The sequence below is a fragment of the Nonomuraea sp. NPDC049649 genome, assembly GCF_040675175.1.
Classification (GTDB): Bacteria; Actinomycetota; Actinomycetes; order Streptosporangiales; family Streptosporangiaceae; genus Nonomuraea.
On sequence record NZ_JBFAOH010000001.1, the window covers coordinates 55,999 to 112,279 of the forward strand.

Below are 56,281 nucleotides of genomic sequence, written 5' to 3' on the forward strand. Positions count from 1 at the left end.
GTCGAGCAGGATGAGCCCGTGCAGCTGGCTCTCGCCCTTGTCCAGCGCGCTGGCCCGGGCGAACCGGTGACGCCACTGGATCTGCAGCCAGTCGAGCAGCGGCGCGGCGCCTTCGAGCCCCCACACGCAGGCGTGGGTGCGGGCGGTGGTGGGCCGCCGCACGCCGGTCGGCGACAGCTCCAGCCCCGAGACGGCGTTGAACAGCGACGACTTGCCGCTGCCCGTGCCGCCCGCGAGGGCGACCACGGTGTGCTCCGACGACAGCTTGAGCCGGTCGCCGGCGCGCAGCAGCAGCGACTCGGCGTCCGACATCAGCTTCGGGTCGAGCCGGCCGGGGCCGAGCTCCACGACCTTGGACAGCGCGGACAGCCGCGCCCCGAGCCCGGACCTGGGAGGGGTCATGGTGGTCATCGGGCCACCTCCAGGTTGTAGGTGGCCTGGTAGAGCCGTGTCGCGGCGGACTCGTCGGGGACTCCGGCCGAGTCGAGCGCTTGCACGTAACGCATGGACTCCTCGTCGAACAGCAGGCTGATCCTCGCCCTCAGGTCGCTCAGCGCCTTGGCGCCGATCGCGCGCAGGGACTCCGCGCCCAGCAGCGCCTTGACCAGCCGGGCCGGCACCCCCTCCACCTGGCCGCCGCTGAACATGGCGACCATGAAGATCAGCGAGAGCGCGTCGGCGTCGAACGACACCAGCCTCGACACCGTGCGCTTGGCGATGCCCTCGGTGCGGACCAGCTCGGTGACGTGTTCCTGCCAGGCGGCGACGGCGCGGCTCGCGTGCCGTACGAGGTCGTCGGAGGGCCGTTCCAGCCCCGCCGCGAGCGCCGCACCGGCCTCGGCGCGGTGCCGCCAGCGGGCGGTCACCTCCTCCGCGGCGCGGGTGGCGGCGGCGACGATCACCGACTCCAGGCCGCTGCGGAGCGCGGCCCGGAACGCGATGATCCGCTCCGTCGTCTGCCTGCTGTTCCTGGCGCGCTTGCGCAGCTGGATCGAGCGGAGCAGGTCGCCGGAGCCGGCGAAGTCCTGCCAGCGGGCGAGCACCTCGCCGTGGATCAGGGCGCCGCTCCGGAACGCCTTGTCGAGGTCGGTGAGCGCGCCCACGTAGGCGCCGTCCACGTCGGCGCGGAGCTCGCCGCGGAAGGCGACCTGCTTCTCCAGGTGCTTGGCCAGCGCCGGCACGCGGGTGCGGAAGCTGTCGAGCACGCCGTTCAGCGTCTCCCTGACGGCCTGGGCGCGGCGGGCCTCGTCGACGGACAGCTCGGCGAGCCACATCCGCAGCTCGGTCATCTCGCTGTCGGGCAGCCGCCCGTCGACCACCTTCGACTCACCGATGACGAACCGGTCGATCTCGCCCAGCCCGTACTCGGTGAGCATGCGGACGAAGTGCTTGAGCACCACGTCGCGCGCCTTGTCCTGGACCCGGGAGAGCACGATGGCCAGCCGGGCGCCGCGCTCCTTGGCCAGGCGGAGCAGGTTCCACGCCGGGGCGTCGGCGTAGCGGGCGGCGGTGGTGACGAAGATCCACAGGTCGGCGGCGTCGAGCATGCGGTGGGCGATCGCATGGTGCTCCTCGACGACCGAGTCGATGTCGGGGGTGTCGAGCAGCGCCACGCCCTGCGGCAGCTTCTCCGTCGCGTGGATCACGATGGCCCGCCGGTCGGGGTCGGCCCCCGCCTGGTCGATCCGGCGCAGCCCGCCCAGCAGCTCGCCCTCGGCGAACCACTCGCGGTCCTCGGGATGGCAGACCAGGACGGGCATGCCGGTGGTCGGCCGCCGCACCCCGGTGCGCGAGACGTTCTTCTCCGCCAGCGAGTTGACCAGCGTCGACTTGCCCGCGCCGGTCGAACCGGCGACCACGATCAGGGCGGGGGCGGTGCTCATCCGCACCCTGGGCAGCACGTAGTCCTCAAGCTGGGCGAGCAGTTCGGCGCTCGCCTTGCGCGCCTCGCCGGCGCCCGGCAGGTCGAGCCCGAACCGCAGCGACGCCACGCTCTCGCGCAGCGTCCCGAGCGCCGCCGCCACCGCCTCCGCGGTCTCGGGCGGCAGCGCCTCCACGCGCTCCCGCGGCTTCTCGTCCTCGTTTTCCTCTGGTACGTCGTCGGTATCGGTTTTCTCCGGTACGTCTCCCGCATCGGGCTTTTCCGATACGTCCTCCGCACCGGACTCTTCAGATACGGCGCCCGTACTGGATTCTTCCGATGCGTCCTCCGCGTCGGACGTTTCTGACACGTCCTCCGCGCGGGACGTGTCCGATACGATCTCTGTTTCGGACTTGTCCGGCACGGCCTCCGCAGGGGGCTCCTCCGGCGCGGCCTTCGCTTCGGGCTTCCCGGCTTCAGCAGGGGTTTCTTCCGGCTCGGGCTCCTGCGATGCGGCCTTCGCGGGGGTTTCCTCCGCTTCGGGCTTCTGCGGTACGGCGTCCGCGGGGGTCTTCTCCGGTACGGCTCCCGTATCGGGTTCGCCGGGCACGTCCGCTGGCTTCTTCGCGTCGGCCTCGGCGCCGGGGCCGGGCGTCGCGGGGCGTTCCTCGGTCTCGCGGGCAGGGGCGGGCGGACCCGCCACCACCTTGTCAGGCTTGGGCTCCTGCACGGGGGAGCCCGGGGGATCGTCGGTGATCGCGGGCATGCTCAGGGTCTGCTCCCCCGCCCACTCTCCGCGCCCGTCATCCATGGCGGTGTTCAAGGCAAGCGCTCCGCTCGAACCATCTCGACCTCCTGGCCGACCCTGACGACGTCGCCGACGACGACGATCGCCGGTGGCCGTATCCCAGCCGCGGACACGCGGTCGGCCACGGTGGAAAGCGAAGCGGTGACCGCCCGCTGGGTCGGAAGGGTACCGTCCTGCACCACCATTACGGGAGTCTCCGGCGGACGTCCGTATCGGATGAGGGCCTCCGCGACCGCGGTAAGCCGCTCGACGGCCATCATGAGCACCAGGGTGCCACGGGACCGCGCCATCGCGGGCCAGTCGACCGTGGACCGCGGATCACCGGGCGGAACATGCACGGAGATCACGTGGAACTCCTGGCTCACGCCACGGTGCGTGACCGGGACGTCCGCCGCGGCGGGCACCGAGACGGCGCTGGTGATGCCGGGCACGACCAGCACCGGGATGCCGGCCTGGGCGCAGGCGATCATCTCCTCGCCGCCGCGCCCGAACACGAACGGGTCGCCGCCCTTGAGCCGGACCACGAACTTGCCCTCCCGGGCCCGCTCCACGAGCAGTTCGTTGATCCTGTCCTGGGACAGGGACCGGCCGTAGGGCACCTTGGCCGCGTCGATCAGCTCGACGTCGGGGGCCAGCTCGTCGAGGAGCGCGCGCGGGGCCAGCCGGTCGGCGACGACGACGTCGGCCTGCGCGAGAAGCTGGCGGCCCCGTACGGTGATCAGGCCGGGATCGCCGGGCCCGCCGCCGACGAGCGCGACGCCCACCGGTTTGGTGCGGTTGCGGCGGGCGTCGACGGTGCCGTCGCGCAGCGCGTTCACCACGGCGTCGCGGATGCCGGCCGCCCGGCGCGGGTCGCCGCCGGCGGTGACGGCCACGCTGATCTCGGCGACCCGGCCGGAGGCCGGGGTCCAGGCGGCGGAGGCGTCCCGGTCGTCGGCGCGCACACACCAGATGCGCTTCGCCTCCGCCTCGGCCGCCACCGCGGCGTTGACCGTCCTGTCGTCGGTGCAGGCCTGGACGAGCCAGGCGCCGTCGCAGTCGCCCACCTCGTACGGGCGGGCGTGCCAGGTGACGCGACCGGCGGCGATGAGGTCGTCCAGAGCGGGAGTGACGGACGGCGAGACCACGCTCACCTCCGCTCCCGCCTCGATCAGCGCGGGCACCCGCCGCTGGGCGACCCGCCCGCCGCCCACGACGAGGACCCTGCGGCCGGAAAGCCGCAGGCCGAGGAGGTAGGGACCCATGGTGGGGGAATCTCCCGTTCGCGAACGTTGTGTGCTAGGTGGATAAACCTACCGGCTTCCACGCGTCATTTGAGGTGCGGGCGTCAACGTCCGTCAAGCAGCGGCTGGCGAGGGTCCCAGCGCGGCCCTCCGGCGTCGTCCGCACGCCGCCTGGCCAGCGCCGAAAGCGCCTCCAGGATAACCCTGTTGCCGAGGAGTGCCGTGATGTCGGCGTGATCGTACGGGGGCGCGACCTCGACGATCTCCAGCCCGGCGACGGGCAGCTCGTAGCAGATGCGCCGCACCGCGTCGAGCAGTTGCCGGGCGGAGAGGCCGCCGGGCTCGGGCGTGCCGGTGCCCGGGGCGTGGCCGGGGTCGCAGACGTCGATGTCGACCGACAGGAAGATCTGGTCGCACTCGTCCAGCGCGATCGTGAACGCCTCCGTCAGGCACTCGTCCAGGCCCCGGGCGACGATCTCGGTCATCTCGTACGAGCGCATGTTCTGCCGGGCCATCCACTCCAGCGTCTCCGGCTCCGGCCAGTAGCCGCGCAGCCCGATCTGCAGGAACCGGTCGCCGCGGATCGCACCGGACTCGATGAGGCGGCGCATCGGCTGGCCGTGGCCGTACAGGTGGCCGAAGCTGATGTTCCCGGTGTCGGCGTGCGCGTCGAAGTGGATCATCGAGGTGCGGCCGGGCGCTTGCGCGCGGGCGGTGCCGCGGGCGTCCGGCAGCGCGATCGTGTGGTCGCCGCCCAGGATCACCGGGATGGCGCCCGAGGAGGCGATCCGGTACACGGCCGACTCGATGGCCTCCAGGGAGCTCTCCACGTCGCCCGAGTAGCACTCGACGTCGCCGGCGTCGAGCACCCGCAGGTCCTTGAGGGCGTCCACGCGGAGCGCGAGGCTGGGCCGGGAGCCGTCGATCGGCAGGTAGCAGGCCTGGCGCAGGGCCATCGGGCCGAACCGGGCGCCGGGACGGTGCGAGGTCCCGCCGTCGAAGGGCGCGCCGATGATGACGACGTCCGCGCCCTCGTAGGTCGCGGGGTCGTTCACGTCGCAACGCTCGACGCCGAGGAATGTGATGTCCGGGCCGTACATCGGTCCGTATCTGGGCACTGGTCACCTCACGTGCTGGCTTCCTGTCCCGTTTATCATCACATGGGCTTTTCCGTCACCCCTGCCGAGTCGAACGTGGCCACTTCGTGCATCACCCGTACGGCGGCGCACACGATCGGGTGGGCCAGCAGCCCGCCGGTGCCCTCGCCGAGCCGCAGCTCCAGATCGACCAGTGGCCGGAGACCGAGATGCTCCAGCGCGGCGGCATGACCCGGCTCGGCGGAACGGTGACCCGCGACGCAGTGGTCCACGACGGCGGGCGCGAGAGCCGCGGCGGCCAGCGCGGCGGCCCCGGCGATCACCCCGTCCAGGATCACGGGCACCCGCGCCGCCGCCCCGCCCAGGATGAACCCGGCGATCGCGGCATGCTCGAACCCCCCGACCCCCGCCAGCACCCGCACGGCCTCCTCCCGGAACCCACCGTCCGGGCTCTCCCCGGACCCGCGGTGCGGAGCCGGTGCCTGGAGCCCGCTCTCCTCTCGAGGTTGCGCCGCGCCGTCAGCCGGGTGGATGTCGTTGATTCTCAGGGAGTCGCGGACGGTCTCGATCTTGAGGGCGTGGGTCTCCGGGGAGATGCCGGTGCCGAGGCCGGTGACCTCTGCCGGGTCGCGGCCGGTGAAGGCCGCGATGAGCGCCGCCGACGACGTGGTGTTGGCGATGCCCATGTCGCCGGTGATCAGGCAGCGGGCGCCGGACGCCACCAGGTCGCGGGCCACGCCGATGCCTGCCTCCAGCGCCTGCACGGCTTGGCTGGGGGTCATCGCGGGCCCACGTGAAAGGTCTGCTGTCCCGTACGCGATCTTGCGGTTGATCAGGCGGGGGTGGGCGGGAAGGTCGGCGGCGACGCCGACGTCCACGACCGTGACCGACACCCCGGCCTGGGCGGCGAAGGCGTTGGCCACCGCGCCGCCCGCCAGGAAGTTGCCCACCATCTGGACCGTGACCTCCTGCGGCCACGGGCTGACCCCGCGCGCGTGCACGCCGTGGTCGGCGGCGAAGATGGCCAGCGCGGCGGGGGCCGGCATGGGCGGCGGGCTGACCCCGGCCGCTCCGGCGAGCCGTACGGCCACCTCCTCCAGCGCGCCCAGCGAACCGCGCGGCTTGGTGAGCCGGTCCTGGTGGGCACGGGCGGCGGCGAGCGCGTCCGGGTCCGCCGGACGGAGCGCGGCCAGCGTCTCGGCCAGCAGTTCGCTCTCCGGAAGCGGGCTGTGTGAAGCCGTCTCGCCAGGCGTTCCAGCGGACGTTCCGGCGGGCCCTTCGGCGGGGGTTTCGCCAGACGTTCCAGCGGGGGTTGCGGGTGATGTTCCAGACGGTGTGTCGGGGGACAGGGGAACCTCCGGGGATCAGCGGACCAGGTGGAGCGCTTCCTCGTAGCGGTCGATGACCACATCGGCCAGCGTCTCACAGTCGCCGATCACCTCGGCGCAGCGGATGTCCAGCTCGGGGTGGCCCGCGCCGTACGCGAGCGCCTGCGCCCAGACGCGCTCCAGCGTGCCGCCCGCGAACAGCAGGTAGGGCACGACTATGACGCGCTTGGCGCCGAGGCGGCGGCAGCGTTCCAGCCCGCCGGGCACGCCGGGCGGGGTGAGGGAGACGAACGCGGTCTCCACGGTCATGAAGTCGTACGCGTGCGTCTCCCAGAACAGCCGGGACACGCGGTGCACGTCGGCGTTGGCGGCCGGGTCGGTGGAGCCCTCGCCGACCAGCACGACGGCGGTCTCGCCCGGCTCGACGTGCGGCGGGACGCCATCGGCGGCGCCGTCGACGGCACGCAGCCGGGGCCGGTCGCCGACCAGTTCGAGGGCGCGCGGCCTGGGCATCTCGGCGGCGGCGTCGGTGAGCCGCTCGGCCAGGAGCGCGAGGACGCGCGGGTCGGGGCCGACGGGACGGCCGTAGTCGTACTTGAGTGTGGGGTGTTTCTGCTGCGCCTGGGCCATGGCGGCGGGCAGTTCCTCGGAGACCCGGCTCAGGCTGAGCGGCAGCGCCACCACCCGGTGGTGGCCGCGGGCGACCAGGGAGGCGACGGACTCGCTCAGCAAGGGCGTGGCCCGCTCAAGGTAGCCACCCGAGACGTCGGCGGCGGTCTGGTCGAGCCGGCAGCGGAGCCGGTGGACGAACCTGCCGAACTCGGCGGAGTCGGCGTCGTCGTTCGAGCCCTGCCCGACAAGCAGGAGCGGCGGCTTCATGGGGAAGGTACTCCGGTGCGTAGAAGAGGACACGCGAGGATAACCGATCCGCGGCACTGAGCGACAGGTCAGGAGGTGTGAGCGGGCTTCACGGCCCACGTGAGGATAACCGGTCCGGGACGCTGAGCGACAGGTCAGGAGGTGTCGGCGGGGGTGGCGTGCACCACGAAGACCGGGTCGGCCGAGTTGAGGCTGTGCCCGCCGTCGGGTTCGATGACCAGCCCGGAGGCCAGGATCTGGGTGCCTTCGGCCCGGTAGCCGTGCTCCCGCAGCAGGTCGAGCACGGCGGTGACGTTCTCGACGGTCTTGAGCGCGCACACCAGCGACCGAGGCCGGCGGGCGGCGCAGGCGACGATCACGTCGGGGCCGCCGCCGCCCACGAAGACGGCGTCGGGGTCGGGCAGCGGTTCGAGCGAGGGCGGCGCGAGCCCCCGGGTGAGCGCCACCTTGACGCCGTGTCTCAGGACGTTGTCGCGCAGCCGGTCGCAGGCCTCGGGGTCGCGTTCCACGGCCATCACGGCGGCGCCGAACCTGGCGCACTCGACCGCGATCTCGCCGTCGCCCGCGCCCACGTCCCAGATCAGGTCGCCGAGCCGGGGGCCGAGCCTGGCGAGAACGAACGCGCGCACCTCGGGGGGCAGCCCGGACTCGGACGGCAGCGCCCAGCCGGCCGGTCCCGGCTGGGCCCCGGCCACCCAGGCGGGCTCCTTCGGGCGGTACAGCGGGTCGATGACGAGCACCACGTCGGGGTCCTTCCACGGGCGGGTGGTGGCTTCGCCCATGCGGCTGTGGGTGACACGCTCGTCGGGGCCGCCGACGTCCTCGCAGACGATCAGCGTGCGCGGGGTGGTGGGCGCGAGCTCCCTGGCGATCTCGGCGGGGCCGACGCCGGGGGCCACGACCACCGCCACCTTGGGGTGCGCGCGGCAGGCGTTGACGACGCGGGCGAGCTGGTGCCGGCCCGCCGGGGCGACGACGAGGGCGTCCTCCCAGTTGAGCGCGGCGCGGGCGAAGGCCCGGGTGACGATCGACGTGGCGGGCAGCACCTCCGGCTCCAGCCCGCGGCTGCGCAGCGTACGGACCACGCCGAAGAAGCCGGGATCCCCCTCGGCGACCACCACAGCAGGGCCCTCCCCCCGCTCAAGATGGTGATCAAGAGTCTCGACCAAGCCGTCGGGCGGAGCCGTGGTGACGGATGGAGCAAGCTGCCCGGTCAATTCGTCAGGGCCGATGATCAGTTTGGCATTCTTCAGCCGGTCGATCGCCTTGGCCGAGAGCTCGGATCCGTCCCACCCGACAACTGTGATCATTCGCCTCACCGTCCTCACACACCAGACTGACGGCTGACCCGCACTTTCACCAAAGATCGGACGGGATCAGGCTGAAGACGACAAGGTCCTCACCCCGCAGCGCGTTCCGTTCGACGCCTTCACGGACGAAACCCGCCTTCTCGGCGACCCGCAGGGAGGCGTGGTTGGAGACCGAGGCGCGGAGTTTGAGCCGTTCGAAGCGCTGCTCGCGCAGGAGCCAGCGGGCGATGGCCGCGACCGCCTCGGCGGTGTAGCCCTTGCCGCGCGCCCACGGGGCGGCCATGTAGCCGAGCTCGCACGTACGGTTCGCCCAGTCCACGTCCCGGATGTCGACGTTGGCCGCGAACCGGCCGCCGGTCAGCTCCACGGCGGCCCAGGCCATGCCGTCGCCGCGCAGCCGCATCCGCTCCGAGGCGGCGACGAACGCGCGGGCGTGCGCCTCGCTGTAGTCGCGCGGCACGCCGGTCATGGCCTGGGTGAGCGGGTCGGCGCCGGTCGCGGCCAGGTCGGGCACGTCCTGCTCGCTGAGCGGGCGGACGAGCAGGCGGGCGGTACGGAGCTGGGTCCGGGGCAGCATGTCGCCCGGGGCGCGGCTGTCACCCCGCAGCATGCCGAAGACCACCAGGTCGTGCGGCCCGTCGTCGTCGAGCACGGCGGCCCGCAGCACGCCTTCCCAGGTGAAGCCGGCTTTCCTGGCGACGCTGAGGGACGCCGGGTTGTCCAGGTTGGCCGTCAGGTCGATGCGGCGCAGCAGCGTCTCCGCGAAGACGTACGCGACCAGCCCGCGCAGCGCCTCGGTGGCGAAGCCGCGTCCCCGGTAGAGCGGGTGCACGCCGTAGCCGACCTCGGTCGTACCGGCGCCCCACGCGGTCTTGAACAGGCTGATCGCGCCGACGATCACGCCGTCGCCGTCCGCCATCGCCAGGTGGATGCCCTGGCCGGAGCGCTGCAGTTCGTGCACGCCGTTGGCGAGCCACTGCGAGACGGACGCCACGTGGCCGGGGGCGCCGGGCGGCAGGAACCGGGCGCCGGACCGCACGACTGACCTGATCCGTTCCGCGTCGTGAAGTCCGAAAGGGCGCAGCACGAGCCGTTCCGTGGTGATTTCCAGGCGCGGATCGAACACGTCCGCAGCGTACAAGATTCACCATGTTTGCCGACGAAAGCCGGGGTAGGAGGCCGCAACGGGGAGGAGTGACGATGAAAGAGCACAGCCGTCGCATGAAGGAACAGCGAAGGCATGGGCCGGAGGAAACGGACGTTCCCGACGGCGATCCGCGTGGCGTCGGCACCGTGCCTGCCCAGGAGTGGCGCGAGCCCGAGCCCGGCGAGCTGGAGCGGGTGCACCGCTACACGCCGAGCCGGGACTCCCGCGCCGGGGTGACCGCGTGGCTGACCGGCGCCGACTTTCCCGCGACCCCCTACGACCTCATGCGGCACGCCGAGAGGATGGGCGCCCCCGACGAGGTGATCACCGTCCTCCGCGCGCTGCCGGCCCGCCGCTACATGACCGTGCCCGAGGTCAGCCGCGCTGTGCGGCTCGGCTCCACGATCCGGAGGTGGTGACCGGTGCGACTCGACTTCATCCGGCCGCTGTACGAGCGTCCTGGACCGTACGCGTCGGTCTACCTGGGCGCGCTCACCGCGCGGGAGCGGGCCACCCTGTGGACGAGCCTCCGCGACGAGCTGGAGCGGGCCGGCGGCGCCGCCTTCGACGAGCTGGAGGAGGAGGTGCGGAGCCCGGGGCCGGGGCGGGCGGTGTTCGCCGCGGGCGGCGAGGTCGTGCTGTCGAAGGTGCTGCCCGGCGTGCCCAGGCCGCTGGTGGCGTTCACGCCGCTGCCGCACGTCACGCCCCTGCTGACGCAGCTGGGCGAGAGCGTGCCGCACCTGCGGGTGATCATCGACCACGCGGGCGCGGAGGTCGGCGTGTACGGGGACGGCTCGCCTCGTACGAGGACCGTCGAAGCCGAGGAATGGCCGCTGCAGAAGACGGCGCAGGGAGGGTTCTCACAGCGGCGCTACGAGAGGGCGGTCGAGGAGACCTGGGAGAAGAACGCGGTGGCCGTCGCCCAGGAGGTGGACGAGCAGGTGCGGCGCGTCGACGCCCAGCTCGTGCTGGTGGCGGGCGAGCCGCATTCGCGGGCGATGCTCTGCGACCACCTCGGCACCAAGTCCACCGACCGCGTCCAGATGGTGGAACGCGGGCACCGCAACGCCACCAGCGGGTTCGAGCAGGACGTGGAGGACGCGCTCGGCAGCTGGCTGGACGACCGCAGGGCCGAGCTGCTGGAACGCCTGGGCGAGCAGGGCGGGCCGACCGGGGTGGCGCGGGTCGCGCAGGCGCTGCGCGAGGGGCGGGTGCACGCGCTGCTGATGCCCGGCGAGCTGCCGCGGCCCGTCTGGATCGGTGAGGGCGCGACGCAGCTGTCGCCCGACGCCGGGGAGCTCCGCACGTGGGGGGTGGAGCAGCCGGTGCAGGAGAGGGCCGACTCGGCGCTCGCCAGGGCTGCGGCGATGACCGGCGCCGAGATGTGGTTCACCGACCAGGTCCAGGACGTGGCGGCGGTGCTCAGGTACTGACGATCACTTCGAGGGTCCGGGGGCCGTGCACGCCCTCGACCCGGTTCAGCTCGATGTCGCTGGTGGCGGAGGGGCCGCTGATCCAGGTGAGCGGGCGGGACGGGTCGAGCCGCGCCACGGCCTCGGGCACGCCCGCCACGATCTGGTCCTGCCGCACCACGCACAGGTGGTAGTCGGGGACGAGGGTCTGGGCGCGGGTGCCCTGGCCGGGGCCGGTGTCCAGGACGATGGTCCCCGTCTCGGCGATGGCGACGGCGCAACCGGTCACCACGCCGTCGGCTTCGTCCAGCTCGGCCAGTGACTTCCCGGCCGGTTCGGCGCCTCCCGACCATTCCGCGGGGAGGCCGTCGGGGATCACCATGCGGCGACCCCGTACCAGCTCCTCGATCACGGCGGGCACCTCGGCGGCGGGCAGCACGCGGACGACGGCGCGGTAGTCGCGCACCCGCTCGGCGAAGAGCCCGACCAGGTCGTCCACCTGCGGCGCGGTCCGGTAGGCGCGCGGGATCTCCACCTCGGGCGCGCCGCGCACGGCCTGCCGGATCCTGCCGAGAATCTCCTCACGCGCGCCCATCCCGCTCCTCACACTCATCGCTCTTCAGACCCACCGCGCTGGGTCCGTTCCCACCAGTCTTTGAAGGGTGGTTCCGGTCCCGCTCACGACACTCACCGCTCTTCGCCTTCGCCGCGTTGCGTGCGCTCCCACCAGTCTCTGAAGGGTTCTTCCGGGATGGCGGGCAGGTCGCGGGTGTCGGTCCAGGCCGACAGGGGGCCGGGCAGCCGCTTCGGGATCAGGTTGCGCAGGCGGGAGGCGAGCCGCTGGGCCGTGGCCAGGCGGGCCTGGTCGCCGAAGACCCAGCCCGCCGCCCGCATGCCGGCGCGCTCGGCGGCGCCGTGCGGCGCCTCGGCCCGCAGGTGGACCAGGACTTCGGGGATGTCGATCGCCACCGGGCAGGCCTCGAAGCACGCGCCGCACAGGCTGGAGGCGTACGGGAGCGAGGCGTCCAGGTCGGAGCCCATGCCGCGCAGCTGCGGGGTGAGGATGGCGCCGATCGGCCCGGGGTAGACCGAGCCGTACGCGTGGCCGCCCGCCCGCTCGTAGACCGGGCACACGTTGAGGCAGGCGGAGCAGCGGATGCAGCGCAGCGCCTGGCGGCCCACCTCGTCGGCGAGCACGTCGGTGCGGCCGTTGTCGAGCAGGACGAGGTGGAACTCCTGGCCCTCGGCCGAGCCCGTCCACGTGCTGGTGTACGGGTTCATCCGCTCGCCGGTGGAGTTGCGCGGCAGCAGTTGCAGGAAGACTTCCAGGTCGCGCCAGGTCGGCACCAGCTTCTCGATGCCGACCACGCTGATCAGCGTCTCGGGCAGGCTGAGGCACATCCGGCCGTTGCCCTCGGACTCCAGCACCACGAGCGTGCCGGTCTCGGCGACCATGAAGTTCGCGCCGGAGATCGCGACCTTGCTCCTGAGGAAGCGTTCGCGCAGGTGGAGCCGGGCGGCCTCGGCCAGTGCGGCGGGCTCGTCGGTGAGCCCTTCGGGGGCGTCGTCCATCCGGTCCAGGAAGATCTCACGGATCTCGGCCCGGTTGCGGTGGATCGCGGGCACCAGGATGTGGCTGGGGAAGTCGTCGCCGAGCTGGACGATCAGCTCGGCGAGGTCGGTCTCGTAGGCGGTGATGCCGTGCCCGGCCAGGGCCTCGTTCAGCCCGATCTCCTGGGTGGCCATCGACTTGACCTTGACGACCTCGGTCTCGCCGGTGGCCTTGACCAGGCCGGTGACGATGCGGTTGGCCTCGGCGGCGTCGCGGGCCCAGTGGACGTGGCCGCCCGCGTCCGTGACGGCCTCCTCCAGCTGGAGGAGGTAGCGGTCGAGGTGGCGCAGCGTCTCGTCCTTGATGGCCTTGCCGGCCGCGCGCAGTTCCGCCCAGTCGGGGAGCTCGGCGAGGACGCTCGCGCGCTTGTCGCGGATGGTGTGGGTGGCTTTGCGGAGGTTGTAGCGGAGATGCGAGTCTTGTACGGCTTTCTCAGCGTTTTTCGGGAAATTTCCGGGCATTCCGAGGAACGTGGCGCTCATCCGTCCGCCTCCGTACTGGCCAGGATCTCCGCGAGGTGCATCACCCGTACCCCCGTGTTCTGGCGGCGCAGCGTGCCGCCGATGTGCATGAGGCAGGAGTTGTCCGCCGCGCACAGCACCTCGGCGCCGGTGCCGAGCACGTTGCGCGCCTTGTCGGCGCCCATCGCGGCCGATACGGCCGCGTTCTTGACGGCGAACGTCCCGCCGAAGCCGCAGCACTCCTCCGCGGCCGGGAGCTGGACCAGCTCCAGCCCGCGCACCCGGCTCAGCAGCCGGACGGGCCGGTCGCCGAGGTGGAGCCCGCGGAGCGAGTGGCAGGTCGGGTGGTAGGTCACCCGGTGCGGGAAGTAGGCACCCACGTCCTCGACCTTGAGCACGTCCAGCAGGAACTCGGTCAGCTCGTGGACCCGCGGCACCACCCGGGAGACGGCCGCCGCGCCCCGGCTGCCGGGTTTGACCAGCTTCGGGTACTGCTCGCGGACCATCGCGGCGCAGGACCCGGAGGGCACCACCACCGCCTCGTACCCGGCGAAGACCTCGGTGAAGTGGCGCGCGAGCCGCACGCCGTCCTGCGGGTAGCCGGAGTTGACGTGCATCTGCCCGCAGCAGGTCTGCGCGGCCGGGAAGTCGACCTCGCACCCCAGCCGGCGCAGCAGCGACACGACGGCCTTGCCGGTGCCGGGGAAGAGCGTGTCGTTCACGCAGGTGAGGAAGAGGGCGACGCGCACGCTTCTCCTTCCGGGGTATGGTCGGACCACACAGTATGGTCAGACCATACAGGACCGCAATCCCCTCGACGGAGGACTCGTTGCCTGATACCCGCCCGAAGCGGACTCGCACGTTCGAGGACGTGCTCGCCCAGCTGGAGCGCCGGATCGCGGAGGACGGACTGACCGCGGGCGACCGGCTGCCCGCCGAGCGGCAGCTCGCCGAGGAGCTCGGGGTGAGCCGGTCGTCGGTGCGCGAGGCGATGCGGGTGCTGGAGACACTCGGTGTGGTGACGTCCCAGGTGGGGCGGGGGCCGGACGCGGGCGCGGTGCTGGTCTCCCGGCCCGACCACGCGCTGACCGGCCTGCTCAGGCTGCACCTCGGGCTGACCGGGCTGGAGCCGCGCGAGGTGATCGACACCCGGCTGATGATCGAGCGCTGGGCCGCCACCCACGCCGCCGCCACGGGGGCCGGGACGTCCGCGCTCGCCGCCGCCTTGGAGGGGATGGACGCCGCCCGGTCGGCGGAGGAGTTCGTCGAGCACGACACGGCCTTCCACTGCGCGCTCGCGGACGCGTCCGGCAACCGGCTGATCGCCGCGTTCATGCGCTCGCTCCGCGACGCCATGCGGGTGTACGCGGTCGAGGCGGTGGAACGGCTGGGCGACACGACGGTGCTGAGGGCAGGCCACGAGCGCATCCTGGCCGCCATCCGGGCCGGCGACCCGGAGGAGGCGTCCCGGGCGGTGACCGACCACCTCGCCGACGCGTACCCGTCCCTCTTCTGACTCAGCCGGGCACCAGCATGTCGGCGGTCAGGCACTCGGCGCCGGAGCAGGAGCGCATCGCCTCCAGGCGGGTGCGCAGGTCCTTGAGGAGCGCCGGGTCCGCGCTCTGGGCGAGGTTGTCGAGCTGGTAGGGGTCGGCGCGCAGGTCGTAGAGCTGCTCCTCCCCCGTCTGGTACACGACGTAGGTGTAGCGGTCGGTGCGCAGCGCGGCGTAGCCCGTCACCGGCGTCTGCGCGGCCGACTTGCGGTTGGACGGCCGGGCGAACTCGACGAGCACGTTCTCCCGCCACCCCTTGGTCGGCTCGCCGCGGAGCAGCGGCGTCATCGACCGCCCCTCGGCGAACGGCGGCAGCGCCGCCCCGGCCAGCTCGGCGATCGTGGGCGCCAGGTCGACGGTGGCGCTCAGCTCCTCGATTGTCTTCCCCGCGGGCACGCCCGGCCCGCGCACCACCAGCGGCACCCTGATCGCCTCCTCGAACGGGGTGGTCTTGCCCTGCCGCAGCCGGTGCGTGCCCAGGTGGAAGCCGTTGTCGGAGGTGAAGAAGAGGTACGTGTCGCGCAGCCGCCCCGCCTCGCCCAGCACGTCGACCACCGCGCCGACCAGGTCGTCCACCCCCAGCATGGACCGCATCCTGGCGCGGTACAGCTCGTCGGCCCGCTCCACCCCGGCCTGGCCGAGCCGGGGCAGCTCACGCAGCCAGGCGGGCTCCCGGCTCACGTCCTCCTGGTCGAACGAGGGCGTCCGGGGCGCGGTGGCCCCGGCGAACGCCTCCGCGTGCCGCACCGGCGGGTTGGCGGGCAGGTGCGGCCCGACGGGCGCCAGGAAGAGGAAGAACGGCCCGCCGCCCGCGGTGATGAACTCGCGCGCCTTGCCGGCCAGCACGTCGGCGAGGTGGTCGTGCTCGCCCCAGCCGTAGTCGACCAGGCGGCCGTCGCTGTTGAGCCGGTAGCCGTACTCCCGGTAGAGGCGGCGCACGGGCACGTGCCAGGTGTCCCAGCCGGGCGGCACGTACGTCGCCTCCACCGGGCCGGGATAGTGGTTGAGATATTTGCCCATGTATCCGGTGCGGTAGCCGGCGTCCCGCATCCACGTCCCAATGGTGGAGCGTTCCAGGCCCAGGTTGTGGAAGCGCGCGAATCCCCCCTCCGGGGCGGTGTTGGTCCACACGCTGTGGCTGTGCACGTACTGGGAGCGCAGGATCGACGAGCGCGACGGGCAGCACCAGGGGTCGGCCGTGAAGAACCGGTCGAACGACGCCCCCTGCCTCACCAGATCATCGGTGATCCGGGGAAAGTGGGCCAGCGTCCCCGCGTCCAGGTCGTCGGCCATGATGACCACGATGTTCGGCGGCGGCGGCCGGGAGGCCCCCGTGGGCTCGGCGGCGAGCAACGACAGGAGCAGGACGCACACGAGACAGCGCAGGACCAGCACAGCTCAGGCGTCCCCGGAGGATCACGCATTGACACCCCCGCCCCGTCCGGCGGTAATGGAACTACCTTCCGGAGGTGTCGATGAAGCTCGGCCTGAACCTCGGCTACTGGCAGCGCCACGCCGACGACGCGACGGAGTCGGTGCTCGCCGCCGAGCGGCTCGGCTACGACTCGGTCTGGACCGCGGAGGCGTACGGCACCGACGCGTTCACCCCGCTCGCCTGGTACGGCGCACGCACGAAACGGATCAAACTCGGCACCTCGGTCGCCCAGATCTCCGCCCGCCCGCCGGTCACCACCGCCATGACCGCCATGACGCTCGACCACCTGACGGGCGGCCGGCTGCTGCTCGGCATCGGCGCGTCCGGCCCGCAGGTGGTGGAGGGCTGGTACGGCCAGCCGTTCGCCAGACCGCTCGCCCGTACCCGCGAATACGTCGAGATCATGCGCAAGGTGTGGCGCCGCGAGGAGCCCGTGACCAGCGACGGCCCGCACTACCCGCTCCCCCTGCCCGGCGGCCTCGGCAAGCCGCTCAAGCTCATCACCCACCCGCGCCGCGCCGGCATCCCGGTCTACCTGGGGGCGGAGGGCCCGAAGAACGTCGCCCTGGCCGCCGAGATCGGCCAGGGCTGGCTCCCGCTCTTCGCGTTCCCGTCCAAGATCGAGGAGATGTACGGGGACGCGCTCGCCTCGCGTGACCCGGGCTTCGACATCGCGGCGATGGTCATGGTGGTCATCTCCGACGACGTCCGGGCCGCGCTCGACGGGGTCAAGCTGATGCTCACCCTCTACATCGGCGGCATGGGGGCCCGGCACCGCAACTTCCACGCCGACATCATCGGCCGGATGGGCTACGCCCAGGCCGCCGAGCACATCCAGGCCCTCTACCTGGCGGGCCGGAAGGACGAGGCGTTCCGCGCCATCCCGGACGAGCTGGCCGACGGCATCTCCCTGGTCGGCCCGCCGGGCCGGATCAAGGAACGGCTGGAGCTCTGGCGCAAGTCCCCCGTCACGTCCCTGCTGGTCATGGGCCCCCGCGACGAGCCGTCCCTGCGGACCATCCGCGACCTGGTCTTCGGCTAGCCGGCGGGGCTCGGCTAGTCGGGGCGGGGTGACGGGTCGGTGGTGACCGCCACCAGCAGCGGCCTGCTCAGCGCGCCCGCCCCGATCACGCCCGCGAAGCCCACCAGCACGCAGATGCCGAGCATGACCGCCCCGCTCAGGTTCGGCGCGCCCAGCATGAACGGCGTCGCGCAGAACACCCCGGCCGCGATCGTACCGCCGCCCATCACGGTGAGCGGGATCAGTGTCTCCGCCCGCCGCGCCCGGTCCAGCACCTCCAGCGGGGTGCCGGCCAGCCGGAGCAGCCCGTACGTCTGACGCCGGTCCAGCACCGAGGAGGCCGCGGTGATGCCCGCGCTGGCGATGGCCACCAGGAACGACACCGACAGCACCACCACCGTCCCCACCCCGACGTCGGCGAGCAGCTGGAACCCGAACCGCTGGTCGTCGGCCTCACTGGTCGGCGTCCGCCCCGGCACGAGCCCGGCCAGCGCCGTCCGCGCCCGATCGAGAGTCGCCGGATCGACGGCGGCGGAGCCCGCTGCAGAGTCAGCCGCGCCGTCAGGAGTGCCGGAGTCAGACCTGCCGGAGCCAGACCTGCCGGTGTCAGAGCTGCCAGTGTCAGAGTTGCCGGAGTCGGCGGCCGGGCCGGGGCTCCCGGTCAGCCTGACGGTGACCAGTTTGCCGGAGTGCTCCACCTGGGCGGGGAGCCCGGCGTCCCGCATCCGCTCGCGCGCCTGCTCGGCCACCACGGCGGGCCGCCCCTCCGGCACGGCCAGCCGGAGCGCCGCCTGCGACGCCGAGCTCTCGAACAACCCCGGACTGAGCATCCCGAGGAACCCGGCGACGAACCCGGTGAGCGCCACCCCGCTGACCGTCCGCCAGGCCGAGCGCGGATCGTCCACGAGCCTGCGCCCCGCCAGCAGCCGGGCCGGTGTGCGGGCGAGCCCGGCGGTGATCCGCCCGATGATGCCGACCACCCAGGGCCCGGCCAGGTTGAGCGAGAACAGGACCAGCGCGATCGCCACCGCGATGACCGTCACGCTGGTCTCCACCCCCACCAGCGGGAAAGCGGCCAGCACCGCCAGCAGCACGAGCACGCGCAGCACCCGCATGCCGGGCGGCGTCTCCCGCCGGGCCACCCCCAGCGGGCTCACCACGACCCGCCTGAGCCCGACGATCGCCGACAGCCCGACCAGCAGCGGCACCACGACGAGCGCGCCCGCCAGCACCAGCGGATGCGGCAGCAGGTCCCCGGCGAACCACGGCCCGCCGCCGATCTCGATGCGCGTCAGCAGCGGCACGGCCACCACGTACGCCACCGTCCCGGCGACCGCGCCGGCGAAGGCCACGATGACCGCCTCGGCCACCGTCATCCCCACCACCTGGCCGGGCGTCGCCCCCACCAGCCGCAGCGCGGCCAGCCGCTGGTCGCGCCGGGCCACCGTGAGCCGGGCCGCGGCCCCGCCGAACACCAGCAGCGGCACCACCATCAGCACGCTCGCGATCATCGCCAGGACCTGGTACCCCTCCGAGTCCTCCGACACCCTGCCGGTGAAGTCCGCGATCCGGGTGGGCGGCCGGCCGGAGATCCAGTCGTCGCTCCGCTCGGCGGTCATGACGGCCGCGTCCGGCGCGTGCCCGACGACGGCCACCAGCTCACTGGGGTGGACCAGCGCCTCCTCGCCCAGCACCCCGGCCACGGCGGGGAAGCGGGCCGCGAGCTGGTCCGCGGGCAGCTCCTCCGCCAGCTCGGCCAGCGCGGGCGAGAGCCACGCCTCTCCCGGCGCGGGGAAGCGCTCCAGCCCGGGCGGCGGCTCGGGCGACCTGCCCGGCAGCGCCGCCACGTCCACGACCGTCATGCGTTCGTCTCGTACGTAGTCGAACCGGGCCGCCTCCACGGCCGTGGCGTCGGCGCCGACGGCCACCGGGTTCCGCCAGGCGTCCCGGTCGCCCCTGGCCTGGAAAGCGAAGTTGGCCGTCACCGCGAACAGCAGCAGCGCCGTGGACACCGCGACCGCCCCCAGCGTCAGCCAGGTGCCGAGCAGCCCGCGCCGGCCGCCGCCCTTGAGCAGCCGCCACGTCAGATCGAGGTTCACGCCGACACCCCGCCCGTCATTCCGCCTTCCACTCCGCCGGACGTTCCGCCCGCTACCCCGCCGGACGTTCCGCCCGGCACCCCACCAAACGTCCCGCCGGACCTTCCGTCCGGCACCCAACCGGGCACCCCGCCCGACATTCCGCCCGGCACCCCACCGGACACCCCGCCCGTCAGCAGTCTGCCGTCGCGGACCTCGACCGTGCGGTCGCACCAGCCCGCCACGCCCGGGTCGTGGGTGACCACGATCAGGGAGGCGCCGTTGTGCTTGGTGGCCTCCACCAGCAGCCGCATCGTGTCGTGGCCGGTCGCCTGGTCGAGCGCACCGGTGGGCTCGTCGGCGAAGACCACGGCAGGCTTGGTCACCAGCGCCCGGGCGATGGCCACCCGCTGCGCCTGCCCGCCGGACAGCTCTCCCGGCCGCCGCCGCTCCATGCCGCCGAGCCCGAGGGGGCCGAACCACTGCCGTGCCGTCCGTACCGCGTCCTGGCGGGAGACGCCGCCGAGCATGAGCGGGAGCGCCACGTTCTCCTCGGCGGGCAGCTCCGGCAGGAGCTGGCCGAACTGGAACACGAACCCGAACCGGGTACGGCGCAGCGCGCTGCGCTTCCGCTCCCCCAGGTCGTCGATGCGCTGGCCGAGCAGGTGGACCTCGCCCGCGTCCGGCTTCATGATCCCGGCCAGGCAGTGGAGCAGCGTCGATTTGCCGGAGCCGCTCGGCCCCATGATCGCCACCGCCTCCGCGGCGTGCACCGTGAGGTCCACCCCGGCCAGCGCCACCGTCTGCCCGAACCGTTTGGCGAGTCCTCGCCCGACAAGCACCTCGTTCATGGCTTCGAGCGTGCCGGGGCGGGCCGGTGCGGCGGATCGGCCATGTGTACGGTCCGCATCGGCCGTTCGGTTGATCCTAGAGTTTGGGTCGTGACTATTCGGGTTCTCATCGCCGATGATCAGGAACTGGTGCGTACCGGATTTCAGATGATTCTGGATGCGCAACCGGACATGAAGGTGGTGGCCGCCGTCGCGGACGGCGCCGAGGCGGTCGCCGAGGCCCGGCGGCTGCGGCCGGACGTGTGCCTGCTCGACATCCGGATGCCCCGCCTCGACGGCCTGGAGGCGACCCGCCTGCTGGCCGGGCCCGGTGTGGAGAGTCCGATGCGGGTGGTCATCGTCACCACCTTCGACCTGGACGAGTACGTGTACGGGGCGCTGCGGGCGGGCGCGACCGGGTTCCTGCTCAAGGACAGCGGGCCGACGCTGCTGGTGGAGGCGGTCAAGGCGGCGGCCTCCGGCGAGTCGCTGGTGTCGCCGTCGGTGACGGTCCGGCTGCTGAAGCACCTGTCGCAGCCCAAGCGCTCCCCCGCGCCGCTGCCGGAGCCGCTGACGGACCGCGAGCTGGACGTGGTGCGCCTGGTCGCCAGAGGGCGTACGAACCAGGAGGTGGCGGCCGAGCTGTTCGTGTCGCTGTCGACGGTGAAGACCCACCTCGGCAGCATCTTCACCAAGCTGGGCACCCGGAACCGGGTGGAGATCGCCGCGTGGGCCTGGGAATCGGGCATCGTGGGCTGATTAGCGAGTCAGCCTCCGGGATACAAGTGAATCAGAACCTCAGCACCTGGCCCGGGGGGAGAACATCGTGCGCGTCGCCCACGCACCCACCAAGCCCACCGGCGTCAGCAGGGCCGCCCGCGCCGTCTACGTGACGTTCGCCGCGCAGACCCTCTCCCTGGCCGCTCTCGTGATCTTCGAAGAGGTCCGCGGCAGGCAGCTCGCCACCGAACTGGCCGCGTTCGGCGGCCGGCCGTCGGGCGCCGACGCCGAGGCGCTGGCGGGCCCGGCGACGGCCTTCGCGGTCCTGCTGCTGCTCGCCGTCGCCGCCACGGTCGCCGCCGCCGCCGCGTACACCACCTGGCTGCTCCGCATCCGCCAGGCCTGCTCCCTGCCCGCCGCCCGGAGCGCGGTGGCCGCCGCCTGGCTCATCCCGGGCGTCAACCTGCTGGCGCCCGCGGTCCTGCTGTCCGAGACCTGGCGGCTGGCCACACCCCAGGAGAGCAGGCGCACCCGGCTGGCCCTGGTGACGGCCTGGTGGCTGAGCTGGCTGACGACGCTGGCGGTGTTCACCCTCGTCCTCCCGCACGACGCCTCCGACGGCCTCACCGGCCTGGGCCTCCTGGAGCTCGCCTGCCTGACCCTGTCGGCCGCCCTCTGCGCGGCCACGGTCCACCGCATCACCGTCCTCCAGCCCGCCCCCGCCCTCCACACCCAATCCCCCACCCCGAAGGTCACCCCCACCACCTCCCTGGGCCGCGCGACCTGACCGCCTGTCACGCAGCGGCGGGGCCGCAACACCACCTCCCAGACCGCACGACCTCACCTCCCGAAGCACCCGTGCAGGGGCGGGTGCGCGGTCTGTCACGCGGCGGTGGGGCCGGAGCTGCCGGGGCTGGCGTGCCAGAGGAGGCGGGGCGGGGTGGTGATCGCCGGGCCGATGTCGGCGTAGGGCGACAGCCGGAAGCCGTTGGCGTACTCGATGGCGCGCCCGCCCACCGGCCCCCGGTCCGCAGAGGGACGGGCGAGGGCGGCGCGGACGGCGTCGAGGCCGCGGGTGCGCCAGAGCGCGTCGAGGTCGGCCAGGTTCCAGCAGTCGAGGGCGCGTATCGAGACCGCGCGGGCGCCGGTGCGGCGGACCACGCCGCGCGCCAGCAGCAGCCACGACCCGAAGACGGTGGCCGCGCAGCGTCCCTGCACGGACTCGAAGAAGGTCAGGTCCACCGGCCCGGTCGAGTCGTCCAGGGTGGCGAAGATGATGCGCTGGCCGGAGCGGATGGCGGGCGTCTGGGTGGCCACCTTGACCCCGGCCACCAGCACTTCGGCGCCGTTGCGGGGGCGCAGCAGGTCCTTGGCGCGGATCACGCCGAGCGCGTCCAGCAGTTCGTCGTGGAAGCTGATGACGTGGCGGCTGATGTCCATGCCGAGGATCTCCAGCTCGGCCTCGACCATCTCCGTCTCGGTCATCTCGGGCAGTTCGCCGGGGGTGACGTGTTCGGTGAAGCCGAGGGGCAGTTGCACCGCGGCCTGGTGGCTGGTCTCGGGGGGCGGTGCGGGTGCGTACCGTCTGCTGCGGCGCGGCCCGGCCCGCACGCCGCTCGACGAGGCGCGCTCCAGCGCGCCGACCTGGGCGATGAGGTCGCGCCTGGTCAGTTCGCCGGGCCGCCAGCGCTCGCCGTGGCCGGGCCGCAGCCCGTGCAGCGCGTCCAGCCCGCCGACCTGCACGATCCGCTCCAGCGTGGGGCGGGAGGGGCGGGCCCGGTCCCAGAAGTCGGCGAGCGAGGTGTACGGCTGGCCCGCCACCATGCGCTCCACCTCGGCCTCGCTCACTCCCTTGACGGCCGAGAACGGCACCCGCAGCGCGTAGCCCGCGCCGATCTCACTGGCCTTGAACTCGCCGCGCCGGGGCCGGTCGGCGCCTTCCAGCCGGGCCGGGTCGACGCGGACTCCGAGCCGTTCCACCCGCCAGTGCCTGGCCGACCTGTTGACGTCGAGCGGGAGGATCCGCACGCCGCACTGCCGCGCCTCATCGATGATCACCCGTGACGGGTACATGCCGGGTTCGTGGGTGAGCACTCCGGCGAAGAACGCCGCCGCGTGGTGCCGTTTGAGCCAGGCAGACTGGTAGGTGGGCAGCGCGAACGCCGCCGCGTGCGCCTTGCAGAACCCGAACCCGCCGAACGCGTCCAGCACCTTCCAGGCCCGTTCCACCTCCTCGTCGGAGAACCCGTTGGCCTTGGCGAGCGGCACGAAGTGGCCGCGCACCTTCTCCCGTCCCTCGGGCGTGCCGAGGCTGCGGCGGAGCATCTCGGCGAACGACAGGTCGCGGCCGGTCATCACCTGGATGACCTTCAGCACCTGCTCGTGGAAGACGATCACGCCGTGCGTCTCCTTGAGCGCCTCGCGCAGCCGCTCGTGCGGGTAGGACGGCTGCCGCCAGCCGTGCCTGGCCTCCAGGTACGGGGTCACCATGTCGGAGTTGACCGGCCCCGGCCGGAACAGCGAGATGTCCACGATCAGGTCGTGTATCGTGCGCGGCTCCAGTTTGGAGACCAGTTCGCGCTGGCCGGGCGACTCGATCTGGAAGCAGCCGAGCGTCCGCCCGGCGCCGATCATGTCGTAGGTCTCCTGGTCGTCGTGCGGGACGTACTGGACGCCGGGGTCGTCGCCGCGCTGGGCGTCGAGGTCGACCTCGACGCCGTCGACCCGCTTGATCTCGCCGAGGGCGTACGCGAGAGCGGACTGCATCCGGACCCCGAGCACATCCAGTTTGAGCAGCCCGGCCTCCTCCACGTCCTCCTTGTCGAACTGCGACATGGGGAACTCCAGCAGGCTGCGCTCGACCGGGGTGCGGTCGCGCAGCCCGGCGTTGCCGACGAGCACCCCGCACGGGTGGAGCGCGATGTGCCGGGGCAGCCCGTCGAGCTTCTCCGCCAGCCGGAACACCCGCTCCAGCCCGGCCTCGCCGAGCCGGCTCTCGCGCAGCTCGGGCAGGTCGTGCAGGGACGCGGTGATCTGCCTGGCCCGGATGTGCGGGAACGCCTTGGCGATGGCGTCGATCTCGTGCGGCGGCAGCCCCATCGCGCCCGCCACGTCGCGGATGGCGCTGCGCGCCCGGTAGGTCTCCATCATGGACACGCAGGCCACCCGCGACTCGCCGTACCGGTCGAAGATCGCCTTGTAGCAGTCGAGCCGGCGCGCGGACTCCACGTCCACGTCGATGTCGGGCAGTCCGACGCGCCCCTCCGACAGGAACCGCTCCATGAGCAGGCCGTGGTCGAGCGGGTTCACCTCGCCGACGCCGATGAGGTAGTTGACCAGGCTGCCCGCGCCGGAGCCGCGAATGGCGCAGCGCACCCCCATCTCGCGGATCATGTCGGTGATGCCGGCCACCACGATGAAGTAGCCCGACAGCCGTTTGCGCTCGATGATGGCGAGCTCGTCCGCCGCCCGTTCCCTGGCCTCGCGGGAGCGGTGCAGGCCGCGCCGGGCCAGCCCGTCCTCGACGCGGCCGCGCAGCAGCGGCACCGGGTCCTCGTCTATCTCCGGCAGGTGGAGGCCGGGCGGGCTCTGGCGGAGCGCGAGCAGCTCCAGCGGGTCGGCGGCGCACGCCTCGGCGAGCCGCCGGGTGGTGCGCAGCAGGCGGGCGATCCGGCTCTCGTCGTGGCCGCAGATCTTGGCGGCGACCTGGGCCATCTCCTTGCCGCTCTTGAGGTAGGCGTGGGAGGTGGTGCGTTCCAGGTGGCGCGGGTGCAGCGGGACGAGCTGGCGGGCCGCGTCGAGCACGTCGCCGATCTGGTGGTCGGCCGGGTCGAGGTAGCGGACGGCGTTGGTGAGCACGGCGGGCACGCCCATCGACTCGGCCAGCGCGAGCATCCGCAGCGCCGTGGCGGCGTCGTGGAAGCCGTACTGGTCGACCAGCTCGATCGCCACGCCGGGCAGCGCGTCGCGCCACCGGCCGAGCAGCGTCCGGGCGTGGTCGTCGCGCCGTTCGGCGACCGCGCGGCCGACGTCGGAGCGGGGGCCGAGCAGCACCACCAGCCCGCCGTCGCCGCCGGCGTCCCACTCGGCGGCCAGTTCGCGGGTGAGGCGGGGGTCGCCGCGCTCGCCGGTGTAGTGGGCGGCCGTGACCAGCCGCGCCAGCCGGGACCAGCCGCGCGACCGGGCCAGCACGGTCACCCTGTCCTGCGCGCCGGGCCCGGTCCGCGGCCGGGCCGCGGCCCTCCGGGCGCCACGTCCGGCACCGGGCGGCTCGCCGTAGCCGGGCAGCGGATGCTGGTCCAGCGCGGGGTCGGCGAGTGCCAGGTCGACTCCGTACACCGGGGAGATCCCGGCGTCGGCGCACGCCCGCGCGTGCTTGACCGCCCCGTACAGCCCGTCACGGTCGGTCAGCGCCAGGATGTCCATCCCGTGCTCGAAGGCCCGCTCGGCCAGCTGCTCCGGGAACGCGGTCCCGTAACGCATCGAGTAGGCGGAGCTCACGTGAAGGTGCGGGAACGGGGCACCCATCAGTCCCACGCCCTCAGGAGCAGCCAGCCCCCGCTGGCGGTGTCGTACCTCAGCTCGTACGTGCCGGTCTCCCGGCCGGGAGTGGCCTCCACCCTCCAGAACCGGCGCTCTCCGGGGTCGCTCTCGCTGATCTTCCACCATTCGCGCGCCACCACCCAGTGGTCGAGCACCCTGCGGACGAGGTAGAGCCGGTCACGCCAGACGAACTGGGACGGCTCCCCGTCTCGGGTCCACACCTCTACCGGATCGCCATAGAGTCTGCTCAAGACGATTCTCCCCGCGGCTCTCGTACCTATGCATGAGCCACCCGGGGGAAGGCGGGCGCTACGACTCGAACATATGTTCAAACGCGCTGAAGCGCAAGTCGGCCCTGCCGTCGCACGCCGCCGATCCGTTCACAGCGAGCAGCCGTCCCCGACCGATCCCGTTCACGAAAGAGCAACGGAGATGGGACTAACTGGTGCCCGCTTGGTTGTCCAAGCGCACCTACATTCCTCGCACATCCCCGGAGTGGAGGCGACGTGTTCACACCTCGCGCTCGTACGGCAGGCGCCATCGCGGCCCTGACAGTGATCACCGCGGCCTGCGGCGCCGCACCAGGAACCCAGGGAACCACGGCCGAAGGCGGGGTCGACGCGCGCACCGCCACCTCGGCCGCCGACTTCGGCGGCTTCGACGCGCTCGTCGAGGCGGCCAAGAAGGAGGGCAGACTGCACGTCATCGCCCTCCCGCCCGACTGGGCGAACTACGGCGAGATCATCAAGACCTTCGAGAGCACGTACGGCATCACGATCGAGAGCGAGGACCCGGACGCGTCCAGCGCCGACGAGATCAACGCCGTCAAGACCCGCAAGGGCCAGGACCGCGCCCCCGACGTGCTCGACCTGGGCCAGTCGTTCGCGCTCAGCGGCGCCGCCGAGGGCCTGTTCGCCCCGTACAAGGTCCAGGCCTTCGACAAGATCCCCGAGGGGCAGAAGGAGCCGACCGGGCTCTGGGTGAACGACTACGGCGGCTACATCTCCATCGGCTGCGACGCCAACAAGATCAACCCCTGCCCGACGAGCTTCGCCGACCTGCTCAGGCCCGGGTACAAGGGCAAGGTCGCGCTCAACGGCAACCCGACCAAGGCGGGCGCGGCCTTCGCCGGCGTGTACGCCGCCGCGATCGCCGAGGGCGGCTCCTTCGACGACATCCAGCCCGGCATCGACTTCTTCAAGAAGCTGAAGGACGTCGGCAACTTCAACCCCGTCGAGACCACCCCGGCCACGATCGAGAAGGGCGAGACCCCGATCAGCATCGACTGGGACTACAACAACGCCGCCTACGCCCCGCAGCTGGCCCCCAAGGGCCTCGACTGGCAGGTCAACGTGCCGACCGACGGCAAGTACTTCCAGATGTACGCGCAGGCCATCAACAAGGACGCCCCGCACCCGGCGGCGGCCCGCCTCTGGATGGAGTTCCTCTACAGCCCCGAGGGCCAGAACCTCTACCTGAAGGGCTTCGCCCGGCCCGTACTCATGCCCGTGATGCAGGAGGACGGCACCATCGACGAGACGGCCGCCGCGGCGCTGCCCGAGGTCGAGGGCGAACCGGCCTTCCCGACCACGGAGCAGGTCGACGCGGCCAAGGAGAAGCTGGTGAGCGGCTGGGACGCCGCGATCTCCGGATGAGGCGGCCCGCGGGGTGGCTGGGCGCGCTGCCCCTGCTCGTCTTCTACGCGTTCGTGTTCGGCATCCCGCTGGCCGCGCTGCTGGCGGGGGCGTTCACCTCGCGCGGCGAACCGACGCTGGCCAACCTGAGGCAGAGCCTGGAGGGCGGCAACCTGACCGCCATGATCGGCAGCGTCCAGGTCTCGGCCGTGGTGGCGCTGTCGGGGGCCGTGCTCGGCACGTTCCTCGCGTACGCGGTCGTCACCTCCCGCTCGGCCGCGCTGCGCGGCGCGGTGCTGACCGCCTCCGGCGTGCTGGCCAACTTCGGCGGAGTGCCGCTGGCCTTCTTCTGGGTGGCCACGCTGGGCAACTCCGGCGTGGTGAGCGGGCTGCTGGGGCTGCCGTCGGGGTCGCTGTACTCGTTCTGGGGCCTGGTGATCGTCTACCTGTACTTCAGCGTGCCGCTGATGGTGCTGGTGATGGCGCCGGCCCTGGACGGGCTCCGGCCGCAGTGGCGGGAGGCGGCGGCGAACAGCGGCGCCACCGCCTGGCACTACTGGCGCCACGTCGGCCTGCCGGTGCTGACGCCCGCCCTGCTCGGCGGGGTGGTGCTGCTGTTCGGCGCGGCCTTCGCCGCCTACGCCACGGCGGCGGCGATGGGCGCGGGCACGGTCGTCCCGCTGGTCACCCTGAAGATCGCGAACGCGCTCACCAGCGACGTGCTGGTGGGCCAGGAGAACGTGGCGCTCGCGCTCAGCCTCGACATGATCGTCATCGCCGGCCTGGTCATGGCCGTCTACCTGCCGCTGCAGAGGAGGAGCACCCGATGGCTGCGGTGACCGGCCTGGAGCGGCCGCTGTCTCCCGGCCCCGCCCGGCCGGGGCGGTCGCGCGCCTGGCGTGCCGTCGTGTTCGCGCTGGCCGGGCTCTACTTCCTGGTGCCGCTCGGGGCGTCGCTCTGGTACACGATTCATACGCCCACGACGGGCGTGTCCTTCGCCCCGTACGCCGAACTGCTGACGGCGGAGGGCTTCATCTCCAGCCTGGCGCTGTCACTGGCGCTCGCGCTGGCCACCATCGCGCTGGTGCTGCTGCTGACGCTGCCCGCGATGCTGGCCGTCCGGCTGTTCGCGCCCGGGCTGCGGCCCCTGATGGAGGTGCTCTGCACGCTCCCGCTCGTGGTGCCGCCGATCACGTTCGTCGCCGGGCTGAGCACCTCGCTGCGGGTCGGGGCCGACGTGCTCGCGCCCACCCCGTTCTGGGCCACGCTCATCGCCATCCAGGACCCGGGCTTCCCCGTCGTGCTCGTGCTCGCGTACGTGGTCCTCGTGCTGCCGTTCGTCTACCGTTCGCTCGACGCGGGGCTGCGCACCATGGACGTGCGGACGCTGGTGGAGGCCGGGCGCAACCTCGGCGCGTCCTGGCCGCAGGTGCTGCTCCGGGTCGTCGTCCCCAACCTGCGCTCGGCGCTGGCCAGCGCGTCTTTCCTCACGCTCGCCCTGGTGTTCGGCGAGTACACCGTGTCCAGGCTGCTCGGCTACCAGCCGTTCGCGGTGTGGATCGTGACCGTCTCCGGCTCGCGCGGGCAGCTGTCGGTCGCGGTCTCGATCCTCAGCCTGCTGCTCGTCTGGCTGCTGCTGCTCGCGGTCTCCACCGCCTTCGGAAGGGAGAAGAAGTGACGTCCAAGGTGGAGTTCCGCGCCCTGCGGCGGGTCTTCGGCAGGACGGTGGCGCTCGACGGCCTCGACCTCACCATCGAGCCCGGCCGGCTCGTCGCCCTGCTCGGCCCGTCCGGCTGCGGCAAGACGACGGCGCTGCGCTGCGTGGCCGGGTTCGAGCGCCCCGACTCGGGGGCCGTGCTGATCGACGGCGAGGACGTCACCGATGTGCCCGCGAACAAGCGCGACGCCGGCATGGTGTTCCAGTCGTACTCGCTCTTCCCCAACCTGAACGCCCGCGACAACGTCGCCTTCGGCCCGCGCGTGCGCAAGGTGCCGGCCGCAGTCCGGCGGGCCCGGGCGGACGAGCTGCTGGAGCTGGTCGGCCTGCCCGGCCTCGCCGGCCGCTACCCGCACCAGCTCTCCGGCGGCCAGCAGCAGCGGGTCGCGCTGGCCCGCGCGCTCGCCCTGGAGCCGCGCGTGCTGCTGCTCGACGAGCCGCTGTCGGCGCTGGACGCCAAGGTACGGGTCGCGCTCCGTGAGGAGATCCGCCGCCTCCAGCTCGACCTCGGCATCACCACGATCTTCGTCACGCACGACCAGGAGGAGGCGCTGTCGATCGCCGACCAGGTGGCGGTGCTCCGCGACGGCCGCCTGGAGCAGGCGGGCCCGCCGGCCGAGGTGTACGACCGGCCCGCCACTCCTTTCGTGGCCGAGTTCGTCGGCACCATGAACCACCTGCCCGGCCGGCTCGCCGGTGACGGCAAGGTGACTGTCCTCGGCCAGGCGCTGCCCGTCGACGGCCCGGCCCCCTCCGGGCCCGAGGTGGACGTCCTCGTCCGTCCCGAAGCCGTCCAGGTCAGCCTCTCCCCCGGCGCCGATCCCGGCTCAGGCTCGGGTGAGGTGGTGGCGGCGTCGTTCCGGGGCTCCTCCGTCCGCCTGCGGCTGCTGCTGGACGGGCAGGAGATCCTGGCCGACGTGCCCGGCCACGAGGCGGCCCGGCTCGCGCCCGGCACCCGCGTCGACGTCCGGCTCGTGGAGCGTCCCGTCCTGGTGGCCGCCCGTTAGTCGACCGCGAGCCGTACACCGAAACCGACGATCACCACGCCCGTCACGCGGTCGAGCAGGCGGCGCACGGACGGATGGCGCAGCAGGCCGCTCATCGCGGCGGCGAACGCGATCAGGCCCGTGCTCCACACCAGCCCCTCGGCCGCGTGCACGGCCGCCAGCAGCAGTCCCACCGCGGCGGCCGGCGCGTCCGGCGGGATGAACTGCGGCAGCATCGCCACGTAGAAGGCGCCCACCTTCGGGTTGAGCAGGTTCGTCACCAGCCCGCGCCGGAAACCGGTGCGGAAGCGGACCTCCCGCGTGTCCGGCGTGTCCGCGTGCTCCCGCCTGCTCGCCAGCAGCATGCGCAGCCCCAGCCACACCAGGTAGGCGGCCCCGGCGTAACGGAGGACGTCGTAGGCGAGCGGCGCGGCGGCCAGCAGCGTGGCCAGCCCGGCGGCCGTCACCACGCCCCAGACGAGCAGCCCGAGCTGGATCCCGAGCGCCACCCCCCACGCGGGCCGCCTGCCCGAGAGCAGCGAGGTGCGGAGGATGAGCGCGGTGTCCAGCCCCGGCGTGATCGTCAGCAGCGCGACGACGGCGGCGAACGACACGACCGAGGTGGTCAGGTCCATGCGCGGCTACGGGATCAGCAGCAGCTTGCCGGTGGTCCGCCGGGCGGCCAGGTCCTCGTGCGCCCGGCGCGCCTCCGCCAGCGGGTAACGCTGCGACACGTTCACGCGCAGCTTGCCCGAGCGGATCCAGCCGAACAGGTCGGCCGCCCGCCACAGCAGCTCGTCGCGCTCGGCCACGTAGTCGGCCAGGGTCGGCCTGGTGAGGTAGAGCGACCCGGCCCGGTTCAGCCGCATCGGGTCCACCGGCGGCACCGGGCCGCTGGCCGCCCCGTACAGCGCCATCAGCCCGCGCCGGCGCAGCGACTCCAGCCCGCCGTCGAATGTGGCGGCGCCCACGCCGTCGTAGACCACGTCCACCTTGCCGCGCAGCGCCTCGGCGAAGTTCTCGTAGGACAGCACCTCGTCGGCGCCCGCCTCCCTGGCCAGCTTCTCCTTCGCCGGGGTGGACGCCGTCCCGTACACGGTCGCGCCGAGCATCTTGCACACCTGGACGAGCAGCTGCCCCATCCCGCCCGCCGCGGCGTGCACCAGCACCACGTCGCCCTCCTGCACCCGGTTCGTCGAGTGGGTGAGGTAGTGGGCGGTCATGCCCTGCAGCATCGCCGCGGCGGCCAGGTCGGGCGCCACCTCCTCCGGCACCGGCACCACCAGGCGCGCGGGCACGACCGCCTTCTCGGCGTAGCTGCCGAGCGACATCGCCCACGCAACCGTCTCGCCCACCACGAGGTCCTCGACGCCGGGGCCGATCGCCGACACCACGCCCGCGCCCTCGGACCCGATCGTGGCGGGCAGCTCCAGCGGGTAGACGCCGGAACGGTGGTAGATGTCGAGGAAGTTGACCCCGCTCGCCGCGACGTCGACCACCACCTCGCCCTCGCCCGGCTCCGGATCCGGCCGCTCGGTGTATTCGAGCACTTCGGGACCGCCCTGGGCGGCCAGCACTATCGCACGCATACCCCTAGTCAACTACGCCCCGCCCGCCACGCGACGGAGGGGCCCGGCGGTGGGTGGTTCCCGTGTGTCAGTACGGGAATCGCGCCGGACTCCGGCCGAGGTGATGTCAGGGGGTCACCCGGGCGAGGGCGCCGGATTCCAGGGCCACCCAGATGGCGCCGTCGGGGCCGGTGGTGAGGCCGTGCGGCTCCGCGCCGGGCAGGTCGAGCTCCCGGATCGCGCCGCCGGTGGTGATGCGGCCGAGCCGGGAGGTCGCCCACGCGGTGTACCAGAGCGCCCCGTCCGGGCCGGTGATGATCGCGTGGGGGCGGCAGGCGCGGTCCGGCAGCGGGTACTCGGTGATCTTCCCCTCCGGGGTGACACGGCCGATCTGGCCCGCGCCGATCTCCGCGAACCAGAGCGCGCCGTCCGGCCCCGCCGTGATGTGCACCGGCGCCGCCCCCTCGGTGGGCAGCGGGTGGAGGGTCGTCTCGCCGTCCACGGTGATCCTGCCGACGGTCCCGGCCTGGTTGAGCGTGAACCAGAGCGCGCCGTCGTCCCCGGCCGCGATCCCCGACGGCATCCCGCCGACGACCGGCAGCGTGAACTCCGCCCGCCGCCCGTCGGCGGCGATCCGGCCGATCCGGTCCGAGCGCATGCTCGCGTACCACATCGCGCCATCGGGACCGGCCACGATCCCGTACGGGGAATCCGCTTCGTACGAGGTCACCTCGGAGTCCGGCGTGATCCGCCCGACCCGGTTCCCCCGGAACTCGGTGAACCACATCGCCCCGTCAGGCCCCGGTGCGATCACGGTCGGGCCGCCGTCCGCCGGGTCCAGCCGGTGCACCACGGGCTCCTCGCCGGGGACCAGCCGGCCGATCGCGCCCGGCTCCGTCAGCGTGAACCAGAGCGCGCCGTCGGCCCCGGTCGCCACCCCGTACGGGGCGCCCTGCGTAATCTTGATCAACATGCGGGTCCTCCCGTGAGTTCCAGTACCGTCCCGCGGAAGCGGTCCCGCAGCGCCCGGTCGTGTGTGGCGATCACCAGCGCCCCGGGAAAGCGGTCGAGAGCCTCCTCCAGCTCCTCCACCAGGGCGGGCGACAGATGGTTGGTCGGTTCGTCCAGCACCAGCAGGTCGTGCTCCCCGGCCATCAGCGCGGCCAGCGCGAGCCTGCGCCGCTGCCCGGCCGACAGCTCGCCGACCCGCTGGTCCAGCGTCTCCGCTCGGAACAGCCCGGTGCCCAGCAACGCCGCCCGCCGCTCATGCCGCGGCCCATGCGGATAGGCGTCCAGCACGTACTGGTTCGCCTCGTACGCAACCTCCTGCGGCAGATAACCCACCCGGCACCTGGCCCGCTCGGCGACGGCCCGCAGCAACGTCGACTTCCCGGCCCCGTTGGCCCCCGTCACCAGCACCCGATCCCCGGCCCGCACCACCAGCCCGGAAGCGGCCGCACAGCCGTCCGCGTCACGAACCGAAGTGACGGACGACCGCGAAGTACGGCCGTTGTGCCCAGAAGCAGCGGGCTCCTGGGAAGTCCGGCCGTCCACGCACTCGGGGGCAGCCACCTCCCCGGCCGGACGACCCGCCACCCGCACGGACTCCCGTGGAGCCTGCTCGATGGCGAGTTCCACCAGCACACCCTGGCGGCCGGTGGCGGTGAAGGTGCCGTGGAAGCGGAGCGGGGCCGGGGGCGGGGGCACCGGGTCGGCTTCCAGGCGGCGGAGGCGTTCGCGGGCGTTGCGGACCCGGGAGGCGACCGAGCTCTGCACCCGTCCGGCGTTGCGGTCGTAGGCCATCTTGTTGTTGTCGCGCATGGCCCGCCCGGCGGCGACCCGGTGCGCGGTGGTGGCGGCGTGCTCGCGTACCTGCCGTACCTCCTCGCGCCAGGCGGCGTGGGCCTGCTCCTGCCGGGCCCGGGCCGCCGCCTTCTCCGCCAGGAACCCGGAGTAGCCGCCGCCGAACCGGGTCACGCCGCCCGCCTCGACCTCCACCACCGACGTGACGACCCGGTCGAGGAAGACACGGTCGTGCGAGACCACGACGACGCTGCCGCGGTGGCCGCGCAGCCGGTCTTCCAGCCAGGTCAGGGCGGACTCGTCGAGGTGGTTGGTCGGCTCGTCGAGCAGCAGCGTCTCGGGTGAGGCCGCCAGCAGGCAGGCGAGGCCGAGCCGGGCCTGTTCGCCGCCGGACAGGCTTTCGAGTACGCGGTCGCGCCCGAGGTGGCTCAGCCCCAGGCCGTGCAGGGATTTGTCGACCCGGGCGTCGGCTTCGTAGCCGCCCCTGGCCTCGAACTCCGTGAGCAGGTCACCGTACTCCTCCATGGTCGAGGCGTCGAGCGCGGTCTCCAGCTCGCGCATCCGCCGTTCGATCGCCCGCAGGCCGGCCAGCGCCGCGTCGATGGCCTGCTGGACGGTGTGGCCGGGCGGCAGGTCGAGCGTCTGGCTCAGGTAGCCGCCGCGGGCGGGCGGCACGGCCTCGCCGTCGTCCGGCTGTTCGACGCCGGCCAGCAGCCGGAGCAGGGTGGATTTGCCGCAGCCGTTGTCGCCCACGACGCCGAGCCGTTCGCCGGGCCGCACGGTCAGGGACACGCCGTCCAGCACCCGGTGCGGGCCGTAGGACTTCGAGACTCCTCGCAGAATGGTCAGGACAGCACTCCAATCGCAACTCTTGTTGCATTAGCATGACACAGAGGCGGAAGCTAACGCAACTGAAATAGCTTTAGGAGTGATCAGTGGAGCCGATCAAGCGGCCCGGCGGGCGCAGCGCCCGCGTCCGCGACGCGGTACGCCAGGCGACCCTCGCCGAGCTGGCCGAGAAGGGGTACGGCGGGCTGACCGTGGAGAACGTCGCCGAGCGGTCCGGGGTCCACAAGACCACCGTCTACCGGCGGTGGGGAAGCGTCGAAGGGCTGATCTCCGACGCGCTGGAGCTGGCCCGCGAGGAGCCCTGGCCCATCCCCGACACCGGCACCGTCGAGGGCGACCTGCGCGGGGTGGCCCGGCTCGTGCAGAGCGGGTTCGCCGATCCGGAGGAGGGGCCGGTGTCGTCGGCGTTCGTGGCGGCGGCCATGCAGAGCCCGGACGCGGCCGCCGCCCTGCACGGCTTCTTCCAGGCCCGTCACGAGCAGTCGGCCCTGGTGGTGCGCCGCGCCGTCGACCGCGGCGAGCTGCCCGGCACGGTCGACGCCCACGAACTGATCAGAGCGGCGGTGGCCCCGATCTACTACCGCCTGTTCGTCACCCACGAGCCGGTCACGGAGGCGGACGCCGACCGCGCCGCCGACGCCGCCCTGGCCGCCGCCCGCGCCGGCGTCCTCTGAGCCGGGGCCTACTGCTGGTCCTGGACGCCGCGGAGCTCGAAGTCGTCGTAGGTCATCTTGAGCACCGACTTGTCGTCCTTCGGGGTGCGGGCGAACAGGCCGACCGAGCCGTTGCCGATGCCGTTCGGGTCGTCGGCCGAGACGGCCTTGGAGCCGTTGACCCACATGGTGAGCCGGACCGCCTTGCCGTTCTGCTCGCAGGCGGCCTCGATGCGGACCTTGCCCTTCAGCTCGCCGAGCTGGGCGGGCTGCGACATGGTGCCGCCCGCGCCGCCCTGGATGCGGCGGATGCGGGCGTTGCCGGAGGTGTCGAGGCCGAACTCGTAGTAGGAGTCGTCGTCGGCCGCGTGGCAGTAGACGCCGTACTCGCCGGAGCCCGACACCTCCCGGACCTCGGCGGTCACCGCGACCACGACGGTCTCGGGGAGCATCGGCTTGGGCGTGGCCGACGGGTCGGGGCTGGCCGTCGGCGTCTCGGTCAGGAACGGGATGGCCGCCTGCGCCCACCGCTCCTCGCGGTACGGGCCCGCGTCCAGCCCGTAGGTGCCGTCGCTGCGGTAGCCGTCGCTGGCGTCGGAGTTCTCGTTGTACCGGCCGTTCCAGCCGCTGGAGGTCGAGGTGAAGTCCTCCCGGTGGAGGACGTCCATCTCGGGCGGCCCGCCGGGCATCAGCGCCCACGCGGTGACGCCCAGCGCCACCACCACCGCGCCCGCCGCGGTGAGGCCCGCGAGGAGCTTCCCCCTGGCGGGGCGGGGCTGGGGAGGGTACGGGGCGGCGGCGAGCGGCGTGGTCGCCTGCTGCCAGGCCACCTGGACGGTCTGCGCCACCTGCTCCGGCCCGGCCGCCCGCCCCACGAGGTGGTCGAGGAGCTGCTGCGCGGTCGGGCGCATGGCGGGGTTCTTGTGCAGCGCGGCCCGGACCAGCTCGCGCAGGCCCGGCTCGACCTCGTCGAGGCTCGGCTCGGTGTTGAGGACCTGGTAGACGATCGAGGGCAGCGTCTCGCCGGGGAACGGCGCCCGCCCGCTCGCGGCGTAGGCCACCAGGCAGCCCCACGAGAACACGTCGCAGGCCGGTGAGACGGGCTCGCCGCGCAGCACCTCCGGCGCCATGTAGCGGGGCGTGCCGACCAGCTCGCCGGTGCCGGTGACGCCGCCCAGGGTGTCGAGCGCCCGGGCGATCCCGAAGTCGATCACCCGCGGCCCGACGGGCGACAGCAGCACGTTGGACGGCTTCAGGTCGCGGTGGACCACCCCCGCCCCGTGGATGGCGGTCAGCGCGGTCGCCACGCTCACGGCCAGCGCGTCGAGGCTGGACCCGCGGAGCGGGCCGGACTGCCGCACCGCCTCTTCGAGGTTCGGGCCCGGCACGTACTCGGTGACCACGTAGAGCTGGTCGCCGTCGAGCGCGGCCTCCAGCACGGCGGCGGTGCAGAATCGCCGCACCCGGCGCGCCGCGTCGGCCTCCCTGCGGAAGCGCATGCGGAACTGCTCGTGCTGGGTGAGATCCGGGTTGATCACCTTGATGGCGACCTGCTGCCCGGACGGGTCCTCGGCCAGATGGACCGTCCCCATCCCACCCCTGCCCAGCACGCGCACCAGCCTGTAGCGCCCGATGTGGGAGGTTTCACCGCTCACGGCGCGTAAGCTTACCCATTTCGGCCCCGCCGTCGAACGGCATCGACCGGCGCGGCTCGTCCCGGGGCCAGTCGAGCAGCCGGGCGCCGAGCACCGCCGTCTCCAGCGTGAACCGCTGTGTGGGGTCGTCTGTGTGGGGTCGTCCGGCGAGAAGCCGGTGAGGCGGTGGACGCGCTGCAGCCGGTAGGTGACCGCGCGGGTGCTGACGCCCAGCCGGCGCGCGGCGGCGGTCTGGTTGCCCTGCGCGGCGAAGACCGCCTCCAGCGTCTCCAGCAGCGGCTCGTGCCCGCCGCGCGCGCCCAGCAGCGGGCTGAGCACGCTGGTCACGAGGTCCTCCATCGCGCTTCTGTCGCGCAGCAGTACGGGGAAGACCAGCAGGTCGGCGGCCTTGACCACATCGCGTTTCAGGCCGAACCGGGCGGTCAGGTCGCGCTCTATGCGGTCGGGTGAGGCGTCGCCCAGCCCGCGGGCGACGGCCACCAGATACGACTCGGCCAGGCGCAGCCCGAACTGCTCGGACCGGCCCTGCCGCAGCGTGCGGAGGTGCCCGTCGAGCAGTTCGGCGGGCACCCGCGGCGGCATCACACCCCCACGTCGCGCCGGTCGAAGGCGAGCACCGCGGTGAGCGCCAGCACCGCGGTGGCCCCGGCCAGCACCAGGTAGTCGCCCACCGGCAGCCCGTTGTAGAGCGGCTGCCCGGAGCCGTAGTAGTGGAACGGCGACAGCCACTTCAGCCAGGCGAGGGCGTCCACGCTCTGCCCGGCGGTGACGGCCACGTAGCCGAGCACCGCCCACACCCCGGTGACGGCCATTCCGGGCCCCTTGCGGCCGGTGGCGGCGCCGACGGCCATGGTGACGGTGCCGAAGAACAGCCCGAGCAGCAGCACTCCGGTGTGCGCGGCGAGGATCCGGCCGAACGGCACCTCCATCTCCACGGCCTCGGCCATCGCCCAGGTGACCAGCAGCGTGACGGCGGCCACCGCGGCCAGCCCGATCACCAGGGCGGCGTACCGGCGCAGGAGGAGCCGCCCGCGGCTGACCGGCAGCGTGACGAGCAGCTCCAGCGTCCCGGCCTCCTCGGGCTGGGCGAGCGCCCGGTTTGCGACGATCATGGCGCACGCCAGGAACAGGAAGGGCAGGAAGAGCTGGTAGACGGTCGTCTGGAGGTAGCCGGGGCCGCTGGTGAAGTCCTGCAGCCCGCCCAGCAGATCGCGCATGCCCTCGGGGAACTTCGCCAGCGCGGCGGGCCCGTACACTTCAGGACTCTCCTTGACGCTGGCGTACACGCTGACGTACAGCACCATGTACGCGCCGATCCCGGCCGTCCAGCCGATGAGAGCCCGCCGGTACTCACGGAGCGTCTTGGCGATCATCGTGCCTCCCCTCGTCGCTGTAGTAGGTGAGGAAGATCTCCTCCAGGTCGGGCGGCGCGCTGGCCAGGTGCACCACGGTGAACTTGGCGGCGGCCTTGATGAGCGCGTCCGGCCGGCCGTCGACGGTGCCGCGCACGCTCGCGCCCTCCACCCGCAGGTCCCGCACGCCCGGCAGCCCGTGGAAGGCCTCCGGCGGCACGGGCGCGTCGAAGTGCAGCTCCACCCGCCGCACCGCCTTCTCGCGGAGCGCGGACACGTCCTCCACCGCGACGAGCCGTCCGGCCCGCACGATGCCGACCCGGTCGGAGACGTCCTCCACCTCGGCGAGTACGTGCGAGGACATGAGCACGGTCCGCCCCGAGGCGCGCACCTCCCGCACCATGGCCAGGAACTCCTGCTGCATGAGCGGGTCGAGGCCGCTGGTGGGCTCGTCCAGGATGAGGAGCTCGGGCTCGTGCATGAACGCCTGGATGAGCCCGACCTTCTGCCGGTTGCCCTTGGAGAGCCGGCCCATCGGCACGCCGAGGTCGGCGTCGAGCCGTTCGGCCAGCGCCTCGATCCGGCCGGGGGGCACCCCGCCGCGTGCCTTGCCGAGGAAGCGCGGGTAGTCGCCGGCCTTCTCCCGGCCTTCGAGGGCGAGCTCGCCCGGCAGGTAGCCGATCCTCGCCCGTACGGAGGGATCGCGCGAGGGGGCGCCCAGGACGTGGACCTGGCCCCGGGTGGGCCGGATGACGTCCAGGACGAGCCGGATGGTGGTGGTCTTGCCGGCGCCGTTCGGCCCGAGGTAGCCGAAGATCTCGCCGGGGCGGATCTCCAGGTCCAGGTCCTCCAGGCCGCGGCGCCTGCCGTAGTACTTGGTCAGCCCTTCGGCCCGTACCACTGCTGTCATGCCCGTCATGGTGCCGCCTGGGGCGGCCGTCGTCACCGGGTGGCTCCGGCAAGGTGGGCGGCGATTCGCTTCCGGTTCCCGGCAATCCGTTAACTCTGGAATTCCGGTTTTCCGGGTACTGTTCGTCTGTGGAGACGATCGAGGAGCGCGTGGCGGCGCTGGAGGCCCGGGTCGCCGCTCTGGAGGGGCGGGCGCCGGAGACCGGCGGCGACGCCGAGGAGTCGGGCCGGCTGGTGTACGGGGGGCACGCCAGGTTCGGCGGCTACCGGTGGAGCTGGGAGATGGCCCGCCCGCCCGGCTGGCTGGTGGAGCAGTCGCCCGGCCCGCTGGCGGCCGTGCTGGCGGCGGCCGGTCATCCCGCGCGCCTCCGCGTCCTGCAGCTGCTCGTCCGGGGCCCGCGGCCGATCGCCGAGCTGCAGACCGAGCTGTCGCCGGCCTCGCAGGGGCAGCTCTACCACCATCTCAAGACGCTCGGCGCGGCCGGGCTGATCGAGCAGCCGGAGCGCGGCGTCTACCGGGTGCCGCCGCACGCGATCTTCCCGGTGCTGGCCATGATCGCCGCGGCCACGGACGTGGTCCACCCCCGCTGAGACTCCGCCCGGGACGGCGCGGCGTCGGCGAAATCGCCCATTTACGAATCATGTGATCTCTGCCACCCTTACTAGAACACGATTCTAGAGTTGTCTACGGGAAGGTAGGGCATGCTCGGAACGTTGGGCTCGCCTCGCGCCGGCAGGATCGACGCCTCATCCCCGGCGCCGTTCGGCTGGGCGCCGCTCGTCGTGCTCTTCATCGTCGGCCTCGTGGACCGCATCGAGGCCAACCTCCTGTCCGGGGTCCTCCCGCACATCATCAGTGAGTGGGGCATCAGCGACGTGGCGGCGGGCGCCATCCCCACCGCCGCCGCGATCGCCGGCGCCGTCGTGGCCATCCCCGCCGGATACCTGGCCGACCGCCGCAGCCGCACCCGCATCATCGCCGTCGTCGTCTTCATCTGGGCGATCGCCACCGCGGGCTCCGGCCTGGCGACCGGCTTCGCCATGTTCTTCGCCATGCGGGTGCTGCTCGCCGCCGCCGAGAACATCGACAACCCCGCCTCGGGCAGCCTGCTCGCCGACTGGTACCCGCCCGTCAGCCGGGCCAAGGCCTACGGCCTGGTCCGCGTCACCACCTACCTCGGCGGCATCGGCACGCTCATCGGCGGCGTGCTGGCGGCCAACGTCGGCTGGCGCAACACGTTCCTCATCATGGTCATCCCCGGCGTGCTCACGGCCCTGCTGGTGTGGCTCCTGCGCGAGCCGCGCCGGGGCGAGCTGGACCGGGTCATCGCCGGCGGCTCCGGCACCGAGAACCAGGTGACCGTCACCCCCGAACCCACCCCCGACAGCGTGCCCGTGACCGACAAGGTGCCGTTCGGCACCCAGTTCGGCCAGGTGATCCGCATCCCCACGCTGATCTTCGTCTGCGTCGGCCTCGGCCTGCTCACCCTGGGCCTGGCGGGCGTCTTCTACTGGATGACGACGCTCATGGTGCGCTCGTTCGGCGTCGGCACCGACGCCGCCGGGTCGCTGAGCGGCCTCATCACCGTCGTCGGCACGCTGAGCGGCACCCTCATCGGCTCCTGGCTGGGCCGCCGGTGGCACGGCACCCGCAAGGGCGGCCGCCTGCTCGCCGGCGGCGGAGGCATCACGATCGGCGCGCTCATCCTGGCCGTCGCGCTCTCCATGGACACGCTGGCCGGGCTGACCGTGCTGACCATTCTCGCCAGCACCTCGATGTCGATCGCCATCCCCAACATGACCGCCTGCCTGGCGGACGTGGTGCCGGCGAGCGCCCGCGGGCTCGGCTTCGCCGTGCTGCAACTGCTGATCACCGGCTTCGGCGCGTTCGGCTCGCTGATCGTCGGCATCGTCTCCGAACGGACCGGCTCGCTGCTCACCGGCATGTACGCGCTGGTGCCCGTCATGGTGATCGGCGGCCTGCTCACCCTCGGCGCCCGCGCCTCGTTCGAGCGGGACGCCCAGAAGGTGCTGGACGCGGCCCGCACCTCCTGACCGCCCCGGCGCAGGGGGCGGGCCGGGCGCCCGCCCCCTGGTCAGTGGCCGTCCACGACGCCCGTCACCTCGTTCGGGGACGCCGGGAGCGTGGCCGTGCGCAGCGTGCGCCCCGACTCGACGTCCACCGCGTACACCCGCTTCCCGGCCGGGTCGGTCACGTAGGCGACGTGGCCGCGCACGAACAGGGCCGGGCGGGGCCGCTGCCAGTCGAGCGGCTCCCGCCACTCCCCGACCACCGCGTGCCGGGCCACGACCTCGCCCTTCTCCGCGTCGATGACGTGGATCGCGCCGTCGGTGCCGAGGACCAGCGCCTCACCGTGCGGGCCGCGGGCCAGCGAGCGGAAGCTGTAGCTGGTGCCGAGGTCGACCAGCCGCAGCTCGCCCGTACGGGTGTCGATCAGGGAGACCTGCTCGGGCCGCTCCAGCTCGGCGTCCGGGTCCTTCTTGTAGTCGCCGAGCACGATCGGCGAGTTGCCGGTGCCCGCCTGGTTGCCGATCCGCCCGTACCTGTCGGGGCTCTCGACCTTGGTGATCTTCCCGTCGCGGTAGACGAGGACGCCGTCCTCGCAGCCGACGACCACGGCCTCCCCCTCGGCGGTGGCCTCGCCGTGCACGCCGGGGCAGTCCTCGCTCCGGGTGATCTCCTTGCGGTCGCGGTCGAGGACGAGGATGCCTTTCCGTTCCTCCTCCGTACCGAGGGTGACCACCAGCTCGCCGTCCGCGAGCTGCAGGGCCACGCCGTGGTGCGGCGCGGCGGCCTGGTACGTCTCGCCCTCGGGAAGTCCATCGGCCAGGTCGTGCGGGTCGAAGACGGTGACCTGGCCGGTGCCGTCGGAGAACAGCACCGTCTTGCCCGCGTGGCGGACGACGTGGCCGGGCTTGTCCCCCGTGAACTCGTCGTCCTTCAGCTCCGGCGTGACCGCGTCGAGCACGCGGAACCCCGTGGCGGTCGAGACGAGCACGTGCCGGTCGTCGCCGGCCGGGTTGACCCGGTTGAACCCCGGCAGCGGGATGTCCTCCGCCACCTTCAGCGTGTCGCCGTCGAGCACGTACAGCCCGCCGTCGTACGTGAGGACCAGCGGCTCCTTGACCGGGGCGGCCTGCGTCTGGACGGCCCCGGCGGGGGCGGCGGCCGGCTGGGCCGTGCCGCACCCGCCGGCCAGCAGCGCGGCGGCGAGAAGCAGGAGAGAGGTGCGCTTCATGAGGCGTTCCTTTCGGTGAGGGCGTCGACGATGGCGCCGGTGTTGGCGCGCATCAGGGTGAGATAGGTGTCCGCGCCCTTGCCCGGCGCGGTCAGGGACTCGGTGAACAGGTGGACCACCCGCACCCGCACCCCGGCCTCCTCGGCGAGGACGCGGGCGAGCCGGTCGGGCTGGGACGAGCCGGCGAAGATCGCGGGCACGTCGTGCTCGCGGATGGTCCCAGCCAGTTGCTCCAGGTCGGCGGCGCTGGGCGAGGCGAGCGTGGTGCCGCCGGGGATGACGGCGCCGACGACGCGGAACCCGTACCGATCGGCGAAGTAGCCGAACACGTGATGGTCGGTGACCAGGTCGCGGCGGTGCGGCGGGATCGCGGCGAGGCTCCGCTCCATCCAGGCGTCCAGCCGCTCGACCTCCCGCCGGTACGCGGCGGCGTTCGCCCGGACGGCGGCCGGGTCGGCGCCCGCCACCCGCTGCACCGCGGCGGAGATCGCGTCGACGGCCTTGAGCATGCGGCGCGGGTCCGTCCAGAAGTGCGGGTCCGCCTGGCCGCCGGGGTGGCGGAGCGGGTCGGCGGCCTCGGCGACGGCCAGCGCCGGCACGCCCGCCTCCCGGGCCGCGCCGACGTGGCGGAGCACGCCCTCCTCCAGGCCGAGGCCGTTGTAGACGATCAGCGCGGCCCGTTCGAGCGCGGCGGCCTGCCGGGCGGAGACGCCGAAGGAGTGGGGGTCGGCGCCGGGCCGCATCAGCACGGTCACCTCGGCCTCGTCGCCGGCGATCATGCGGGTGACATCGCCGAGGATGTTCGTGGTGACGACCACCTCCGGGCGGCGCGGCCCGCCGTCCGCGCAGCCGGTCAGCACCAGGGCGAGGACGAGCAGCAGCACTCTCATCGGCCGGTCTCCACCAGGTGGGCGGGCGTGAACCCGAGAGGGAAGGTGCGGGCGCGGCGCAGGCCGTCGCGGTAGTCGATCTCGTGCACGGCCCGCCCGGCGGGGTCGCTGACGTAGGCGCGCGCCTGGTCGGCCTGGATGACGGCCCGCTCGTCGGGTCTCGTCAGCAGGCGCCGCTCGCTCACCTGTCTGCCGCTCGCGTAGTCCCAGCCCCGCAACACCCCGTCCGGGGTGAGGACGAGCACCGGCTCCTCCGGCCCCGCGGCGGCGACCGCGGTGACGGGCCCGGTGTCCAGGAAGCGCCACTCCCCGGCGTCGGCGTCGAGCACCCACACCCCGCCGTTCCGCGCCGGACCGGCCAGCACACTGCTCCCGGGCCGCCCGTGAAGCCCTCCGGCCCTTCCCGCCGGCCCCCACTCCAGCTCCGGGTGGATCGTGCGTACGTCGTCACGGCCGATGAGAAGGGCACCGCTGGAACAGGTGAAGACGGCGCCCCGGCCCGTGACCGCCGCGCCGCGCGGCTCCCGGCACTCTCCCGCCCGCCCGGCGGGCGAGCCCTCACGGGTGAGGACCTCGATGCCACCGTCCACCGGCACGTAGAGCCGGTCCCGGAAGGGCAGCGCGCTCTCGTACGGGACGGACCCGAGCCACGAGATGTCCCCCTTCTCCAGCCGCGCCCGATCCAGCAGCCGCGTGCCGCCGTCACCGGACACCGCCACCACGCCGTCACCGGAGAGCACCCGCCGCCCGTCCACCGAGCCGAGGTCCCGGGGCGCGGCGCGGTAGTAGTGCACGTGGTCCCCGTGGTCGACGGTCCACGCCCCGCTGTCGACGACGCGCAGCGCCCCCGCGCCGTGCGCGACGTACGCGAACCGCCCGTCCCCTTCGACCCCGGTGATCCCCCCGAGCCGCGCGACCTCGGTCACGTCTTCGGTGATCAGGTCGAGCACGTACACGGCGGAGTCGTCCGCCAGCACCAGCCGGTGCTGCGGCTCGGCCGTCTCCTCGGCCCCGGCCACGTACCCGTGCGGCTGCGGTTCCGCGGCGTCGGGGCCGCACCCGGCGAGCGCGATCAGCGCGGCCAGCGCCGCGCCCCACCGCCTCACCGGGCCACCCGGTACGCCAGCGCCGAGACGAAGAACTCGGCCACGGCCACCGCCGCGATGGTCGCCCCGGCGGCCGTCCCCAGATGCCAGGACAGGAGCAGCCCCAGCACGGCGGCGACGATGCCCAGCAGCGCCGCCCCCGCCATGATCATCGGGATGCGCCGGGCCCACAGCGCCATCGCCGCGGGCGGCGCGACCAGGAGACCGAACACCAGCAGCGTGCCGACCACGTGGAACGACGCCACGATGGCCAGCGTCACCAGCCCGACGAGCAGCGCCTGCGCCAGCCGGGGCCGCAGCCCGAGCGTGCTCGCCTTGCGCGGGTCGAAGGCCAGCGCCACGAACATCCGGTGCCCGAGCGCCGCCACCAGCGCCGCCACCGCCAGCGCCCCGGCCAGATAGCCCAGGTCCCGGCCCCGTACCGCCAGCACGTCGCCGAACAGGAACCCGGTCAGATCCACCGCGAACGACCGCGAGTGCGACACGATGATCACGCCGAGCGCGAGCATGCCCGCGAACAGCAGCCCGATGCTCGTGTCCTGCGACAGCCGCCGCGAGCGGCCCAGCACGCTCACCCCGGCCGCCATCGCGATCGCCGCCGTCGCCCCGCCCGCCACCACGTCACCGCCGAGCAGCGAGGCCAGCGCGACGCCCGGCAGCATCCCGTGGGACATCGCGTCGCCGAGGAACGCCATCCCGCGCAGCACCACCCAGGTGCCCGCCAAGGCGCACACGAGCGACACGAGGACCGACGCCCACAGCGCGTTCCGTACGAAGGACACCTCGAAAGGCCCGTACCACCATTCCATGACCCGCACCTTACAATGAAAACCGTTATCACTTTCAAGTGAGAGGTGGCGGAATGACGGCCATAGAGGTGACCGATCTGGTGGCGGGCTATCCGGGCCGCACGGTGTTGCACGAGGTCACAGCCCGATTCCCGGCAGGCATGGTGACGGCCGTGACAGGCCCGAACGGATCGGGAAAATCCACGCTGCTCGCCGTCCTGGCGGGCGTGATCGCCCCGTCGTCCGGCTCGGTGACGCGGCGGCACGCGCACCGCCCGGCGTTCGTGACCCAGCGCAGCGAGGCCCCCGACACCCTGCCCATCACGGTCGGCGAGACCGTCGCGATGGGCCGCTGGGCGCACCTCGGCCCGTGGCGGCGCCCGTCAGCCCACGACCGCGCGGTGGTCGACGCCTGCCTGACCCGCCTGGACATCGCCGGCCTGGCCGCCCGCCCGCTCGGCGCCCTGTCCGGCGGGCAGCGCCAGCGCGTCCTGGTCGCCCAGGGCCTCGCCCAGGAGTCGGACCTGCTCCTCCTGGACGAGCCCGCCACCGGCTTCGACGCCGCCGCCCGCGACCATGTGGCGGCGGCGATCAGAGAAGCGGGCGTGACGGTGGTGCTGGCGACCCACGACATGCGCCCCGCCCTCGCCGCCGACCACTGCCTCCTCCTGGACGCCGGCCGGGTGATGAGCGAGGGCCCGCCCGCCCGCGTCCTGAGATAGGTCTCGCCGGTCAGCTACCACCAGCGCGGGCCAGCCGCACATGCACCGTCAAGCAGTACGACCGCTATCTCCATCGGCCCGCGAGCCTCGTCCCCCGCTCCTTCAGCGGGCCTGACGCCGCACGGCCCACGCGGCCAGCACCGCCGCGCCGGCCGCCGCCAGGCCCACCGCCCGGGTCAGCCGGACCGCCCGCCGGATGTCGCGGGTCTCGGGCTGAGGTCCGTCGCCCATGGCCGGCCGATGTTCGACCCTGCCCCCGTACACGTTCGTGCCGCCGAGCGTGACGCCCAGCGCGCCCGCGAACGCGGCCTCGCACCGCCCGGCGTTCGGGCTCGGATGGCGGTGCCCGTCCCGCCGCAGCACGTCCAGCGCCTTCCTCCGGTCGGACGCGGCCAGCACGGTGAGGAGCCCCGTGAGCCGGGCGGGCACGTAGTTCGCCACGTCGTCCAGCCGCGCCGCCGCCCACCCGAAGCGCTCGTACCGCGGCGACCGGTGACCCACCATCGCGTCCAGCGTGTTGATCGCCCGGTAGGCCAGCAGCCCCGGCACCCCCGCCACCGCGCCCCAGAACAGCGGCGCCACCACCGCGTCGGAGGTGTTCTCGGCCAGCGACTCCACCGTCGCCCTGGCCAGGCCCGGCGCCTCCAGCTCCGACGGGTCGCGCCCGCACAGGTGCGGCAGCCGCTCCCGGGCCGCCCGCAGATCATCCGCCTCCAGGGCCGACGCCATGAGGGCGCCCTCCCGGGCCAGGGACGTCCCGCCCAGCACCGCCCAGGTGGCGGCCGCGGTCAGCGCCGTACGCGCCAGCGGATTCCGTACCCGCTCCGCCAGCAGCCCCGCCCCGGCCGCCGCCCCCACGCAGACCGTCACATACGCGGCGCCCTTCGCCCGCGCGTCCCCGTACATCCAGCGCTCCAGCCACGACGCCGCCCGCCCGAACAGCGCGACCGGATGCCCCCTCCTGGGGTCGGCGAACACGGCGTCGAGCGCCACCCCCAGCGCCAGCCCGGCGGCCCGATCAGCTCTCATGACACCAGGTAGGCATGGAGCCCGTCCTCGGAGGCGTCCAGCCAGGCGGACGCCCGCCGGATCCGCTCGCCCGCGCCGTCGGCCCACATCCGCGCCCAGTTCCCGCCGCCCGCCGCCCTCGCCTTCATGACCTCGTACGAGCGATGGAACCGCAACCGCGCCACCTCCAGCAGCCGCCGCCGATCCCGCGGCCGCACCCCGTACGCGTCGCAGAACAGCCGCAGCCGCTCCCCCACGTTCACCTCGCGCAGCAGCGGATGCCGATCGACCGGATCCGCGATCGGCGCCCAGTGGCGCAGCGTCGTCACCACGTCGAACAGCCGCGTCGTCGGCCGCGCCTGATCGAAGTCGATCATCGCGTACGGGACCCCGTCCGCGAACACCACGTTGGCCGGGGTCAGGTCGCAGTGACCGATCACCTCCGGCGGCGCGTCCTCGTTCGACCCGGCGACCCACCCGCCGCCGTCGAGCGGAAACCCCCGGGTCGCGTCGTGGAACCCGTGCAGCAACCGCGCCAGATCAGCCAGCGCACCGTCCGAGACGGAGACGGCGTTCACCCCCGTGGTGCCCGGCAGGTAGGTGAGCATCTCCCGCCCCAGCTCGTCGAACCCGAGTACGCGCGGCGCTCCCCCGAAGCCGGCGGCTTCCAGGTGGCGGAGCAGGGCATGCACAGCAGGCGTCGTCGACCTCACCGGCCTGCGCACCGTGTCACCGACGCGCACCACGCCATCGGTCACATCCCCGCCCTGCAGCGGAACCTCATGCAGGAGCGTCGCGAACATGGCACGACAGCATAGGGCCTCCCCCGGCCCGCCCGCCGGGAGTTTTGTTGCCGTTTGGGGGGATGTGCGGGGAGAACTGTGGCAGACAGGGGGGACGAGGGCGGTGAGGCGGGGCTGACACGGTGAAAACGTGTGCATGACACGTCGCCGGATCATGCACAATAAGGCGAGAGCGCCCTTAGCTCAGCTGGATAGAGCACCGGACTTCTAATCCGACGGTCGCAGGTTCGAATCCTGCAGGGCGCGCCGCCGAGACCAGCGGTGACCTGGTCTTTTGCATGATCGGCCCAGCTGGCCCGTAGGCAGCGGGAAGCGAGCGGCTGCGGACCCGGTACACGATCGCGACCAGTCAGCACTTCCGCCCCGTCCACACCCTGCATGCCTACTCCGGCAGCGCCACCCGTCCCTTGCCGGTGACCGAGGCCGCCGCCCGGCAGTTGTCGCTGCCCTGCTACCCCGCCATGACAGACGACCAGGTCAAAGGAGTGATCACAGCCGTCCGGGCACTGTGGGCACAGTGACCATGCCAGGTGCCGGCCAGGTGGTGCACCGCCGTCTGGCCGGCACCTGGCGCGATCGATTCCTCCTCTGCATCTGATGACGGCCGTGACGTGCGGTAGCCTCATGCCCTTCCCTTCCTCTCGGGAGGGCATACCTGGAGAACCACGTCCTCCAGCCCAGGGGCAGAAAGGGCGAAGCGACCGCATGGCCGACCGATTCAGCACCCATAACATCGAACTCGGCGACGACGTCGTAACCAAGCGATACGCGTCATGGGGTCGAGGAGAACCCCACCGGGAATGGGCCGCGCTGACGCTCTTGGCCGAATACGCACCCGGTCTTGCCCCCGCCCCGGTGGAAGCCGCGCTCGACGCCGATCCGCCCATGATCGTGATGACCAGGCTGCCCGGTCGTGTCCTGCGCGGCCAAGACGCCACTGACGAGCAGATCAGGGCGATGGCCGCTGCTTTGAACTGGCTGCACCAGGCCATCCCTACCCGGGTGGTGGAGACGGTCGAGCCCGCCCCGTGGAACCCTGCTCTAGCCGTGGACAAATACCGTGCATGGGCCGACAAGCAGCCCAACCTCGGCGAAGACCCCCTTGTGCGCAAGGCTTATCAAGCGGGAGCCGCCTGGCTGGCGTCCACGGACCCCGACAAGCTCGTGACAAACCCGCATCCGCCCGTCCTCGGGCTGGCAGACGGGAACCGCGCGAACTACCTGTGCGATGACCAGGAGTGCCGGGTGCGGCTCATCGACTGGGAAGACTCCGGCCGTAATGATCGCGCATTCGAGATCGGCGAGGTAGCCGAGCATATCTCTCGCGTCGACGGCCATCTCGACGGCGACGAGCTCCTGGCCCATCTCGACATCGCCCCCAATGAGGCCGAGCGGGTGCGGGGTTTTCGCCGCCTGATCGCGCTGGGCTGGTTTCTTCAGCTCGGCCCGGATGGACCGGCGACACCTCACAATCCGATCGGCACCACCGAACGCCAGGCCGAGCGAGTACTGCACCTGCTCGGCTGACGCTCTCAGCTCGCAGCCGCGCACACGGCTTGGCCGCCTCGGGACGATCGGCCTCTCCCCTCTTTGTCAGTCTGCTGTCAGACATGGGACGCGGCTGCACGGCCACTTGGCCGACCTCAAACTGAACTCCGCCCCACCGCGCTGCTCGAACTGCTGGACGCCGCCCGCCAGGAGAACCTGTCCGTCCTGGAAGCCCTGGAGCGGCTGCTGGGCCTGCAAGCCAGCGCCAGCGCAGCCCGCCGGGCCGACAACGACCTACGCTTCGCCAGCCTGCCCGCACCCTGGAGCCTTGAGGACTACGACTTGTCCGCCCAGCCCGGCTTGGAGGAAGCTGTCATCCGTGAGCTGGCCTCGTTGCGTTTCCTGGACGACGCCATCAACGTGATCTTCATCGGCAGCCCGGCGTCGGCAAGGCTACGCTCGCCATCGGCCTGGCCCACGCCAGCCAGTGCGCTTTCGACGCCCCGCACGGACAGGCCGCGCACGAAGGAGGCGATCACCAGGGCGTGGGTGCGGGTGACGCCGGTGTCGAACAGGCGGGCGGCGAACTTGTCGGTGGTGCCCCGCAGTTGGGGCGGGCGATGGTGGTCGGCACCCACAACCTGCACAACGTCCTGACCCTGCGCATGTTCAACCGCGGCATGACCGGCGACGAGATCGCCGAAGCCATCCAGCTGCCGCCCGCCCTGGAGCATGCCTGGCACGCCCACGGCTCCTACGGTTCGGTCAGCCATAACGTCGAGGCGATCTACCAGCGCTACCTCGGCTGGTTCGACGGCAACCCCGCCCACCTGTGGGAGCACCCGCCGGTCGAGCTGGCCCGCCGCTACGTCGAGCTTCTCGGCGGCATCTCCGCCGTCGTCGCCCTGGCCGACCGCTACCTCAACGAAGGCGACCTGCGTTTCGCCGCCACCCTGCTCAACCACGCCGTCTTCGCCGACCCCGGCGACTCCGCCGCCGTCTGCTGGCTCAGGCCTACACCCGCCTCAGCCACGGCGCCGAGAACGCCCTGCAGCGGCTGACCGCTGTCCTGGAGCAACCCACGCCGGACTTCGCCATCGTCACATCTTGATCAACACAGCAGTGCAGGGCGGCCAGTACGTGCGCGGGGGCGGCGGACAGCGAGTCCTCGCGAAGGGTCCCCGATGCGCCATAGCGTCACCTGATCGCCGCCGCCTCCGGGTGGGTGTAGCGGTCGCGGCCCGCCAGGAGCGCCACGTACACCTGCGCGAGCGCGAGTACGGCGACGAGCACGAGGACAGGCGTCCAGGTGCCGCTGTAGTCGGCGAGCCAGCCCGCGGCGACCGGGCCGATGGCGGCGAGCACGTACCCCACCGACAGGGCCATGCCCGACAGGCGGGTCGTGTGCAGATGCGTCCTGGTGCGCAGGCCGATGAGGGCGAGCGCGACGACGATGGCGCTCCCCGCGCTGATCCCCGCCAGGACGGCCCACACCACCGCCCAGCCCGGCACCCACAGCATGCCCGCCATCGCGGCCACCATCGGGACGCTGACCAGCACGCTGGCCGCCCGCTGGTCCGCCTTCCGGCCCATGACGGCGATCACCGCCAGCCCTGAGGCGATGCCGACGGCGTGGTAGAGGAAGAGGTGCCAGCCGGCCGTGCCCGCGTCCACCCCGTGTTCGGCTTCGATCGCGGGCAGCCAGGTGGCCAGCAGGTAGAACGTCGTGGACTGCAGTCCCATGAACAGCGTCACCTGCCACGCGGTGGCCGACTTCCACATCGGCCTGTCCCGCGGGGCGGCCTCCGTTTCGACGCTGAGAGCCGTGGGGGTGTACGAGTCGCGCATGCGCATCGCCCAGACCGCCGCCGCCACCAGCGCAAGACCGGCCCAGACCGCCAGCGACCAGCGCCAGCCGCCCCCGGTCGCGGCGGCGATCGGCACGGCGACGCCTGACGCCAGCGCCGCGAAACCCGTCATGACAGCCGTGTAGATGCCGGTGACGCGCGAGAGGTCGCCGGGATGGTCACGTTTCACGACTGCGGGGACGAGCACGTTGCCGACGGCGATCGCCCCGCCGACCACGACGGTTCCGGCCCACAGCCATGCGAGGCCCGGCAGCGAACGCAGGGCGGTACCGGCCGCCAGCGCCGCCATCGCCCACAAGATCACCGGGTCGGCGCCGAAGCGGCGGCTGAGCAGGTGGACGAGTGGCGACAGGAGCGCGAAGGCCAGCAGAGGCAGGGCGCCGAGGACGCCCAGCGCGGTGTTGCCCAGCCCGGCGTCAGCGCCGATCAGGTCGAGGACCGGCCCGACGGAGGTCAGGGCCGGACGCAGGCAACTGGCCACCAGCAGGACGGCGACGAGCTTGAGCGCAGCACGCCCGGCGGTAGCCGGGACCGTCGAACGGGCGGGGACGCCGGTCGTCATGAGGATTCTCCCAACCCTGCGATGCAGCCGCCGCCGTCCCGCGCATGCGCGAGCAGGCCAGCGCTGTTCAGCACGCGCAGGGACAGATGAGCTGATTGGTCATCGTACGTACCAGAGCATGGTTACGGCATGTGGGTGCCGCCGTTGACGTGGAGCGTCTGACCTGTCATGAACCCACTGCTGTCACCGAGGAGGAACATCACCGCGTCGGCCACGTCGCCGGCTTCGGCGACCCGGCCCAGCGGGGTGTTCGCCTCCCGCTGCCGGACGTCCTCGTCACTGAACAGGCCGGTGTTCAAGTCTGTCCTGGTGAAGCCCGGCGCCACCGCGTTGACACGGATGGCGTACGGTCCGAGCTCGCGCGCCACGGCCCGAACCAAGCCGAGCGCCCCGGCCTTGGCCGCGACGTAGTGCGCCTGGCGCAGCGGACCCAGCCCGGCGGCGACCGATGAGGCGATGTACACCAGCGACCCGCCCTGTCTCTGCCGGACCAGGATCCGGGCGGTCTCCCGGAGGCAGAGGAAACCTCCGGTGAGATGCACCTCCAGCATCTGCTCCCACTGCTCCCGGCTCATCTCCAGGAACGGCACCTGCCGGGCGATTCCGGCGGCCAGCACGGCGCCGTCCAGACGACCGAAACGCTCGCAGGCCGCCGTCGCGAGCCGCGCGCACTGGGACTCCTCGGTCACGTCGGTGACCACCGTGCAGGCCTCGGCACTCATGCTCTCGATCTCTGCGGCGGTCGCCGCGAGCCCTGCCTCGTCCCGGTCGGCAAGGGTCACCGTCGCGCCGTGCCGCGCCGCCTCGATGGCGCACGCCCTGCCGATGCCGTTGGCGGCGCCGGTCACGATGAAGCAGCGGCCGGCCAGCGACACCCCGGAGCCAGCGTCCTGCTCAGACACAGAGATAGCCGCCGTCCACGTAGACGACCTGCCCCGTCATGTAGGCAGACGCGCTGGAGGCGAGGAAGACGGCCACCCCGCCCAGCTCGTACGGCCGGCCGAACCGTCCCATGGGGATGTGGCTCAGCAGCCGGGACATGCGCTCCGGGTCCTCCTGCAGCGGTGCGGTCATGGGGGTGTCGATCATTCCCGGACCGATCGCGTTGACCCTGATGCCCTTGCCGGCCCACTCGAGAGCAAGGCTTTTGGTGAGCTGGACGACACCACCCTTACTCGCCGCGTAGCTCGCCGCCCAGGCGTTGCCGACGACCCCGTTGAGGGATGCGACGTTGATGATCGAGCCGCCGTCCTCCTGCTCACCCATCACCCGCGCCGCCGCCTGCGAGGTGAAGAACGTGGATTTCAGGTTCAGCGTCTGGATCGCGTCCCAGCTCGCCTCCGTGACGTCCAGGGCGGGGCCGCGAAGTGTGCCGCCGGCGGCGTTCACGAGGATGTCCAGCCGGCCGAACCGCTCGACGGTCTCCTGTACGAGGCGGCGGCAGGTGGCGGTGTCGGTCACGTCGCCCTCGAGCACCTCGACGTGGGTGCCACCGCACCGCACCTGCTCGGCGGATTCCGCCAGGGACGCCCTGTCCCTGCCCGCGATGGCGACGTGCGCGCCGGCCACCGCGAGCGCCGACGCGATCGCCGCCCCGATCCCCCGGGAGGCGCCGGTCACGAGCGCGACCCGCTGGACCAGTGGCCTGAACCGTTTCACGGTGTCGAACAGGTCCTTGTTCGGCAGGGCGCCGATCTTGTAGAGCGCGTCGACCGGATTCACGTGCACGATCTCTCCGCCGAGCAGCCCGTCCTCCGCGATGGGGAACTGCGCGAGCGAGGTGGTGCGGAACTGGCGGCCGGTCGGGGAGAAGGACCGCCACATCCCCTCGTGGGTCCGCCGGGTCACGATCTCGACGAAGACCGCCCGCTCCGAGACGTGATAGGTCTCCGACTCGTTCACGAAATCCGGAAACGACTGGAACATCGACGTGTAGAACTCGCCGATCTCCTTCTTGCCCCGCAGATCCAGGTCGTAGGCCGGGATCCGGTAGACGCAGTCGTCCGTGAAGGTCGCGAGCACGGCCTCGACGTCCCGCTCGTCCTCCGCGCGGAGATGCGCTTTCACCAGTTCCAGGGGGTCCATTGGCACCCTCCCTACCCAACCGGCCCGACGGGCCCGGACGACCCGGCCGACGTGATCGCGGCCCAGACGCGCTCGGGGGTCAGCGGCATGTCCAGATGTTCCACGCCGACCTGGCGCAGCGCGTCCATGACGGCGTTGACGACCGCGGGCGTCGAGCCGATGGCCCCGCTCTCGCCGATCCCCTTGACCCCGATGGGGTTGACGGGCGTCGGCGAAGAGACGCTCGCCGTACGGATTGCGGGCATCTGGCGCGCGTTCGGCACCGCGTAGTCCATCAGCGACGCGGTCATCGGCTGACCGTCGGGGGCGTAGACGATGCGTTCGTACAGCGCCTGGGCGATGCCCTGGGCGACCCCGCCGTGCACCTGTCCCTCGGCCACCAGCGGGTTGATCACCGTGCCACAGTCGTCCACGGCCACGAAGTCCGTGATCTCGATCTTTCCGGTTTCGCGATCAACCTCCACCACGCAGGCGTGCGTGCCCGAGGAGAACGTGTAGTTGGGCGGGTCGAAGTAGGCGATGGCGTCCAGCCCCGGATCCTCGCCGTCCGGCAGCGGCTTGGTCAGCATGAGCGCCTTGGCGGCCAGTTCGGCGAACGAGATCCTCGTCGAGGGCATGCCCTTGATCTGGAACCCGCCCGGCACCTGTTCGACATCCTCCTCGTCCGCCTCCAGCAGATACGCCATGCGGCGGCGCGCCTTCTCGATCACCTTCCGGCAGGCCATCAGGATCGCGGTTCCGCCGACCGCGGCGCTGCGCGAGCCGAAGGTGCCGAAGCCAAACGGCGACGTTTCCGTGTCCCCGTAGATGATCGCGATGTCGTCGTAGGGCAGCCCGAGGGCGTCGGCCGCGATCTGGGCGAACGTCGTCTCATGACCCTGGCCGTGGCCGCACGTGCCGAGCGAGATGGCCACCTTGCCGGATGGATGCACCTTGACGTGCGCGCTCTCCCACAGCCCCGGCGAGCCTTCGAGCGGGGCGAGGGCCGACGGTGTCACACCGCCGATCTCGACGTACGATCCGATGCCCACGCCGATGAGGCGGCCGTCTCCGGCGCCGGTCCGCTGCAGCTCGCGCACCGTCTGGTAACCGATCTCCGCCAGGGCCAGGTCCAGCGCCTTGGCGTAGTCGCCGCTGTCGTATTCGAGACCGGTGGGGGTGCGCCACGGCATCGCCTCGACCGGGACGTAGTTGCGCCGGCGCACCTCGGCCGGGTCCAGGCCCAGTTCCGCGGCCACCTCGTCGATGAGCCGCTCGGTGTAGTACGTGGCCTCGGGGCGTCCCGCGCCGCGGTAGGGCCCGGTCGGCGTGGTGTTGGTGAAGACGCCCACCACTTCCACGTCGATGCTGCCCATCCGGTAGCTCTGCGGCAGCAGCGGGCCGGTCCGGCCACTGATAGTGCCGTAGCTGTTCGGATAGAGGTAGGCGCCCATGTTGCCGAACACCCGGCCCCGCATAGCGGTGATCACACCGTCGTCGTCGAAGGCCACTTCGAGGTCGGCGACCTGGTCCCGGCCATGGGTGGTGGCCAGGAAGTGCTCGGTTCGATCCTCGACCCACTTCACCGGCCGGCCCACCGCCTTGGACGCGAACGCCACGACGGCCTCGTCCGGATACATCGGCTCCTTGGCTCCGAAGGCGCCTCCGACGTCGCCCGCGCTGACCCGGATCTTGTGCTCGGGCAGCCCCAGCACCTGGCCGTACATCAACCGGGAGTGGTGCGGCCGCTGGGTGCTGATCCAGATGTCCAGCGTCTCCTGATGGGGGTCGTAGGAGGCCAGCACACCCCGGGGTTCCATGACGAACGGCGCGACCCGATGGTTGACCAAGCGGCGCCGTAGCCGGTGGGGGGCCGCCTCGAACGCCGCCTCAGGCGTCCCGCCCTTGTACCTGGTGCGGAACGGGCAGTTGTCGGGAAACCCCTCGTGGAGCGCGGGGGCGCCCTCTGCCACGGCTTCCTCGACCAGGCAGACCGCGGGAAGCGGGTCATAGGCGACCTCGACCGCCTCGGCCCCGTCGGCCGCCGCCGCGGCCGACTCGGCGAGGACGACCGCGATGGGCTCACCGGCCCACCGCACGACGTCGTCGGTCAGCAGCTTCAGCGGTGGCAGCGGCGCGGGCGGGGCCGACTGCCCGGGAAGCTCGGCGCCGGGCTCCGGCGGGCGGCGGACCCACGGGATGGGTCGCACCTGGCCGCCGAGGTCCGCCGCGGTGAGCACCCGGACCACTCCGGGTACGGCCAGGGCCGGCTCGACGTCGACGCCGAGGATTCTGGCGTGGGCCTGGGAGGCACGGACGAAATGGGCGTGCAGTTGACCCGGGAGGTTCCGGTCGTCGAGGAACACCCCGCGCCCCGTCAGGAACCTCGGGTCCTCCCGTCGCCGGACGGCCTTCCCGACGTACCGTTCCGGTGCCTGTTGCATCTTCTGCCTCCGCCTTTTCACGGGCGACGGCGGCCCGGCGAGCCGAGCCGTCATCCCCCGGGCCTCCGACTGAGCATCTCGGTGAAGGTCTCCTTGGACTGGTAGCTGATGCAGTCCAGCTCCACGGCGTCCAGCTGGATCCGGCTACCGCGTCGCGGCGACCAGATGTCCAGCCGTACGCCGTTGCGCGTGCGTACGCGGGTCACCACCACGTCCGCGAACTCGTTGCTGATGACGATCGGGCCGTCCTGCCCTCCATCGCCCGGCACCTCGCCGAGCAGCGCGCCCTCAGCCGGCCATTCACCCACCTGGAACAGACCGCTGCCGGAGCCGTTCTCCACCGGGGCGTCGTCCTGGTCCACGGAACCCTCCTCGGACGTCAGATGAAAATCGACAAGTTGTGGGCGTTGATCAGCGACTGGTCGATCGCCGCCCATCGGTGGACGATCTGCCAGCTGTCCCCGGCGCGGCGCAGCAGATCCTTGCGCTGGGCGGAGAAGATGCTGGGGTTGGGTTCGTCGCCTCGGCTGCGGTACACCAGGCAGTTGGAGTGCACCCGGAATTCGTCCGCCTTGTCCGTTGGCTCCACCAGCACATTGGTGATGTAGTGCCGGGTGCGGGACGGCGGCTGCTCCGACCATGCGAAGTCGGTCTCCAGCCTCTCGACCCGGAACTCCAGCGTCTGCTTCGTGTCGTCGAAGATCCTGGATGTCGGGGAGAGCTCCCACTCGGCCAGCTTCTCGCGGGTCACCCGCACCGGGATCTCGTACCGCGCGTCCTCGGCGAAAGCCGACAGCCAGTCCCTGAAGCGCCGTTCGTCCAGCGCGAGCGACTC

52 protein-coding genes, 1 tRNA gene and 1 pseudogene (2 of these 54 running past the window's edge) are annotated in these 56,281 nt (G+C 72.6%); 19 read left to right on the forward strand and 35 right to left on the reverse strand.

Going from position 1 to position 56,281, the window contains the following annotated elements:
• From AB0J42_RS00290 to AB0J42_RS00325, 8 genes are all read right to left on the reverse strand, one after another.
• Positions 1-411, reverse strand: partial view of a GTP-binding protein gene (locus AB0J42_RS00290; RefSeq protein ID WP_364286509.1) — the start only. 1,215 nt of this gene lie to the left of the window's left edge; 411 of the gene's 1,626 nt are visible here — the first part of the coding sequence; its start codon is at positions 409-411; its stop codon lies beyond the left edge, outside the window.
• A complete protein-coding gene (locus AB0J42_RS00295; RefSeq protein WP_364286512.1) occupies positions 408-2,672 on the reverse strand; it encodes a dynamin family protein in 2,265 nt (754 codons plus the stop codon). Before AB0J42_RS00295 ends, AB0J42_RS00290 begins: the two co-directional genes overlap by 4 nt.
• Before the next feature lie 8 nt (positions 2,673-2,680).
• Entirely contained in the window at positions 2,681-3,913 is a 1,233-nt protein-coding gene (gene cobA / locus AB0J42_RS00300) for a uroporphyrinogen-III C-methyltransferase (RefSeq protein WP_364286515.1), read from the reverse strand.
• A gap of 83 nt (positions 3,914-3,996) precedes the next feature.
• A complete protein-coding gene (gene speB / locus AB0J42_RS00305) occupies positions 3,997-5,010 on the reverse strand; it encodes an agmatinase (protein WP_364286518.1) in 1,014 nt (337 codons plus the stop codon).
• A 38-nt stretch (positions 5,011-5,048) separates the two neighbouring features.
• The gene (locus AB0J42_RS00310; RefSeq protein ID WP_364288150.1) at positions 5,049-6,197 is read right to left on the reverse strand and encodes a nicotinate-nucleotide--dimethylbenzimidazole phosphoribosyltransferase; all 1,149 of its coding nucleotides are present in this window, start codon (positions 6,195-6,197) and stop codon (positions 5,049-5,051) included.
• Between the two features lie 156 nt (positions 6,198-6,353).
• Positions 6,354-7,196: a sirohydrochlorin chelatase gene (locus AB0J42_RS00315; RefSeq protein WP_364286521.1), complete on the reverse strand. Its 843-nt coding sequence runs from the start codon at positions 7,194-7,196 to the stop codon at positions 6,354-6,356.
• 134 nt (positions 7,197-7,330) lie between these two features.
• Positions 7,331-8,506: a precorrin-6y C5,15-methyltransferase (decarboxylating) subunit CbiE gene (gene cbiE / locus AB0J42_RS00320; protein WP_364286524.1), complete on the reverse strand. Its 1,176-nt coding sequence runs from the start codon at positions 8,504-8,506 to the stop codon at positions 7,331-7,333.
• Between the two features lie 46 nt (positions 8,507-8,552).
• Positions 8,553-9,632, reverse strand: coding sequence for a GNAT family N-acetyltransferase (locus AB0J42_RS00325; protein WP_364286527.1), 1,080 nt, complete (start codon positions 9,630-9,632; stop codon positions 8,553-8,555).
• Positions 9,633-9,706: 74 nt separating this feature from the next.
• Between AB0J42_RS00325 and AB0J42_RS00330 the strand changes: the two genes are divergently transcribed.
• Positions 9,707-10,072, forward strand: a complete 366-nt coding sequence (locus tag AB0J42_RS00330) for a DUF2795 domain-containing protein (protein WP_364286530.1) — start codon at positions 9,707-9,709, stop codon at positions 10,070-10,072.
• A 3-nt stretch (positions 10,073-10,075) separates the two neighbouring features.
• Complete coding sequence (locus AB0J42_RS00335) at positions 10,076-11,086, forward strand: Vms1/Ankzf1 family peptidyl-tRNA hydrolase (RefSeq protein WP_364286533.1); 1,011 nt, start codon at positions 10,076-10,078, stop codon at positions 11,084-11,086.
• Here the strand turns inward: AB0J42_RS00335 and AB0J42_RS00340 are convergent.
• From AB0J42_RS00340 to AB0J42_RS00350, 3 genes are all read right to left on the reverse strand, one after another.
• Positions 11,076-11,660: an LUD domain-containing protein gene (locus tag AB0J42_RS00340; RefSeq protein WP_364286536.1), complete on the reverse strand. Its 585-nt coding sequence runs from the start codon at positions 11,658-11,660 to the stop codon at positions 11,076-11,078. The genes AB0J42_RS00335 and AB0J42_RS00340 overlap by 11 nt on opposite strands.
• Positions 11,661-11,752: 92 nt before the next feature.
• The gene (locus AB0J42_RS00345) at positions 11,753-13,159 is read right to left on the reverse strand and encodes a lactate utilization protein B (protein WP_364286539.1); all 1,407 of its coding nucleotides are present in this window, start codon (positions 13,157-13,159) and stop codon (positions 11,753-11,755) included.
• Positions 13,156-13,887: a (Fe-S)-binding protein gene (locus tag AB0J42_RS00350; protein ID WP_364286542.1), complete on the reverse strand. Its 732-nt coding sequence runs from the start codon at positions 13,885-13,887 to the stop codon at positions 13,156-13,158. The genes AB0J42_RS00345 and AB0J42_RS00350 overlap by 4 nt, the downstream gene beginning before the upstream one ends.
• An 80-nt stretch (positions 13,888-13,967) precedes the next feature.
• Here AB0J42_RS00350 and AB0J42_RS00355 point away from each other — a divergent pair, with 80 nt between their 5' ends.
• Positions 13,968-14,654, forward strand: coding sequence for an FCD domain-containing protein (locus AB0J42_RS00355; RefSeq protein WP_364286545.1), 687 nt, complete (start codon positions 13,968-13,970; stop codon positions 14,652-14,654).
• A 1-nt stretch (position 14,655) separates the two neighbouring features.
• Here the strand turns inward: AB0J42_RS00355 and AB0J42_RS00360 are convergent, their stop codons facing one another.
• The gene (locus tag AB0J42_RS00360; protein WP_364286548.1) at positions 14,656-16,086 is read right to left on the reverse strand and encodes a sulfatase; all 1,431 of its coding nucleotides are present in this window, start codon (positions 16,084-16,086) and stop codon (positions 14,656-14,658) included.
• An 80-nt stretch (positions 16,087-16,166) separates the two neighbouring features.
• On the opposite strand from AB0J42_RS00360, the gene AB0J42_RS00365 reads away from it, so the two are divergent.
• Entirely contained in the window at positions 16,167-17,168 is a 1,002-nt protein-coding gene (locus AB0J42_RS00365) for an LLM class F420-dependent oxidoreductase (RefSeq protein WP_364288153.1), read from the forward strand.
• Positions 17,169-17,182: 14 nt separating this feature from the next.
• Here AB0J42_RS00365 and AB0J42_RS00370 read toward each other — a convergent pair whose 3' ends face one another.
• Together AB0J42_RS00370 and AB0J42_RS00375 are read right to left on the reverse strand one after the other, a co-directional pair.
• Positions 17,183-19,246 carry an ABC transporter permease gene (locus AB0J42_RS00370; RefSeq protein WP_364286551.1) on the reverse strand — a complete coding sequence of 688 codons (2,064 nt, stop codon included), beginning with the start codon at positions 19,244-19,246 and terminating at the stop codon, positions 17,183-17,185.
• Entirely contained in the window at positions 19,243-20,076 is an 834-nt protein-coding gene (locus AB0J42_RS00375; protein WP_364286554.1) for an ABC transporter ATP-binding protein, read from the reverse strand. The genes AB0J42_RS00370 and AB0J42_RS00375 overlap by 4 nt, the downstream gene beginning before the upstream one ends.
• Positions 20,077-20,166: 90 nt before the next feature.
• Here AB0J42_RS00375 and AB0J42_RS00380 point away from each other — a divergent pair, with 90 nt between their 5' ends.
• Positions 20,167-20,814 (forward strand): response regulator transcription factor, encoded by a 648-nt coding sequence (locus tag AB0J42_RS00380; RefSeq protein WP_364286557.1) that lies wholly within the window; start codon positions 20,167-20,169, stop codon positions 20,812-20,814.
• Between the two features lie 67 nt (positions 20,815-20,881).
• Positions 20,882-21,562 carry a DUF4328 domain-containing protein gene (locus tag AB0J42_RS00385; protein ID WP_364286560.1) on the forward strand — a complete coding sequence of 227 codons (681 nt, stop codon included), beginning with the start codon at positions 20,882-20,884 and terminating at the stop codon, positions 21,560-21,562.
• Positions 21,563-21,657: 95 nt separating this feature from the next.
• Here AB0J42_RS00385 and AB0J42_RS00390 read toward each other — a convergent pair whose 3' ends face one another.
• Both AB0J42_RS00390 and AB0J42_RS00395 read right to left on the reverse strand, forming a co-directional pair.
• Positions 21,658-25,302, reverse strand: a complete 3,645-nt coding sequence (locus AB0J42_RS00390) for a DNA polymerase III subunit alpha (RefSeq protein ID WP_364286563.1) — start codon at positions 25,300-25,302, stop codon at positions 21,658-21,660.
• Entirely contained in the window at positions 25,302-25,568 is a 267-nt protein-coding gene (locus AB0J42_RS00395; protein ID WP_364286565.1) for a DUF6504 family protein, read from the reverse strand. The genes AB0J42_RS00390 and AB0J42_RS00395 overlap by 1 nt, the downstream gene beginning before the upstream one ends.
• 255 nt (positions 25,569-25,823) lie before the next feature.
• Here AB0J42_RS00395 and AB0J42_RS00400 point away from each other — a divergent pair, with 255 nt between their 5' ends.
• The 4 genes from AB0J42_RS00400 to AB0J42_RS00415 are packed head-to-tail and all read left to right on the forward strand — an operon-like array spanning position 25,824 to position 29,675.
• The gene (locus AB0J42_RS00400) at positions 25,824-26,972 is read left to right on the forward strand and encodes an extracellular solute-binding protein (RefSeq protein ID WP_364286567.1); all 1,149 of its coding nucleotides are present in this window, start codon (positions 25,824-25,826) and stop codon (positions 26,970-26,972) included.
• On the forward strand, positions 26,969-27,790 hold the full coding sequence (locus AB0J42_RS00405) for an ABC transporter permease subunit (protein WP_364286569.1): 822 nt from the start codon (positions 26,969-26,971) through the stop codon (positions 27,788-27,790). The genes AB0J42_RS00400 and AB0J42_RS00405 overlap by 4 nt, the downstream gene beginning before the upstream one ends.
• Positions 27,778-28,629, forward strand: coding sequence for an ABC transporter permease subunit (locus AB0J42_RS00410; protein WP_364286572.1), 852 nt, complete (start codon positions 27,778-27,780; stop codon positions 28,627-28,629). The genes AB0J42_RS00405 and AB0J42_RS00410 overlap by 13 nt, the downstream gene beginning before the upstream one ends.
• The gene (locus AB0J42_RS00415) at positions 28,626-29,675 is read left to right on the forward strand and encodes an ABC transporter ATP-binding protein (RefSeq protein ID WP_364286575.1); all 1,050 of its coding nucleotides are present in this window, start codon (positions 28,626-28,628) and stop codon (positions 29,673-29,675) included. The genes AB0J42_RS00410 and AB0J42_RS00415 overlap by 4 nt, the downstream gene beginning before the upstream one ends.
• Here AB0J42_RS00415 and AB0J42_RS00420 read toward each other — a convergent pair.
• The 4 genes from AB0J42_RS00420 to AB0J42_RS00435 form a co-directional block, all read right to left on the reverse strand.
• Complete coding sequence (locus tag AB0J42_RS00420) at positions 29,672-30,289, reverse strand: LysE family translocator (protein WP_364286578.1); 618 nt, start codon at positions 30,287-30,289, stop codon at positions 29,672-29,674. The genes AB0J42_RS00415 and AB0J42_RS00420 overlap by 4 nt on opposite strands.
• 6 nt (positions 30,290-30,295) lie before the next feature.
• The gene (locus AB0J42_RS00425; protein WP_364286581.1) at positions 30,296-31,243 is read right to left on the reverse strand and encodes a quinone oxidoreductase; all 948 of its coding nucleotides are present in this window, start codon (positions 31,241-31,243) and stop codon (positions 30,296-30,298) included.
• A 106-nt stretch (positions 31,244-31,349) separates the two neighbouring features.
• On the reverse strand, positions 31,350-32,195 hold the full coding sequence (locus AB0J42_RS00430; RefSeq protein ID WP_364286584.1) for a virginiamycin B lyase: 846 nt from the start codon (positions 32,193-32,195) through the stop codon (positions 31,350-31,352).
• On the reverse strand, positions 32,189-33,817 hold the full coding sequence (locus AB0J42_RS00435) for an ABC-F family ATP-binding cassette domain-containing protein (protein ID WP_364286587.1): 1,629 nt from the start codon (positions 33,815-33,817) through the stop codon (positions 32,189-32,191). Before AB0J42_RS00435 ends, AB0J42_RS00430 begins: the two co-directional genes overlap by 7 nt.
• Before the next feature lie 143 nt (positions 33,818-33,960).
• Here AB0J42_RS00435 and AB0J42_RS00440 point away from each other — a divergent pair, with 143 nt between their 5' ends.
• Positions 33,961-34,548 (forward strand): TetR/AcrR family transcriptional regulator, encoded by a 588-nt coding sequence (locus AB0J42_RS00440; RefSeq protein ID WP_364286590.1) that lies wholly within the window; start codon positions 33,961-33,963, stop codon positions 34,546-34,548.
• Positions 34,549-34,556: 8 nt separating this feature from the next.
• Here the strand turns inward: AB0J42_RS00440 and AB0J42_RS00445 are convergent, their stop codons facing one another.
• The 3 genes from AB0J42_RS00445 to AB0J42_RS00455 are packed head-to-tail and all read right to left on the reverse strand — an operon-like array spanning position 34,557 to position 38,444.
• Positions 34,557-36,764: a protein kinase gene (locus AB0J42_RS00445; protein WP_364286593.1), complete on the reverse strand. Its 2,208-nt coding sequence runs from the start codon at positions 36,762-36,764 to the stop codon at positions 34,557-34,559.
• Positions 36,764-37,555: an ABC transporter permease subunit gene (locus AB0J42_RS00450; RefSeq protein WP_364286596.1), complete on the reverse strand. Its 792-nt coding sequence runs from the start codon at positions 37,553-37,555 to the stop codon at positions 36,764-36,766. Before AB0J42_RS00450 ends, AB0J42_RS00445 begins: the two co-directional genes overlap by 1 nt.
• Positions 37,533-38,444, reverse strand: a complete 912-nt coding sequence (locus AB0J42_RS00455) for an ABC transporter ATP-binding protein (RefSeq protein WP_364286598.1) — start codon at positions 38,442-38,444, stop codon at positions 37,533-37,535. Before AB0J42_RS00455 ends, AB0J42_RS00450 begins: the two co-directional genes overlap by 23 nt.
• A gap of 128 nt (positions 38,445-38,572) precedes the next feature.
• On the opposite strand from AB0J42_RS00455, the gene AB0J42_RS00460 reads away from it, so the two are divergent.
• The gene (locus AB0J42_RS00460) at positions 38,573-39,034 is read left to right on the forward strand and encodes a helix-turn-helix domain-containing protein (RefSeq protein ID WP_364286601.1); all 462 of its coding nucleotides are present in this window, start codon (positions 38,573-38,575) and stop codon (positions 39,032-39,034) included.
• A 111-nt stretch (positions 39,035-39,145) separates the two neighbouring features.
• Positions 39,146-40,498: an MFS transporter gene (locus tag AB0J42_RS00465; RefSeq protein ID WP_364286604.1), complete on the forward strand. Its 1,353-nt coding sequence runs from the start codon at positions 39,146-39,148 to the stop codon at positions 40,496-40,498.
• Between the two features lie 41 nt (positions 40,499-40,539).
• Here the strand turns inward: AB0J42_RS00465 and aztD are convergent, their stop codons facing one another.
• From aztD to aztB, 4 genes are read right to left on the reverse strand one after another with little or no spacing between them, the layout of a single operon-like run.
• Positions 40,540-41,703 (reverse strand): zinc metallochaperone AztD, encoded by a 1,164-nt coding sequence (aztD, locus tag AB0J42_RS00470; protein WP_364286607.1) that lies wholly within the window; start codon positions 41,701-41,703, stop codon positions 40,540-40,542.
• Positions 41,700-42,593 carry a zinc ABC transporter substrate-binding protein AztC gene (gene aztC / locus AB0J42_RS00475; protein ID WP_364286610.1) on the reverse strand — a complete coding sequence of 298 codons (894 nt, stop codon included), beginning with the start codon at positions 42,591-42,593 and terminating at the stop codon, positions 41,700-41,702. Before aztC ends, aztD begins: the two co-directional genes overlap by 4 nt.
• Positions 42,590-43,699 carry a hypothetical protein gene (locus AB0J42_RS00480; RefSeq protein WP_364286613.1) on the reverse strand — a complete coding sequence of 370 codons (1,110 nt, stop codon included), beginning with the start codon at positions 43,697-43,699 and terminating at the stop codon, positions 42,590-42,592. The genes aztC and AB0J42_RS00480 overlap by 4 nt, the downstream gene beginning before the upstream one ends.
• The gene (gene aztB / locus AB0J42_RS00485; protein ID WP_364286616.1) at positions 43,696-44,508 is read right to left on the reverse strand and encodes a zinc ABC transporter permease AztB; all 813 of its coding nucleotides are present in this window, start codon (positions 44,506-44,508) and stop codon (positions 43,696-43,698) included. The genes AB0J42_RS00480 and aztB overlap by 4 nt, the downstream gene beginning before the upstream one ends.
• A 53-nt stretch (positions 44,509-44,561) precedes the next feature.
• Here aztB and aztA point away from each other — a divergent pair, with 53 nt between their 5' ends.
• Complete coding sequence (aztA, locus tag AB0J42_RS00490) at positions 44,562-45,209, forward strand: zinc ABC transporter ATP-binding protein AztA (RefSeq protein WP_364286619.1); 648 nt, start codon at positions 44,562-44,564, stop codon at positions 45,207-45,209.
• 102 nt (positions 45,210-45,311) lie between these two features.
• Here aztA and AB0J42_RS00495 read toward each other — a convergent pair whose 3' ends face one another.
• A complete protein-coding gene (locus AB0J42_RS00495; protein WP_364286622.1) occupies positions 45,312-46,238 on the reverse strand; it encodes a cobalamin biosynthesis protein in 927 nt (308 codons plus the stop codon).
• Positions 46,235-47,020 carry a phosphotransferase gene (locus AB0J42_RS00500; RefSeq protein ID WP_364286625.1) on the reverse strand — a complete coding sequence of 262 codons (786 nt, stop codon included), beginning with the start codon at positions 47,018-47,020 and terminating at the stop codon, positions 46,235-46,237. Before AB0J42_RS00500 ends, AB0J42_RS00495 begins: the two co-directional genes overlap by 4 nt.
• A gap of 172 nt (positions 47,021-47,192) precedes the next feature.
• Between AB0J42_RS00500 and AB0J42_RS00505 the strand changes: the two genes are divergently transcribed.
• From AB0J42_RS00505 to AB0J42_RS00525, 5 genes and pseudogenes are all read left to right on the forward strand, one after another.
• Positions 47,193-47,266: transfer RNA gene (locus AB0J42_RS00505), tRNA-Arg, on the forward strand.
• A gap of 74 nt (positions 47,267-47,340) precedes the next feature.
• Positions 47,341-47,541, forward strand: coding sequence for a DegT/DnrJ/EryC1/StrS family aminotransferase (locus AB0J42_RS00510; RefSeq protein WP_364288156.1), 201 nt, complete (start codon positions 47,341-47,343; stop codon positions 47,539-47,541).
• A gap of 184 nt (positions 47,542-47,725) precedes the next feature.
• Positions 47,726-48,547 carry an aminoglycoside phosphotransferase family protein gene (locus AB0J42_RS00515; RefSeq protein WP_364286628.1) on the forward strand — a complete coding sequence of 274 codons (822 nt, stop codon included), beginning with the start codon at positions 47,726-47,728 and terminating at the stop codon, positions 48,545-48,547.
• Between the two features lie 63 nt (positions 48,548-48,610).
• Positions 48,611-49,165 (forward strand): ATP-binding protein, encoded by a 555-nt coding sequence (locus AB0J42_RS00520; protein WP_364286631.1) that lies wholly within the window; start codon positions 48,611-48,613, stop codon positions 49,163-49,165.
• Positions 49,165-49,550, forward strand: a pseudogene (locus AB0J42_RS00525) (alkyl sulfatase dimerization domain-containing protein); the annotation flags it as partial. The gene AB0J42_RS00520 and the pseudogene AB0J42_RS00525, both read left to right, overlap by 1 nt.
• A gap of 155 nt (positions 49,551-49,705) precedes the next feature.
• Here the strand turns inward: AB0J42_RS00525 and AB0J42_RS00530 are convergent.
• From AB0J42_RS00530 to AB0J42_RS00555, 6 genes are all read right to left on the reverse strand, one after another.
• Entirely contained in the window at positions 49,706-50,938 is a 1,233-nt protein-coding gene (locus AB0J42_RS00530) for an MFS transporter (RefSeq protein ID WP_364286634.1), read from the reverse strand.
• A 122-nt stretch (positions 50,939-51,060) separates the two neighbouring features.
• Positions 51,061-51,840: an SDR family NAD(P)-dependent oxidoreductase gene (locus AB0J42_RS00535; protein ID WP_364286637.1), complete on the reverse strand. Its 780-nt coding sequence runs from the start codon at positions 51,838-51,840 to the stop codon at positions 51,061-51,063.
• Positions 51,833-53,023, reverse strand: coding sequence for a glucose 1-dehydrogenase (locus AB0J42_RS00540; protein WP_364286640.1), 1,191 nt, complete (start codon positions 53,021-53,023; stop codon positions 51,833-51,835). The genes AB0J42_RS00535 and AB0J42_RS00540 overlap by 8 nt, the downstream gene beginning before the upstream one ends.
• An 11-nt stretch (positions 53,024-53,034) precedes the next feature.
• Positions 53,035-55,446 (reverse strand): xanthine dehydrogenase family protein molybdopterin-binding subunit, encoded by a 2,412-nt coding sequence (locus AB0J42_RS00545; RefSeq protein WP_364286643.1) that lies wholly within the window; start codon positions 55,444-55,446, stop codon positions 53,035-53,037.
• Between the two features lie 50 nt (positions 55,447-55,496).
• Entirely contained in the window at positions 55,497-55,808 is a 312-nt protein-coding gene (locus AB0J42_RS00550) for a hypothetical protein (RefSeq protein WP_364286646.1), read from the reverse strand.
• Positions 55,809-55,825: 17 nt separating this feature from the next.
• Positions 55,826-56,281: the 3' portion of a 3-phenylpropionate/cinnamic acid dioxygenase subunit beta gene (locus AB0J42_RS00555; RefSeq protein ID WP_364286649.1), read on the reverse strand. 66 nt of this gene lie beyond the right edge of the window; the window shows 456 of its 522 coding nt (coding positions 67-522); its start codon lies off the right edge, out of view; the stop codon is at positions 55,826-55,828.

Excerpts from the sequence above, each read along its gene's own strand:
- AB0J42_RS00295 (WP_364286512.1), bottom strand. The coding sequence starts at position 2,672 with ATGGATGACGGGCGCGGAGAGTGGGCGGGGGAGCAGACCCTGAGCATG.
- cobA (WP_364286515.1), bottom strand. The coding sequence starts at position 3,913 with ATGGGTCCCTACCTCCTCGGCCTGCGGCTTTCCGGCCGCAGGGTCCTC.
- AB0J42_RS00315 (WP_364286521.1), bottom strand. The coding sequence starts at position 7,196 with ATGAAGCCGCCGCTCCTGCTTGTCGGGCAGGGCTCGAACGACGACGCC.
- cbiE (WP_364286524.1), bottom strand. The coding sequence starts at position 8,506 with ATGATCACAGTTGTCGGGTGGGACGGATCCGAGCTCTCGGCCAAGGCG.
- AB0J42_RS00330 (WP_364286530.1), top strand. The coding sequence starts at position 9,707 with ATGAAAGAGCACAGCCGTCGCATGAAGGAACAGCGAAGGCATGGGCCG.
- AB0J42_RS00340 (WP_364286536.1), bottom strand. The coding sequence starts at position 11,660 with ATGGGCGCGCGTGAGGAGATTCTCGGCAGGATCCGGCAGGCCGTGCGC.
- AB0J42_RS00345 (WP_364286539.1), bottom strand. The coding sequence starts at position 13,159 with ATGAGCGCCACGTTCCTCGGAATGCCCGGAAATTTCCCGAAAAACGCT.
- AB0J42_RS00365 (WP_364288153.1), top strand. The coding sequence starts at position 16,167 with ATGAAGCTCGGCCTGAACCTCGGCTACTGGCAGCGCCACGCCGACGAC.
- AB0J42_RS00375 (WP_364286554.1), bottom strand. The coding sequence starts at position 20,076 with ATGAACGAGGTGCTTGTCGGGCGAGGACTCGCCAAACGGTTCGGGCAG.
- AB0J42_RS00390 (WP_364286563.1), bottom strand. The coding sequence starts at position 25,302 with ATGGGTGCCCCGTTCCCGCACCTTCACGTGAGCTCCGCCTACTCGATG.
- AB0J42_RS00405 (WP_364286569.1), top strand. The coding sequence starts at position 26,969 with ATGAGGCGGCCCGCGGGGTGGCTGGGCGCGCTGCCCCTGCTCGTCTTC.
- AB0J42_RS00410 (WP_364286572.1), top strand. The coding sequence starts at position 27,778 with ATGGCTGCGGTGACCGGCCTGGAGCGGCCGCTGTCTCCCGGCCCCGCC.
- AB0J42_RS00420 (WP_364286578.1), bottom strand. The coding sequence starts at position 30,289 with ATGGACCTGACCACCTCGGTCGTGTCGTTCGCCGCCGTCGTCGCGCTG.
- AB0J42_RS00425 (WP_364286581.1), bottom strand. The coding sequence starts at position 31,243 with ATGCGTGCGATAGTGCTGGCCGCCCAGGGCGGTCCCGAAGTGCTCGAA.
- AB0J42_RS00430 (WP_364286584.1), bottom strand. The coding sequence starts at position 32,195 with ATGTTGATCAAGATTACGCAGGGCGCCCCGTACGGGGTGGCGACCGGG.
- AB0J42_RS00445 (WP_364286593.1), bottom strand. The coding sequence starts at position 36,764 with ATGCCGCCGCGGGTGCCCGCCGAACTGCTCGACGGGCACCTCCGCACG.
- AB0J42_RS00450 (WP_364286596.1), bottom strand. The coding sequence starts at position 37,555 with ATGATCGCCAAGACGCTCCGTGAGTACCGGCGGGCTCTCATCGGCTGG.
- AB0J42_RS00455 (WP_364286598.1), bottom strand. The coding sequence starts at position 38,444 with ATGACAGCAGTGGTACGGGCCGAAGGGCTGACCAAGTACTACGGCAGG.
- AB0J42_RS00465 (WP_364286604.1), top strand. The coding sequence starts at position 39,146 with ATGCTCGGAACGTTGGGCTCGCCTCGCGCCGGCAGGATCGACGCCTCA.
- aztD (WP_364286607.1), bottom strand. The coding sequence starts at position 41,703 with ATGAAGCGCACCTCTCTCCTGCTTCTCGCCGCCGCGCTGCTGGCCGGC.
- aztC (WP_364286610.1), bottom strand. The coding sequence starts at position 42,593 with ATGAGAGTGCTGCTGCTCGTCCTCGCCCTGGTGCTGACCGGCTGCGCG.
- aztB (WP_364286616.1), bottom strand. The coding sequence starts at position 44,508 with ATGGAATGGTGGTACGGGCCTTTCGAGGTGTCCTTCGTACGGAACGCG.
- aztA (WP_364286619.1), top strand. The coding sequence starts at position 44,562 with ATGACGGCCATAGAGGTGACCGATCTGGTGGCGGGCTATCCGGGCCGC.
- AB0J42_RS00495 (WP_364286622.1), bottom strand. The coding sequence starts at position 46,238 with ATGAGAGCTGATCGGGCCGCCGGGCTGGCGCTGGGGGTGGCGCTCGAC.
- AB0J42_RS00500 (WP_364286625.1), bottom strand. The coding sequence starts at position 47,020 with ATGTTCGCGACGCTCCTGCATGAGGTTCCGCTGCAGGGCGGGGATGTG.
- AB0J42_RS00515 (WP_364286628.1), top strand. The coding sequence starts at position 47,726 with ATGGCCGACCGATTCAGCACCCATAACATCGAACTCGGCGACGACGTC.
- AB0J42_RS00530 (WP_364286634.1), bottom strand. The coding sequence starts at position 50,938 with ATGACGACCGGCGTCCCCGCCCGTTCGACGGTCCCGGCTACCGCCGGG.
- AB0J42_RS00540 (WP_364286640.1), bottom strand. The coding sequence starts at position 53,023 with ATGGACCCCCTGGAACTGGTGAAAGCGCATCTCCGCGCGGAGGACGAG.
- AB0J42_RS00545 (WP_364286643.1), bottom strand. The coding sequence starts at position 55,446 with ATGCAACAGGCACCGGAACGGTACGTCGGGAAGGCCGTCCGGCGACGG.